The organism is Streptomyces sp. NPDC029041, from assembly GCF_040637515.1.
Taxonomy (GTDB): Bacteria; Actinomycetota; Actinomycetes; order Streptomycetales; family Streptomycetaceae; genus Streptomyces.
Genome location: NZ_JBEZWO010000002.1, coordinates 465,536 through 522,393 on the forward strand (window position 1 = coordinate 465,536; position 56,858 = coordinate 522,393).

The window sequence follows — 56,858 nt, forward strand, 5'->3', positions numbered from 1 at the left end:
GTCGTCCCGCGAGCGGAGGGCGTCGGCGAACCAGGCCGCCACCGCGGTGACCTGGAAGCGGCTGGGGGCGGAGCGCAAGGAGCCGTGGAGGGTGCCGGTCTCCAGGGCGCCGGTCTCCTCGTGCGGGGCGCGGGTCTGCGGGTCGAGCCAGCGCACGGTGGCGGTGGCGAGGTGGCCCTCGGCACCGGGCTCGGTGCGCACGGCGTACAGGGCGGTGACGGTGTGGCCGGGGCCGACCTCGCCGCCGTCGACGCGGTCGTCACGGAAGTCCTCGTCGGCGACGCGCCGGTTGTCGTAGCCGACGAGGCGGAACTCCTCGACCGTCTCCGGGTCGAAGGCGACCTGGGCCTTGGCGTCGCGGGCGGTGAGGTCGACGTGGCGCGGGAGTTGCTCGGAGAAGACCTTGCGGGCCTCGTCCGCGTCGGACACGTAGACGGTGTGGCCGTCGCCCTTGTCGGCGAGGCGTTCCATCAGGGCGTCGCCGTAGTCGCTGCCGACGCCGACGCCGAAGAGGGTGATGCCGTGCTCACGGCGTTCGCCGGCGATGCGTTCCAGGATGGCGTCCGCGTCGGTGTCGCCGGTGTTGGCGAGCGCGTCGGATATGAGGACGACCCGGTTGGTGGCGCCCTCGCGCAGGCCCTCGACGGCCGTCTCGTAGCCGGTCTCGACGCCGGCGCCGAGGTTGGTGGAGTCCTGGGTGTCCAGGTCGGAGACGGCGTCCCGGATCTCGTCGCGGTTGCCCTCGAGACGGGTCATGGGCAGGACGGTCTCGGCCTCGTCGCTGAAGGTGACGAGCGCGACCGAGTCGTCGTCGCGCAGCCGGTCCGTCATCACCGAGAGCGACTCCTTGGCGAGGTCAAGGCGGCCCGGTTCGTCCATGGAGCCCGAGACGTCGATGACGAAGGTGAGGGCGGCGGGCGGGCGTTCACCGGTGCGTTCCGTCGTGCGGGTGGCGAGGCCGACGCGGACCAGGGACCAGTCCTCGTCGTCGGTGCGGGCGCCGTCGACGGTGACCGAGAAGCCGTCGCCGCCGGGGCGGTCGTAGTCCTGGCGGAAGCTGTTGACGAACTCCTCGGGGCGGACGGTCGACGGGTCGGGCAGCCGCCCGTCCGCGAGGGCCCGGCGGGCGTAGTCGTAGGAGGCGGTGTCGACGTCGAGGGCGAAGGTGGACAGCCGGCCGGGGTCGTCCCGCTCGTCCGCGTCCCGGGTAGGGGCGAGCTCCTCCGCTCCGTGGCCGAGGCGGTCGGCGGCCTTGCTGCTCCCGCTGGAGTCGGCGCTCCCGCCGCACGCGGTGAGCAGCAGGCCACTCGCGGCCGTGAGGGCGAGCAGCGCTTTTCGTGTCCGGAACAGATCCATCGTCCGTACCCCCTGCATCCGTTGGCGTCGGCTTCTTGCGACTGTGACGGCGCAGGGGGCCCGGGCGTGCGGTACGGGGCGTTGCGGAAGCGTCTCGAAGCGGCCACGGGGCGGCCCTTCGAGACCGGTGGGTGATCCTCCGTCGACCTTTCCGGTGACCTGTCCGTCTGTCTAGGAGACGACGTCCTTGCGGGCGAAACCGCGGAAGGCCAGGGCGAACAGCACGAGTGCGTAGGTGACGGAGATCGACGTGCCCTGGATCATGTCCGACCACTCCAACCGGGGCCGGACGGCGTCGAGCCAGGCGTACTGCCAGTGCGCGGGCAGGAAGTGGCGCCAGTCGCCGAGGGCCGTGACCTCGTCGAGGACGCTGCCGATGATGGTGAGGAACACCGCGCCGCCGACCGCGCCGAGCGGGGCGTCCGTCCGGGTCGAGAGGCAGAACGCGAGGGCGGCGGTGACCAGTTGGGACACCATGATGTACGCGACGACGATCAGCATGCGCTGGGCGGCGGTGCCGGTGGACAGGCTGCCTCCGGTGGGCAGCTGCAGCGGACCCCAGCCGTAGGCGGCCGTGCCGACGGCGAGGGCGACGACCGGGAGCAGGACCATCGCGGCCAGGCTCAGGGTGAGTCCGACGGCGAGCTTGGACCACAGCAGCCGGGCCCGGGGCACCGGGGCCGCGAGCAGATAGCGCAGGGACGACCAGCTCGCCTCGGAGGCGACGGTGTCGCCGCAGAACAGGGCGACGGGGATGACGAGCAGGAAGCCCGCGGCGGAGAAGAGGTTGACCGCGGCGAAGTTGGCCCCGGACGCGGTCGCCGTGTCCATGAGGTTGACGCGGTTGTTGTTGCCGCCCGGGTCACCGCCGACCTGGAAGGCGATGAGCAGGATGATCGGCAGGGCGACCAGGACGCCGCCCATGACCAGGGTGCGGCGCCGTTTCAGCTGCCGGGCCAGCTCGACGCGGAAGGGCAGGGTGCGGCCCGCGCGGTAGCCGTCGGCGACCTCGGCGGGCGGCTCGGCGAGCGTGCTCATGCTTCGGCTCCGATCAGGGTGAGGAAGGCGTCCTCCAGGCGGCGGTGGGGGCCGACCGAGCGCACCGCAACGTCCAGGCGTACGAGGTCGGCGACCAGGCGCTGCGGGGTGCCGTCGGCGTCGAGCTGGATGAGGAGGCCCTCGTCGGCGCGCACGGCCGAGGCGACGCCGGGCAGGGCGGCGACCTTCTCCACGACGGGCTCTTCCACGGGTGTGGCCGTGCCGACGAGGAGGGTGTCGCCCGAGCCGACGATGTCCTCGACGGGGCCCGCCTGGACGAGCTGCCCGTGGTCCATCACCACGAGGTGGGTGCAGGTCTGCTCGACCTCCGCGAGGAGGTGGCTGGAGACGATGACCGTGCGGCCCGCGGCGGCGTAGCGGATCATCACCTCGCGCATCTCCCGGATCTGGGGCGGGTCCAGTCCGTTGGTCGGTTCGTCGAGGATGAGCAGGTCGGGCAGGCCGAGCATGGCCTGGGCGATGGCGAGGCGCTGGCGCATGCCCTGGGAGTAGGTGCGCACCGCGCGGGCGAGGGCGTCGCCGAGGCCCGCGATCTCCAGGGCCTCCTCCATGTGTGCGTCCCCGGCCGGGCGGCCGGTGGCGCGCCAGTACAGCTCCAGGTTCTCGCGGCCGGACAGGTGGGGCAGGAAGCCGGCGCCCTCGACGAAGGCGCCGACCCGGGAGAGGACCGGGGCGCCGGGGGCGATGGCGTGACCGAAGACGCGGATCTCGCCGCCGTCGGGCTTGATCAGGCCCATCAGCATGCGCAGGGTGGTCGTCTTGCCGGCTCCGTTGGGGCCGAGCAGGCCGAGGACCTGGCCCTGCTCCACGCGGAAGGAGAGGTCCTTGACGGCGTACCGGTCGGTGGACTTGGCGTAGCGCTTGGTGAGGTCCGTGATCTGGAGGGGCACTTCGGCCAGGGACGGCTCCGGCGGGGCGGGTGCGGCCGTGCGGCGGCGGCCCGTGAGGATCAGCGCGAGCGCGATGCCCGCGCCGGCGAGCGGCAGCCACCACACCCAGGCGGGCAGCCCGTCCTGGGGGTCGCGCTGCCCGAGGGCCGAGGGGACCTTCAGGTCGCCCTTCAGGGAGACGGTGTACGTGGCGGGGGCGGCCGGGGAGGCGTAACCGAGGTCGGTGGAGGCGAGGACCAGGCGGAGCCGGTGGCCGTCGTCGATCTCGTGGTCGATCGCCGGGAGCGTGACGGTGACGTCCTTGCCGGCCTTGGCACCTTCGACCCTGAGGGGTGTGACGAGCTGGGAGGGCAGCACCTGCTGGGTGTCGCCGCCCGGACCGACGTCGTAGAGCTTCGCGAAGAGGACGGCGTCGTCGCCGGTGGACTTCACGTGCACGGTGGCGGTGGGCGAGCCGGTGATCTGGAGGTCCTCGCGCATCGGCGCGGACTCGAACGCGGCGAACTGGCCGGGGAAGTCGAGGGAGACGCCGATGCCGAGCGTGGAGAGCTGGCTGAGACCGCCGGCGCCGCCGAGGCCGGGCAGGGCGGAGACGCCGGGCGGGCTGGCGCCGGGCGGGTTGTCGAAGCTCTGCTCGCGCCCGGCCAGGGAGACGGAACGCTGCTTGCTCTCCAGGCCGGGGTAGCGGTCCGAGGTCACTCCGGTCAGGCGGGATTCGCCGTCCCCGGAGCCCGTGCCGAGGGTGCGGGTGACGCGGAAGGCGGGGCCGGTGTCGGCGCCCTTGTCGTCCTTGAGGTAGCGGTCGAACCAGGAGGCCACGCGGCCTTCGACCCGGCCGGTCTCCATGTCGCCGCCGTCGTGGCCGCCGGCGATCCAGTCGACGTCGACGGGTGCGCCGTTGGCGCGGATCGCCTTCGCGGCCTGGTCGGCCTGGCCGAGCGGGAAGAGGGAGTCGGTCTGGCCCTGGATCAGCAGCGTCGGGACCTTGATGTTCTTCCCGACCGCGGACGGCGAGCGCTCCTGAAGCAGCTTGCGCGCCTCGGCGTCCGGCTTGCCCGACTCGGCGACCCGCTCGTACATCCGGCACAGCGCGGGCTCGAACTTCTCGCAGCCCCCGCCGGAGTTGACGAAGATGCCGGCCCAGAGCTTCTTGAAGACGCCGTTCGGGAAGAGGGCGTCGGCGAGGTTCCAGTAGGTGATGGCCGGGGCGATGGCGTCGACGCGGTCGTCACGGCCCGCGGTGAGCAGGGCGATCGCGCCGCCGTAGGAGGCGCCCGCCATACCGACGCGGGGGTCGCCCTTCTTGTCGAGTTCGACCTGGGGCTGCTTCGCCAGCCAGTCGATGAGCTTCGAGACGTCGGCGACCTCGCCCTCGGGATCGTTGAGGCCGATCTTCCCGTCGGACTTGCCGAAGCCGCGGGCCGACCAGGTCAGGACCGCGTAGCCGTCCCGGGCGAGGTCCTCGGCCTGCTGCCGTACGTCGTTCTTGCTGCCGCCGAAGCCGTGCCCGAGCAGGACGGCGGGGCGGCGGCGCTCTGCTCCGGAGGTGAAGAACGAGGTGTCGACGCGCACGCCGTCGCCGGTGGCCAGGAACCGGTCCTCGCGGTGGACCGGGGGCGTCTCGTCGCTGGCGACGGCCGTCCACGTGCCCGCCCCCGCGAGGACGACGACGGCGGCCCCGGCGGCGAGCAGCCTCCGGGGCCTCCGCAGCAGCCCGTGGAGTCCGGGCAGTCGAAGATCCATGCGTCAACGGTACGGGGTGAAGCTGTCGAACAGTTGTCGACCGAGGGTCGAACCGGAAGCCCTCCCAGGGGCGTACGGGGCTCTTCGGCGTACTGCGTCCGCGGTACGCCGACCAGGGACACTCCGCCCCGTGGGATTCCTTAGTTCTTGGATCGGTGCGCGGAGCACCGACCCGACACCGCTTTTACATGCGAACAAATACCGAGAGGACAACAAAGCACAACTGGAATCTCAAATTCCGCGAAAATATTGGCGATGTGATGCCCGTCACATGGGTAAAGCATTGATCAAGCGGAGTCGGCTCTTCGTATACTGGCCGGGCGGACGATCACTGTCCGGATGGGTGACTCCCCGGACCAGCTACCCCTTCCACCTCTCGCCCGAAAGGCACTTTTGAAGGGCCGTCCGCACTGTTCGCGTGACCGAACGGCTAGGGGGAAGCATGTTTGACGCCAAGACCCGCACGACGAGCCCGTACCAGCCCAGTCTCTGATCAGTAGCTCCGCCTGACGCACGCCGCAGAGGATCTTCGCTCCATCCATTCCTCTTTCTCGATGACGCGCGGGGCGTGCCGGCCTGGTCGAATGAGGCGAGCACCGCGATTCTCACGCCCTCAGGCGGAGCTCCGACGCCCCACCGTCGGACGAAAACATGAGGTTTGACAGGTGCCACTGAACAGTTCCTTGAGAGAGCCCCACCTCGGATTAGGGAACGATCACTTGAGAATATTGCAACTCGTCTCCCAGGGCTGCACCATGACCCAGGTCGCCAGACGAATGGACATGAGCGACCGCACACTACGTCGTAAACTCCGGTCGATCTGCGACTGCGTCGACGTGGAAACCCCGATAGAAGCAGTGGTGTGGGCCGTGCGGCGAAGAATCATCTGACCCGGGAGCGCACGGCAGGCAGGTCGATGCGGCGGCGGGTGACGGTTAGCGGAGGAAACCGTCACCCGCCGTCCTTCTTTCCCCCTCGCCGCGGCCCCCGCTTCATCGCGCCCGGCGCCGTGACCTGTCACACCGCCGGGCGGCCTTGCCGGCCGCCGCACCCGGACCCCGGCGGCGGTGGCCGATGCCGGTCAATTCGTTGTCCGGCGGCAGCGCCCCGCGATAGAAAGCCCGTGTGGCAGGAGAAAAGATTACATATCCGCAGGGTCGGTCTTCCGCGTCCGCTGTCGACGGTCCCGTGGACTCATCGGTCGAACAGCTGCTGAAACAACTCGGGTTGGGATCGCTGAACGCCTCGGAGGTCTACTCCTATCCCGGCCGGAACGAGAACTGGTCAGGCATCACGGACACCGGAGACTCGGTATTCGTGAAAAGACTCAAGGGGAACCCCAAGGAATCCCTGAAACGTTACCGGAGAATCCTGCTCTTCGAGCGCCTCGCGCGGGACGGCGTACGCCCCTTCCCCCGCCCCGAGTTCCTCGGAGGCGACGAGGAGCAGCGGCTCTTGGTGTTCCGGATGCTCGACGGCATGCGGTCCGGCAGCGAGCTCGCCGCGGACGAGGAATTCACCGAGTCCATGTCCGCCGAAGCCGGACGGGCGCTGGCGGCGCTGCACGGCCTCCCGTACACGGCCGGGGATTTCCCGGACGCGGATCCCCACCCGTACCCACCGGTCGAGGACCTGCGGTCCCTCCCGCTGGAGAGCTATGTCAACGCCACCGGCGCTTTCGTCGAGGCGTGGGGGCTGCTGCAGCGCGACGCCCCGCTGATCGAGGAACTGGAGCGGCTGCGGGCGACCGAGGCCGCGGCAGCACACGTGCCCATCCATGGAGACCTGCGGCTGGATCAGTTCCTGATCACCGACACGGCGTTCTACGTCAACGACTGGGAGGAGTTCCGGCTCGGCGACCCGGCACGCGATGTCGGGTCGTACGTCGGCGAGTGGCTGCACCGTGCGGTGCTGCGCATTCCCGCACAGGAGACGGACGACGCGTTCTCGGCCGTGCTCACCCACGAGGAGGTCGTGGCGCGGGGCGGTGAGGAGCTGACCCGGGTACTGCCGCTGATCTCCGCTTTCCACCGGGGTTACCGCGAGGGCGGTGGCCACGACGACGACGGGCTCGTGGTGCGTGCCACGTCCTACGCGGGATGGCACCTGATCGACCGTCTGATCGCGTCGACCAGGGAGAGCGGCCGGCTGTCGGCCATCGTCCGGGCAGCGGCGGGCATCGGCAGGACCGCACTGCTGGATCCGCGGAGCTTCGTCTCCACGGTCGGACTGGGGGAGGCGGCATGAGCACGAGGACCGAGGAGCACGTCACGGCCGTTCGCCGGCCGGGGCGGGCCGACGCGCCAGGAGCAGCGGTATCGGAGCTCGCGGCCGGGCTCCGCGTGGCGCTGGAGGACGTACGGATCACGCCGGACGGCAGGACGGCATGGGTGCGGGATGACGAGGTGACCGCCGAGTCCGCGTCGGCGATGCGCTTCCTGCTGGCCCGCACGCTGTACGAAGTGCTCCACACCGGACGGGGCGTCAAGGACCGCGAGGCGCCCAGGACTCTGCGCGCGCCGGACTTCGAGGCACGGCTGGCCCGGGCGACTCCCCACCGCGAGACGGTCGCCGCCGGGGTCCTCACCGGACAGCGCACGGCCGCCGGCCGGCAGGTCGTGCGGATCGACGGCCTGCGCGTGAACGTGCCGGACTCGGTCGCGTTGCGGGACAGCGGGCGCACGGCGGGTGATCCCGCACGCCCGGTGGTGCGGATGAATCTCCCGGCGGCCCGCCCGCTCGTCTCTCCCGGGTTCTTCCTCGTGGACAGCGGAGCGGGCCGCACCACCGGCGGTGGCGCGCTGCTGCGGCTCTACCTCAGGGTGGCCGAGCCCGACGCGGCGCCCACGCTGTGGCATGCCGTGCTGAGCGCCCTGGAGGGCCGCTCCGCGACGTACCGCGCGAAGATCATCTCCAATCCGGCGAGTCTGCCGCGCAACGACGGCATGGTCGTCTACCTGGGCCCGGATTCCTGGGACGCCGTCGGCACGGTGGTCGACAGCGCCCTCGCCACCGCTCTGCCGGAGGGGCCCGCCCCGGCTTTCGCCCATGTGCTGGCACCGGGTGTGACGGCCGCGTGGGAGCCGAAGGACAAGCGGACGGGCATGCGTGCCCTGAGCTTCGGCGAGCACCGGGCGCATGTGGTCGCGCGGGCCTTCGTGGACGCGGCGGAACGGCACCGTGAGCGTCCGACCGCTGCCGAACTGGCCTCCGCGTGTGTCGCGGCGAACGTGGACCCGGCCGACCCCGCCCGCAATCTCGACTCGGACGACTGGCCGTGGAAGACGGCCCTCGGGTCCGCGATCTGAGCCGTCCACCGTGCCGCCGACGGCCGGCCGGCTGTCACCGCACCCTGCAGGAGGTCCCTCACCATGGCCAGAGAACCACGCCCGGACGGCACGGACGAACTGCGTGTCTTCGCACAGCTTCTGAAGGGCCGCAAGGCGACCGTCGCCGCCGCGGTGGTGCTGAGCCTGCTCTCCGCCGCCGCCACCCTCGTCCTGCCCCTCCAGGTGCGCGACCTGGTGATGGCCCTCGCCGGGGACGAACGTCCCGTCGGTCCGCTGCTGACGATGGCGGGGCTCGCGGTGGGCGCCGGGCTCGCGTCGGCCGGGTCCTCCTACCTGCTCGCCCGTGCGGGTGAGGGCCTCGTCTCCGAGGCGCGTTTCCGCATCGCCTCGCACATTCTGACCCTGCCGCTGCGACGGGTGCGCCGGGAAGGGGCCGGCAACCTGGTCGCCCGGGCCACCTCCGACAGCACGCAGCTGCGTTCCGTGGTGGACGTCGGCGTGGCGCAGATCCCCTCCTCGCTGTTCCTGGCGGTGGGCACCCTGATCGCCATGGGCCTGCTGGACGCAGTCCTGCTGCTCGTCGTGCTCGCCACGTTCACGGTCGCCGGTGTTGGCATCTTCCTGTGCGTGCGGTCGATCCGCGGTGGTGTCGAACGCCAGCAGAACGCCGTCGGCACCATGTCCCAGCACATGACCGCGGCCGTGCTGTCCCTGCCCACGGTCAAGGCGTTCCTCGCCGAACGCCAGGTGGCGAACACGCTGGGCCACAGCATCGAGGACGCCCGCAAGGCCGCTGTGTCGGTAGCGCGGGTGACCGCCCTGGTCGGACCCACGATGCAGCTCGGCCAGCAGCTCTCGATCGTCGCGGTGATGGTCACCAGCGGCGCCCGGCTGGCCTCCGGCGACCTGGGCATCGGCGAGTTCGCCGCCTTCATCGTCTACCTGCTGCAACTCGTCGCGCCGCTGACCCTGCTGGTCTCGGGGGTCGCCAGAATGCAGAGCGGCCTGGCGGCGCGCGCCCGCCTGAACAGCGTGCTCACGATCGCCCCGGAGAACCCCGGGGGCGTCCGCCCGGTCGAGCCGTCACCGGACGCGTACGCGGTGGAGTTCGAGTCGGTCACCTACCGGGACGGCGGGCGCACCCTCATCCACGAGGCGACGTTCGCGGCCCCCGCGCGCGGGCTCACCGCCATCGTCGGGCCGTCGGGGGCGGGAAAGACGACGCTGCTCGGCCTCACCGAACGCTTTCTCCTGCCGGAGTCCGGCCGGATCGCCGTCTGCGGACTGCCCGTCGAGCAGTGGCCCCTGCACCGGTTGCGCGGCGCGATCAGCTACGTCGACCAGAGCTTCACCCTCGTGGAAGGCACCGTACGGCAGAACCTCCTGCTCGGACGGGACGAGGAGAGGGGGGCTCCGCCGGACACGGAGCTGTGGCGGGCGCTGGAGGCACTGGGGCTGCGTGAAGCCGTGGAAGCGCTGCCGGACGGCCTGGACACCGAGCTGGGACGGGCCGAGGACCTGTCCGGCGGTCAGCGGCAGCGGCTTGCTGCCGCCCGCGTCCTGCTGCGGGACTCGCGCATCGTCCTGTTCGACGAACCGACCTCCCAACTCGACAGCGAGAACGAGGAACGGCTGCGGACGCTGATGCGCACCCTCGCCGAGGAGCGCGCGGTGCTCGTGGTCGCGCACCGCATCTCCACGGTGCAGGACGCCGACCTGATCGTGGTCGTGGACGAGGGACGCACCGTCGACCGGGGCACCCACGAGGAGCTGCTGACGCGCTCGGCGCTGTATCAGGAGCTGGTGCACGGACAGTCGCTGCGCGGCGGCGGCGCGCCGTCTCCGGCCGTGCCGGCGGTCGGGGCGGGGGTCCGGTGAGCGGCGCGGCGACCGCGGTCGAGCCGGTGGGGGCGCGGCGCCTGCTGGTGATCGGGACGGGTTCGGTCACCGCCGCGCATCTGCCCTTCTGGGCGAGCTGGCTGAAGATCGGGCACCCCGGGACGGAGGTGCGGTACGTGCTGACCGGGGCGGCCGGCAGGTTCGTCACCCGGGAGGCGCTGACCGCCATCGGCGGCTGTGACGTGCAGGCGGACCGGTGGCCCGACGAGCCGGAGCCGAGAGCGCGGCATGTGGATCTCGCGCAGTGGCCCGACACGGTCGTCGTCTTCCCGGCGACGCTCAACTACCTGGCCAGGCTTGCCCTGGGGCTGGGCGACTCGCCCTCGCTCCTCGCGCTGCAGTGCACGCGGGCGGCGATCGCGCTGGCGCCCGCGCTGCCGCCCGGTGGCGCGCAGAGCGCGGCGTACGCGGAGCACGCCGCCAGGCTCCGCGCGCGGCGCAACGTGGTGGTCGTGACGCCCCACCCCGGCCGCAGCACGACCAGCGGGAAGCGCGAGGCGTGGGCGCCCGCGTCCTTTCCCGACGTGCTGTCCGCGGCCGACCGGCTGCGGGCGGCGCTGGAGGAACCGGCCCTCAGCGGCCCCGACGGGCACGAGCCGGACACCGTATCCACCTGACATCGCACGGAGGCAGCACGATGACCACCGAGACACACCGGCCGGCCGACGCCGAGGCGCCTTCCGGCGGGAGCGCCGGACCGGGCGGGAGCAGCAGCGCGTACGGCGAGTCGCTGGCCGACGTCTACGACTCGCTCTATCCCGCCGCCGGCCCCGCCATCGACTCGATGGTCGGCTTCCTGCGGCAGTTGCGTCCCGCACCGGCCTCGCTGCTCGAACTCGGGGTCGGCACCGGCCGGCTCGCCATCCCGCTGGCCCGGAACGGCTACCGGGTCCACGGAGTGGACGCGTCCCCCGCGATGCTGGCGAAACTCCACGAGAACGACTCCACCGGCCGAGTCACCAGCGCGGTGGGCGACTTCGGCGCGCTGGCCGTCGACGAGCGTTACGACCTCGTGCTCACCGCGCTCAACACCTTCTTCATGCTGCCCACCCAGGAGCAGCAGATCAGTTGCCTGCGCGGCATCCACGACGCGCTCGCGGACGACGGTGTCGCGGTCTTCGAGACCTACAACCCGCAGGTGTACCACCGGCTCACCGAGGCGACGACCCGGATCGGCCATCTGGCGCCGGACGCACTGCTGCTCGACACGATCCAGGTGAACCAGTCGCTCCAGTCCGTCCTGGTCGTCCACACGATCATGAGCGCCGGCGGTCTGCGGAAGGTACCCGAGGTCAGCCGGTACGCCTGGCCTGCCGAGTTCGACGTGATGGCCCGGCTCGCGGGACTGCGTGTGACGGGCCGCTGGGCCGACTGGGACCGCAGCCCGGTCACGGCTCAGTCGGAGAAGCACGTCTACGTCGTAGAGCGGCAAAGCGTATGACTACCTTGACGAGTTGATGTGTTAACGCAATACTTCAGCAAGTTAGTACAGTGCTCTGGAGGGACGACATGACGGTGCCCGTGCTGGAGGTCGACGGCGTACGCAAGAGGTACGGCAAGCGTCAGGCGGTCGCCGACATGACCTTCGGCATCCGCGCCGGTGAGCTGTTCGGCTTCGTGGGAAGCAACGGCGCGGGCAAGACCACCACGATGCGGATCGTCCTGGGCGTCCTCACGCCCGACGAGGGAGAGGTCCGCTGGCGCGGCCGCCCGGTCGATCTCGCCGCCCGCAGGCAGTTCGGCTACATGCCCGAGGAGCGCGGCCTGTATCCGCGGATGAAGGTCGGCGAACACCTGCGGTACCTGGGCGAGTTGCACGGCCTGCCGCCGGCTGCCGCGCGGGCGGCGGCCGACCGGTGGGTCGAGCGGCTCGAACTCTCCCGGTACGCCTCCGAGGAAATCCAGAACCTCAGCCTCGGCAACCAGCAGCGGGTCCAGCTGGCCGCGGCGCTGGTCCACGACCCTCAGGTGCTGGTGCTCGACGAGCCGTTCTCGGGCCTGGACCCGGTGGCGGTGGACGTCATGCACGAGGTGCTCGTCGAACGAGCCGCCGAGGGAGTGCCCGTGATGTTCTCCAGCCACCAGCTGTCACTCGTCGAGCGCGTCTGCGACCGGGTCGGCATCGTCTCGGACGGGCGCCTCATCGCCTGCGGCACGGTCGAGGAACTGAGCGAGAACGCCGACCGGCGCCTGCTGGTCGACGCCCCGGAGGCGGGCGAGACCTGGACCGCGGGACTGCCGGGCGTCTCGGTCGTGAGCCGCGAGGGCTCCCGTACGCGGCTCCGCCTGGCGAAGGGTGCGGACGATCAGCGGGTCCTGCACGCGGCGCTGGCCACCGGACCGGTCGTGGCCTTCGTGTCCGAACGACCGCCGCTGTCCGACCTGTACCGCGACCTGGTGGGCGGAACCGGCGCGCACGGGGAGGACACCGGGCGGACGTCGGACACCGGCCCCACGGCCGGCGTGGCCGCGACAGTGAACGACACCGACGGGGACCAGACATGAACACTGTGACACCAGCGCCGGGCGACACGCACGGCCCGGACGTCCCGGACGGGGAGTGCGCCTCCGACCCGGCCGACGGCACTTCCGGCCCTCGGAACGGCATCGGCGCGCTGTCGGCCCGCCGGGCGGTCGGCCTGGTCGCCCGGCGGGAGATCAACAGCCGGATGCGGACCAGATCCTTCGTCCTGAGCACCCTGGGCCTGCTGCTCGGCCTCGGCGTCTACGCCCTGGTGATCCTCCTCGCCAAGGACGGACCCGCCGAGGTCGGCGTCGAACGGGAGATCGCGGCGATGCGCCCGGCGCTCGCCGCCGTCGCGGAAAAGACAGGCGGTGACTTCGAGTTCGTCACCGTCGACGGCGACCGCACGGACCGGATGCTGCGCGACGGGGACCTCTCCGCCGTGCTCGGCGGCACCGACGGCCGGCTCACGCTCTCCGTGGAACGTGAGGCGGACGAGAACCTGCTCGGCGTCGTGCGCGCCACGATCGCCGAGGAGCGCACCACCCGGGAGCTCGAGCGCGCCGGCGTGGACCCCGTGGAGTTCCGGGAGCGCGTGGCATCGTCCACCGTGCAGGTCCACGCACTCGAGCCGTCGGAGACCAGCGCGGCCGAGCAGTTCGCGCTGGTCTTCTCCTCCACCGGACTGCTGTACTTCTTCTTCGTCTTCTACGGGATCACCCTGGCGCAGGGCGTGGTCGAGGAGAAGAGCAGCCGCGTGGTGGAGTTGCTCCTCTCGACCATCCGCCCCTGGCAGCTCCTCGCCGGGAAGCTCATCGGTGTCGCGGTGGCCGGCCTGACCCAGCTCGTGCTGCTCGGCGGAGCCGCGGTGGCCCTCGCCCAGGGCACCGGCGCCCTCACCCTGCCGAACGCGGTGGGCGGGTCGCTGGTGACGATGGGGGTCTGGTTCCTGCTCGGTTTCTTCCTCTTCGCCGCCCTGCTGGCCGCGGCCGCCGCCAGGGTCTCGCGGCAGGAGGACCTGCAAGGCGTGGTGCAACCGGTGATGCTGCTCATCACCATGCCGTTCGTGCTGGGCATCGCCCTGCTGAGCAAGGACGCGCACGACCCGTTGATCGAATGGCTGTCGCTCGTACCGCCGCTCAGCCCGATCCTGATGCCGGCCCGCATGCTGCTGGGCATCGCCCCCGCCTGGCAGATCGCTCTGTCCCTGGTGCTGGCGGTCGCCGCGCTGGTGGGGATGACCCGCGTCGCCGGACGGATGTACGCGGGCAGCGTGCTGCGCAGCGGCTCTCGGGTGCCGCTCGCCGAAGCGCTGCGGGTGCGTTAGTCCCGGCCCCCGGCAGACCTCCTGCCGTCCCCCGACCGCTCGTGCCCCCGCCGACCTCCTCCTGTCCCCCGCCAACCTCCTGCTGTCCTCCGCCAACCCCTGCTGTCCTCCGCCAACCCTGCCGAACATTCTCGAAGGAGCACCTCATGAGCATCGCCCTGTGGATCGCCGTCGGTATCGCCGTCGTCGTCGCCGTCGTCGCGGGAATCAAGAAGAGCCGGGGCTGACACGCCCGATCGGCTCACAGCGAGGGGCGGTGCTTCCGAGGGGTCACCCGGAAGCACCGCCCCTCGGGCCGTCAGAAGCCGAGTTCGCCGGTGGAGCCCCTGCGCAGGGGCTCCACCGCCCTCTCGTCGGCGACGACCACCCCGGTGAAATCGGCGGGCCGGAAGAACCGGCGGGCCGCCTCGCCGACCTGGTCGCGGGAGACGCCCTCCAGCAGCGGCCCCCAGTTGTGCAACCAGTCGGCGCCGACCCCGACATGCAGCAGGTTCGCCAGCCCGGTCGCCAGGGCTCCCGGTGCCGACATCGCCGTCGCGGTGGAACCGGCCGCGTAACGCCGGGCGGCGTCGATCTCCCGCGCCGAGGGCGGTTCGGCGGCCATGCGCTCCAGTTCTTCCCTGATCACCGCGAGAGCCGCGACGGTGTGCTCGGCGGCGGTGTCGGCCTCGACCATCAGTGTCGACGCCCCCGGCACCGACTCCACACCCGAACCGAGCTGGTAGGCGTACCCCTTGTCCTCGCGCAGGCGCGCGACCAGCCGCGAGGCGAAGGACCCGCCGAAGACCAACTGGGCCAGGTGCAGGGCCGGGTAGCCCGGGTCCGACCGGGGCAGGGCGGGGGCGGCCAGCCGTATCACGCTCTGGACGGCCCCGGGCCGGTCCACGTGCTGCAGGGGCCCGCCCGGGAACCAGGGCGGCACCTCGGGCAGGTCGCCCTCGGGCCCGGACTCCCACGCCTCGAACAGCCCGGCGACCGAGGCCAGGGTCACCTCCGGCTCCAGGTCTCCGACCAGCACGAGCACCGCGCCCCGCGCGCCCAGATGCCGCGCGTGCAGTCGGGCCAGGTCGTCCCGCGTGCAGGCGGCGGCCTGTTCGGGCGCCGGCTGCCAGCGGGCGGCTCTCTCCTCGCCGTACCTGCGCCGCAGCAGCGCGTGCTGTGCGAGCGCCGCCGGCTGGTGGGTGGCCAGCCGTATGCGGCGTGCCAGCCGTTCGCGTTCGGGGGCGACGGCTTCCTCGGTGAGCCGGGGCCCGCCGAGGGCTTCGGCCAGCAGGGCGAGTACGGCGGGCAGGCCGTCGGCCATGGTGTGGCCGGTGACGGTGAACCTGCGGGCGTCCGCGGAGGCTTCCAGGGCGGCACCGTGTGCGGCCAGCGCCGCGTCGTGGTCGTCGGCGCTCCGCTGGGCGGTGCCGCGCAACAGGAGCTCGGCCAGCAGCTGGCATTGGGCCACCTCCCCCGGTGCCGTTGCGGTGTACGGGACGGTGAGCCGGATCTCCACCAGAGGGACGACGGAAGCCGAACACACCACGACCCGCAGCCCGTTGCCGAGGGTGAGGTCGGCATCGGGCAGCGGCAGCCGCCCCTGTGCGCCGCTCGCCTCCGGCCGGCTGCCGTAGCCGGGGGGTTTCTTCGCCGCACCACCGGTCATGTCGTCGTCTCCCGTGCGATGTCCCGCGGCACGGCGCGGCGTCCTGGCACGAAGCGCACGACCGCCCGGTGGGAGGACCTGAGCCGGGCGGCTGCCCTGCTCACCTGTTCGCCGGTGACGCCGGCGCGTACGAGCTCGGGCAGCGCATGCGTCAGCTCCGCCTCGCCGAAGAGCGTCTCGCGCAGGCCGAGCAGCTGTGCCCGGGTGCCCGGATCACCGAGTTCGCGCATCGCCGCGGCGGCCCAGCGGGCGGTCGTGGCACGCAACGGCCCGGCGGCCACCTCGTGCGTCGCCAACGCCTCCAGCGCTCCGTCGAGCGCGTCGAGGACGTCCTCGGCACCCCGCTCGTGCTCGTGCACGGCGAACAGCGTCAGCAGATCCGGCCCCACCGTGTCCCACGGCAGCCCGAAGAGACCGCAGCCCACCGAGAGGCTCGACGCCCCCGCGGCCGCGGTCGGTCCCCGGCGCAGCAGGGCGTGCCGGCCCTGTCCGAGCAGCGCCGCCAGGACGAGGTGCGCGAGGTAGTCGGCGCGCTCGGTGACCGGGTCCGGCATCCGGTAGCCCACCGCGACGGCGGGTGAACCGGCGTGCGGGTCCTCGACCGTCAGCCGCCGCTCCTCTGCCGGCATCGGCTCGTGTGAATCGGACGACCGCACCGTCGAACGCGCCGGCAGGTCGTCGAAGTGCCGGCGCACGAGACCCTCCGCCATTCGGCGGTCGAAGGCGCCGGTGACGGTCACCACGGCATTTCCAGGGCCGTAATGGTCGGCGAAGAACCTTTCGCACAACGCAGTGTCGAAGGCGGCGAGGTCGGCGGTTTCGCCGTACCCGTCCCTGACGTTCTCCGAGCGCCGGTGCAGGGTCCGCGGAAGTGCCCAGGGATGAGTTCCGTAAGGGCGATTGCGGACCATGAGCCGGATCTCCTCGTCGATCACCGCGATCTGTGTGCGGAGGTTTCGCGCGGAAATGCAGGGCGAGCGCATTCGGTCCGCTTCGAGCGCGAGCAGCATTTCCAGTGCGGAGGTGGGCGCGGCGGCGTAGTACACCGTCACGTCCTGGCGGGTCCGGGCGTCGCCGAAGCCGCCGGCGCGCTGCACCCGCGGCAGATAGCCCTCGGGCCCGGCCTCTCTGCCCCCTCGGAACATGAGGTGCTCGAAGAGATGCGCCAGGCCGGTACGCCCCTCGGGTTCCGTGCGGAAACCAACGCCGTAGTGCACGGCGACGCCGATCGAAGCACCCACGGGATTCGGTGCCAGCAACACCCTGAGGCCATTGTCCAATACCAGGCGATGCAGCTGATCTCGGCTCATCCCGGCGAGCATAGGACCGAGTCGAGTACCCGCTCAACAGAGGACGTTGACCGATTGCGGACAGTGTCCGCATGCGGTCAACTCCGTTGCCATCGCGGCACTGTTCGAGGAATGGTTCTGCCACGGCCGGAGAACGCGGTTGTCGAAATCGCCGATCCGGTCACCATGAGAATCCGAGTAAACGGGAGTCAGCATGAACACCCAGTCCCTCATCAGCGGTTACTCCGCCTACGCCGCCGCCGACGAGATCGTCCCCGCCGTGGAGGCCCCGGCCGCCACCATCACGATCACCACCTCGTCGCAGGCGTGCATCTCCGCCGCGTCCGCCGTCTCGGCCGTCTCGGTCGACAACACCTTCGACCACTCCTGCTGAACCGCGTGACCCGCTGAGAACAAGGGGCGGGTGCCCACCGCCGCAATCGGTGGGCACCCGCCCTGTGGCACGAGAACCTCATTCCCGCTCAGCGCCGGGCCGAATCACTCGTCCTCGTCCTCGTCGGTGTCCTCGACACCCACGCCGGACATCCCCAGGACGATGGAGGGCACGGCGGACGCGGTCAGCATGAGGGTCGTCAGCAGCGCGGGGATCCGCTCGATCACGTCGGGCTGGTTCTGGAAGACGACCATGACCATCACGACGAGCATCCCGGCGCCGACCGCGCACTGGTAGCCGATGAAGGAAACCCGGTCACGCAGCCCGCGTTCACGTTCGTCCAGTCCTGCCTGGGGCCGCTCGGCCACACCGCGGGTCATCGAACGCAGCACGCCCCACAGCAGCAGCCAGAGCACGAAGGCCACGAGCCACCACGAGTCGGAGAACGCGTTGCCGTCCGAGATGAGCGACAGCACCACCATGGACGCGCTCAGCACACAGAGGGAGAGCGCCACAGGGCGCATGGGACTGCGCGTCAGATCCGTCGTCCCGTCGGCACCTTGGCGGCTCACGAGCGGTCCTCCTTGTTGTACAGCTGGGCGGAGAGGGGGGCGAAGGGCTTGCGGTTGAAGATCGCTTCCACCGGAAGCTCGAACACATCGCTGAGCCGGAACGCCAGGTCGAGACTCGGGAAGTAGTCACCCCGCTCGATGGCGCCGATGGTCTGCGGGTGCACCTCCACCAGCTTGGCCAGCGCGACGCGACTGAGGCCTCGCTCCGCGCGGAGCACTCTCAGCTGGTTGTAGATCTGCATTCCCTCGCGATGACTCACTGGGCTCATGGAAAAAACGTAGTAGAAACACAACAGTTCGTCAAGGAACAACAACAGCTCCGGCAGATGTCAGAGCACCAGCGACAAAGGAAGGTGTCCCGCCGTGACCGCCGACAACGTGCTCCCGAGCGTGCTCGTGCCGAACATGCCGGAGACCCCGGACTCCCTGCGACCCCACGCCGAGCTGGTTCGCGACACCGGAGCGCGCCGGCTGTGGACAGGCCAGTCGCTCAAAGTGGAGGCCCACCAGGCGTTCGCCCACCTCGCCGGTGCCGGGACACGCGTCCCCGTGGGCCTCAGCGTGACCCTGATGCCGCTGCGCCACCCCTACGAGGCCGCCCTCCAGGCCCGCTCGCTCGCCCTGCTGACCGGCCTGCCGGTGGTGGCCGGTTACGGCGTCGGCTCGACGGCGTTCGTCCGCAGCCTCAACGGACGCCCGTTCGCCAGCCCGCGCACGATGGCCGCGGACTACCTGCGCACGGTCCGGGCCCTGCTCGACGGGGAGATCGTCGACCACGCGGGCGACTACCACAGCCTGCAGGGCCGGTTGATCCCCATGGAGCATCCCCACGTGGAGGTCGGCGTGGGCGTGCTGCGCCCCAACATGGCGCGCACCGCGGGCGGCGTCGCCGACGTCGCCATCACCTGGATGACCCCGCCCGGGTATGTCGCCGAGACCCTGCTGCCCGCCCTGGAGGAAGGGGCCAAGGACAGTGACAGGGACACCCGCTGCCGAGTCGCGACCGTCGTCCATGTGGCGGTGGAGCGCGAAGGCCGGAACCCGCACGTGCTCGCGCACACCGCTGCCTCCGGGCACCTCACCATGGAGCACTACACGGACATGCTGCGCCGGGCCGGCGTTCCGGTCGATCCGGCGGATCCGGTGGCCGGTGCCGCCGCCCTGGTGGACAGTGGCACGTACCTGTACGGCTCGGCCGACCACATCGCCGCCGAACTGGAGAAGTACCGGAACGCCGGTGTGGACGAGGTGATCCTCAACTGCGCCGGAGTGCTGTTCACCGAGGGCCAGTCGGCGGCGTTGCGGGACACCCGGGAGATCATCGAGGCGGTCGGGCGGCGCACCAGTGACTGAGCCGGTCGATGCCGCGCCCCCAGCCCCGGCGGCGCCCCGGGACACGGGACGGCCCTCCGGAACGGAGCCCGTCACCGTACGCGAGTACGGAACCCGCTATCTGCGGATCACCGTGCGCCACCACGGGGACGCGGAGTTCAGCTGGCTGCGCGCCCCGGGACCGGCCCACACCGCTCCGCAGCGCCTTCCGCCGGCGGAGGCCGCCGCGGCACTGCGCCGCGTCGACACAGCCGTCGCTGCGGCCGCCGCCGGGGCCCGCGGTACCGCCGGGGCAGCGCGCGGTGTCCGGCTCGCCCTCGGCGAACCGGCCGCCGGCTCCGCGCGGGGCGGGGCGACCCTGCGTTCGGGGGTGCTCTACCGCGTGCCCGGCGCCTTCTCGGTGGCACGGCTGCTGCCCTCCGGCGACGACACCGCCTTCCGGCTCTCGGTCGACGCCCTGGCCGGTCTGGGCAGGACTCTGCGACGGCTGCACCAGGAGCCGTGGGACGTCCCGGAGCGGCCGCCCCACCACGGGGTGCGACGGCTCATGGCCTGGCTCTGCGGAGAGGAGGACGCTCCCGGTACGGCCCGGCTGCGCACTTCGGCCCGTACCCGGCTCGGTCCCTCACTGTGGGCCCGGCTGACGGACTGGTCCCGGGCCGCCGACGAGCCACCCGCAAGCGGCCCGGTCCTGCTGCACGGAGCGCCCAGCACCGGCTGGCTGGTCCCCTCCGCCGCCGGTGGCCACACCGTCCTGCTCACCGGCGAGGAGGTCACCGGGGGCGACCCCGCCCTCGATCTCGGCTGGACCCTCGGCGAGTTGCACGAACTGCGCGCCGCCGCCGCCCGTGGCCTCGGCGCCGCGGGCAAGGGCCCGCGGGTCGACTACCCGGCCGCGGCCCACGCCCTGCTCCGCGGCTACACCGGCGGCGACGGCGCCGCCCCTGTCCCGCCGGGCACCGCACGCGCGGCCACTCTCCGTCTGGCCGTCCACATGCGGGACTTCGCGTCGTTCGTCGGCTGGCACGAAGACCTGCGCCACTACTGCGACCTGCTGGCGGAGGCACTCAGCGAGGACGGCACCCCTTGTCTTCACTGGCCCGGGCCGCGGCCGTCCGCCGAGGGGGCCCGTACGGAGACGTCCCCGGGACATCCGGCACATCAGAAGGGATCGGACCCATGTCACACACGATGAAATCTCTGGCCGGCGCCGCGCTGCTCGCCCTGGCGCTCTCCGCCCACGGCACGACCGCCCACGCGGCCGAGGGGTGGTCCCTCTCCCACGCGACGGCCGGTGCGTCGGGAACGACCCGGTCCGTGGACTCGGGAGGCCTCTGGCCGGACACCGCCGTCGAGGGAGAGCTCCGCAACACCGGCTCCGGGTGCTACACGCTCTGGATCCAGTGGACGGTGGACCTGACCGTGGGACCGCCGTTCAAGATGGGCACGCAGTGCGGCGCGGGTTCCGTGCCGGTCCGCTTCCAGAAGCCGGGCGGCCTGGGGACGACCTGGCTGAAGATCTGCCGCGACACGCAGCACACGGACTGCAGCCCCATCCAGTACCTCTGACGGTACGGGCCGCCGACGGTCCGGAGCCGCGCAGGCCCCTCCCCGGTCCAGGGCCTGTCGTTTGGATCACGGCGCAGGGCATCGGCAGCGCCTGTCAACGCCGGTGAGCGGGGCCTGGTGCGTGCATCTGCAAGGCGGAGGAGGGAGTCGACGCGGAGCGTCGGCGAGTGACGACAACGCGGCAGATGTGCGTGCCAGGCCCCGCGTCTGCGGCGTGATCCAAACGACAGGCCCTACGGGGAGGGGCCTGCGGCTGCCGGCTCTCCACGGACCGCCGTGGTCAGGTGCCGGTGACGATCGTCGTCGTCGCCGTCACGGCGACGATCACCGCCAGCGCCTCCTCGGCCGCCCGCACGACATGCCGCACGGCCGTCGCGGACCACTGGCCCTCGGAGAGCGCCTTCATCGCCGCCCCGACCTCACGCATGTCGGCGTCCGGGAAGGCCAGACGGTGCAGCTTCGCCCCGTGCAGCAGGGCCACCAGGGACGCCGTGCGCTCGTCCGGTGCCCCTCCCCGGAGGACGACCTCGTCGAGCCGCTGCCGCAGCGCCGCCTCCGCCGAACCGTCCGCCTCGGGATAGCGGCGGACGGGGAAGAGACCGAGCACCTTCTTCTTCTCCTCCCGGACCAGACCCTTCTCGATCAGGCCCCGGTTCGCCCACGCCACCGCGTCCGTCTTCAGCCGGGTGATCCAGTCCCTGGTCCTGCCCGGCTTGTCCCGGCCGGCGATGTCGGCGAGTGCCGCGTCCAGGGCGGGATCCCCCAGCGGCGTGGCGTCGACGACGGTCACCCTGTCGTCGGTCACGTCGATCCGGCCGGCCAGCGCCAGCTCCACCAGCAGGGCGGCGGATATCGCCGGCGCCACCTTCGCCGACTCCTTCGCCGCGCCGGACTCGTCGTCCAGGGAGAGGAGCAGGAGCTGCTCGCCCAGCGTCGTGGGGGTTTCCGTGGGGGGGTGCGTCGGTGTGTGCATGTCCACAGTCTCCATGGGCGGGCGCTCGCCCATGGAGGAGTGGCCGATACCGGTCAGTGGTTGCGCGGGAAGCCCAGGTCCACGCCCGCCGGGGCGTCGGCCGGGTCCGGCCAGCGGGTGGTGACGACCTTGCCGCGGGTGTAGAAGTGCGTGCCGTCGTTGCCGTAGATGTGGTGGTCGCCGAAGAGCGAGTCCTTCCAGCCGCCGAAGGAGTGGTAGCCGACGGGGACCGGGATCGGGACGTTCACGCCGACCATGCCCGCCTCGACCTCCAGCTGGAAGCGGCGGGCCGCGCCGCCGTCCCGGGTGAAGATCGCGGTGCCGTTGCCGAACGGGGAGGCGTTGATCAGGTCCAGCGCCTCCTCGTAGGTCTCGGTACGCAGCACCGTCAGCACCGGGCCGAAGATCTCGTCCTGGTAGGCCTTGGCGGACGTGGGCACCTTGTCGAGCAGCGAGATGCCGATCCAGTGGCCGTCCTCGAAGCCGTCCACGGTGAAGCCCGTGCCGTCCAGGACGACCTCGCAGCCCTCGGCCGCGGCGCCCTGGACGTAGGAGGCGACCTTGTCGCGGTGGACCTTGGTGATCAGCGGGCCCATCTCGGAGGCCGGGTCGTTGCCCGGTCCGATCTTGATCTTCTCGGCGCGCTCGCGGATCTTCTCCACCAGTTCGTCACCGATCGAGCCGACGGCGACGACCGCGGAGATGGCCATGCAGCGCTCACCGGCGGAACCGTAGGCGGCCGAGACGGCGGCGTCGGCGGCCGCGTCGAGGTCGGCGTCCGGCAGCACCAGCATGTGGTTCTTGGCGCCGCCGAGGGCCTGGACGCGCTTGCCGTTGGCGGAGGCCGTGGTGTGGATGTAGCGGGCGATCGGAGTGGAGCCGACGAACGACACCGCCTTGACGTCCGGGTGCTCCAGGAGGCGGTCGACGGCGACCTTGTCACCGTGGACCACGTTGAAGACGCCGTCGGGCAGACCGGCCTCCGCGAGCAGCTCGGCGATCTTGATCGAGGCCGACGGGTCCTTCTCGGACGGCTTCAGCACGAAGGTGTTGCCGCACGCGATGGCGAGGGGGAACATCCACATCGGCACCATCGCCGGGAAGTTGAACGGGGTGATGCCCGCGACGACACCCAGCGGCTGGCGGATCGAGGACACGTCGACGCGGCTGGCGACCTGCGTGGACAGCTCGCCCTTCAGCTGCACGCTGATGCCGCAGGCCAGGTCGACGATCTCCAGGCCGCGCGCCACCTCGCCGAGCGCGTCGGAGTGGACCTTGCCGTGCTCGGCGGTGATCAGCTCGGCGATCGCGTCCCGGTTGGCGTCCAGCAGGGCGCGGAACGTGAACAGGATCGAGGTGCGCTGGGCCAGCGAGGACTGGCCCCAGGTCAGGTAGGCCTCCTTGGCTGCGGCGACCGCCGCGTCCACCTCGTCGACCGAGGCGAACGCGACCTTCGTCGTCACCTCGCCGGTCGCCGGATCCGTCACCGGCCCGTGCGTGCCCGAGGCGCCTTCGACGGTCTTGCCGCCGATCCAGTGGTTGACGATCTTCGTCATGGCCGGGAACTCCTTCACAGATGGCGGCGTCGGGTGGAGACGTGCCGTTCGTACAGCTCACGTGCCTTGACCGCGGACGGCCGTGTCGCGGTCTGGGCCACAGGTACATCCCACCAGGCCTGCGCGGGAGGCGCGCCCGACACTGTGTCTGCCGTTTGGGTCTCGACGTAGACACATGTGGGAGTGTCGGCCGCCCGGGCCTCGGCGAGGGCCTCGCGCAGGTCGCGGACGGTCTTCGCGCGCAGGACGCGCATGCCGAGGCTGGCCGCGTTGGCGGCGAGGTCGACGGGCAGCGGCGCCCCGGTGTACGAGCCGTCCTCGGCCTGGAAGCGGTAGGCGGTGCCGAACCGCTCGCCGCCGACCGACTCGGACAGGCCGCCGATGGAGGCGTAGCCGTGGTTCTGGATGATCAGGACCTTGATCGCGACGCCCTCCTGCACGGCCGTCACGATCTCCGTCGGCATCATCAGGTAGGTGCCGTCGCCGACCAGCGCCCACACGGGCCGGTCGGGGGCGGCCATCTTGACGCCGATGGCGGCCGGTATCTCGTAGCCCATGCAGGAGTAGCCGTACTCCAGGTGGTACTGGTCGTGCGACCGGGTCCGCCACAGTTTGTGCAGGTCGCCGGGGAGGGAGCCGGCGGCGTTGATCAGGATGTCCGAGGCGTCGGCGATCTCGTCCAGGGCGCCGAGGACCTGGGGCTGGGTCGGCCGGGTGTCGGGTTCGTCCACCTCGTAGCAGGCGTCGACGCGCTGCTCCCAGCGCTCCTTGTCCTCGGTGTACTCGGTGGCGTACGGGCCGGCGACCCGGTACGCGTGCAGCCGGAGGGCGTCGGTGAGCTCCTGCAGGCCGCTGCGGGCGTCCGCGACCAACGGCTGTCCGGCGAGCTTGTGACCGTCGAAGGGCGCGATGTTGAGGTTGAGGAAGCGGACGTCCGGGTTGCCGAACAGCGTGCCGGAGGCGGTGGTGAAGTCGGTGTAGCGGGTGCCGACGCCGATCACCAGGTCGGCGGTGCGGGCGAGTTCGTCCGCGGTGGCGGTGCCGGTGTGGCCGACGCCGCCGACGTCCTGGGGGTGGTCGTGACGCAGGGAGCCCTTGCCCGCCTGGGTGGAGGCGACCGGGATGCCGGTCGTCCCGGCGAACTCGGCGAGGGCCTCCTCGGCGCGGCTGTGGTGGACGCCGCCGCCCGCGATGACCAGGGGCCTCTTCGCCGAGCGGATGATCCCCACCGCCTCGGCCAGTTCCGTCGGGTCGGCGCCGGGACGCCGTACCGTCCACACGCGCTCGGCGAAGAACTCCTCCGGCCAGTCGTACGCCTCGGCCTGGACGTCCTGGGGCAGGGCGAGGGTGACGGCGCCGGTCTCCACGGGGTCGGTGAGCACGCGCATCGCGTTCAGCGCGGACGGGATCAGGGCCTCGGGCCGGGTGATCCGGTCGAAGTACCGGGAGACCGGGCGCAGGCAGTCGTTGACCGACACGTCGCCCGCGTACGGCACTTCGAGCTGCTGCAGGACCGGGTCGGCGGGGCGGGTCGCGAAGACGTCGCCGGGCAGGAGCAGCACCGGCAGGTGGTTGATGGTCGCGAGGGCCGCGCCGGTGACGAGGTTGGTGGCGCCCGGGCCGATGGACGTCGTCACCGCGTGCGTGGACAGGCGGCCGGACTGGCGGGCGTAGCCGACCGCCGCGTGCACCATGGCCTGTTCGTTGCGGCCCTGGTGGTACGGCATCTCCCCGGCGTGTTCGAGGAGGGCCTGGCCGATTCCGGCGACGTTGCCGTGGCCGAAGATGCCCCAGGTGGCGCCGATGAGCCGCTGCCGGACGCCGTCGCGTTCGGTGTACTGGGCCGCCAGGAAGCGCACGAGCGCCTGTGCGACGGTCAGTCTCGTCGTCGAGGTCATCGGTGTCCCTCCCTCTGGGTGGTCACGGATACGCGACGCCCGTATCGGGCGTCCAGCGGGCGAGGCCGCGTGCGCCTCGCCGTCGGGACCTCCGGCGCGGGGCCGTAGCGGGCGGGGAGTTGTCGCTCGCTCTTCGCTCCTGCCAAAGCAAAGCGGCTTCCCGCGCCGGAGGCGATCTGGACCCGGGACCTGCCCGGGAGGGGGAACGCTCGGTCTTCTGTGCTGTCGCCCGTGGTGGCGGTGGGGGTGGTCATGACGCGGCCCTCACAGCAATCCGACGGCGGTGTCCACGGCGGCGGCCACATCGCCGTCCGCCGGATACAGCAGCGAGCGGCCGACCACCAGGCCGCGCACGGTGGGCAGTCGCAGGGCGCCGCGCCATTTCTCGTACGCCCCGGCCTGCTCCTCGGCGGAGCCTCCGACCTCCCCGCCGAGCAGCACGGCGGGCAGGGTGGAGGTCGCCATGACCTCGGCCATGTCGTCGGGGTTCTCGGTGACCGGCACCTTCAGCCAGGTGTAGGCGGACGTGCCGCCCAGGCCCGAGGCGATGGCGATCGACTTGGTGACGGCCTCGGCGGAGAGGTCGTTCACGACCTTGCCCGCGGGGGTGCGGTGGCTGAGGAACGGCTCGACGAAGACGGGGAGCCGGCGCGCGGCCATGGCGTCGATCGCTCGGGCGGTGGACTCCATCGTGGTGAGGGAGCCCGGGTCGTCGTAGTCGATGCGCAGGAGCAGTTTGCCCGCGTCGAAGCCGAGGCGCTCGATGTCCTCGGGGCGGTGGCCGGTGAAGCGGTCGTCGAGCTCGAAGCGCGCGCCCTGGAGGCCGCCGCGGTTCATCGAGCCGAGGACGACCTTGCCGTCGAGGGCGCCGAGCAGGAGCAGGTCGTCGAGGATGTCGGCGGTGGCGAGGACACCGTCGACGCCCGGGCGGGACAGGGCCAGGCAGAGGCGGTCGAGGAGGTCGGCGCGGTTGGCCATGGCCATGCTGCGGCCGCCGGCACCGAGGGCGCCGCGGGCCGGGTGGTCGGCCGCGACGATCATCAGGCGGCCGCTCGTGTTCAGCAGCGGCCGGCGGGTGCGGCGGGCGGCGGCCTCCGCGATCGCCTCCGGGCGGTTGCTGCGCAGGGTGACGAGTTCGGAGATGTCGACGGTCACCGGACGGCCCCCGCGGTGACGGCCGCCTCGATCTCGTCCTGGGTGGGCATGGCGGAGGAGCACTCCAGGCGGGAGGCGACGATGGCCCCGGCGGCGTTGGCGTGCCGCATGGTCTTCTCCAGGTCCCAGCCGGCCAGCAGGCCGTGGACGAGACAGCCGCCGAAGGCGTCGCCGGCGCCGAGGCCGTTGAGGACGTTCACCGGCAGCGGCGGGACCTCGGCGCTCTCCCCCTCGCGGTGCACGGCGAGGACGCCCTTGGGGCCCTGCTTGACGACGGCGAGTTCGACGCCCGCGTCGAGCAGCGCACGGGCGGCGGCGTGGGGTTCGCGCACGCCCGTGGCGACCTCCACCTCGTCGAGGTTGCCGACGGCGACGGTGGTGTGCCGCAGGGCCTCGGCGTAGAAGGGGCGGGCCGCGTCGGGGTCGGTCCAGAACATCGGGCGCCAGTCGAGGTCGAAGACCGTCGTGCCGGACTTGGCGCGGTGGGCGAGGGCCGCGAGGGTCGCCGTGCGGCTGGGCTCCTCGCTCAGGCCCGTGCCGGTCACCCAGAAGACCCGGGCGTCACGGACGGCGTCGAGGTCGAGCTCGTGGGCGTCGATCTCCAGGTCGGGGGCCTTGGGGCGGCGGTAGAAGTACAGCGGGAAGTCGTCCGGCGGGAAGACCTCGCAGAAGGTGACCGGGGTGGGCAGGCCGGGGACCGGGGTGACCCAGCGGTCGTCCACGCCGAAGTCCTTCAGGGCCTGGTGGAGATAGGTGCCGAAGGGGTCGTCGCCGGTGCGGGTGATCACCGCGGTCCGGCGTCCCAGACGGGCCGCCGCGACCGCGACGTTGCTCGCCGAACCGCCGAGGAACTTGCCGAAGGACGTGACCTGCGGCAGCGGGACGCCGGTCTGCAGCGGATACAGATCCACTCCGATCCGCCCCATGGTGATCAGGTCGTAGGTCATCGGGTGTCCCCCAGGTGCTCGGCTCTCCCCGGCTTTGTAGCCCCCTGGCGACGCCCTGTCAATGTTTTGTCCGGACATTCGGACCAGATCATGACAGCGCTTTCCGCCCGACCTGGTCCGCGCCCTCCTCGTCCGGCTGCCGTCTCCCTTCCGGCGGGCCCCCTCCGGGTCTTCGGCTCTACGTGTCGGTCCGCCTCTCCAAGCGGCTGCCGCGCGGCACGGTGACGGACATGATGTCGCTGGGGGTGTCCAGCGCGATGCGGTGCCAGCGCCCGCGGGGCACGACGACCGCCGTGCCCGGCGTCAGCCTGGTCTGCGCCTCGGGCTCCCCGGGCCGCTCGGGGCGGAGGATGAGGCGTATCCCGCCGGTGAGGCAGGAGACGACCTCGTCGGCGGCGGTGTGAATCTCCCAGTGATCGGCGTGCACGTCGTCGTCGGTCTCCACGTGGAAGGTCATCAGCTGCCAGCTGTCCTGTCAGGGGTCGAACGCGGGCTCTTCGGCACGCACCTCACCGCCTTCGCCGAGACGGATGAACGAAGTGAAGAGGCCGATCGGGGTGAGCTCGGTCATGGCGGGTGCCCTTTCCGTTGCCGAGGGGTCGGGGGGTCAGTCGATGAGCGCGCGGCGCAGGGCGGAGCCGAGTTCCGTGATCTGCCGCTGCGAGACGTCGGCCGAGAGGATCGCCTGCGAGCCGTGGAAGGTACCCGGCCACTGATGCAGTTCCACCGACACGCCGGCCTGGAGCAGGCGCAGCGCGTACGCGATGTCCTCGTCGCGGTTCGGGCAGAGCTCAGCGGTGGCCACATAGGCGGGCGGCAGGCCGCTCAGATCGGTGGCGCGCGCCGGGGCGGCGTACGGCGTGGCGGGTGTCGAGCCCAGGTAGTGCCGCCAGGCCGCGGCGACCTTGTCGCTGTTCATCCAGGGTGTGTCGGTGAAGTTGCGCCGCGACCACGTCTGCGGCCGGTCGTCGAGCCCGGGCTGGTTGAGCAGCTGGAAACGGATCCGTGGCCCTCGCTCGTCACGAGCCCGCAGCGCCAGCCCGGCCGCGAGGCCGCCCCCGGCGCTGTGCCCGCCGACCGCGATCCGTTCCGGATCGAAGCCGAGTTCGGCAGCCCGCCCGGCGGCCCAGGTCAGCACGGCGTACGCGTCGTCCAGGGCGGCCGGAAAGCGGTGCTCGGGCGCCAGGCGGTAGCCGACCGAGATCACCACCACACCGGAGCTGTCGGCCAGCCGCGCGGCCCAGGGGTGCTCGGTGTCCACGTCTCCCATCACGAATCCGCCACCGTGCAGCCAGATGACGGCGCCGTGCGCCCGGTGCGGGCGGTAGACACGCACCGGCACCGCCGGATCGCCGGGCACCTGGTGGTCTTCGACCTCCATGCCGGAGGTGTCCGGTGCCGGTACGGCGGCGGCCAGTTCGGCGAAGCTCTTGCGCTCGACGACCGGGTCGGTGAGGTCGGCGCGGGGGAACAACGGGATGAATGCCTCGAGTTCAGGGTCCATGCCGCTCATCCTCACGGCGGGCCCCGCCTCGGGGCATCCGCCAACTGTCGGCCATTCGGGTCCCGTTGGGCACCGATCGGCGCCTATCCTCGCTCCATGGAGGCACTGGCCGTACGGCTGTCGCAGTTGGACACGCACGTCGAAGGTGCCATTCGCGTCGTCATGTTCTACGACACCCTGATGCGCCGGCGGGTGGATCTCCCGGCACTCGCCCGGGCCTCGGCGGGACTGGCACAGTGCACGGCCGGGATCCGGCTGCACGGCACCGGGCGGGCGATCCGCATGGCGCCCGACGGCAGGGAGGCGCCCGCGCCGGGCCCCCTGCCCTCGCCCGGCACGACGCCGATCACCCTCGATGACGAGGAGATCGGTGAGGTGTGGCTGGAACGGCCCGGGACGCCCCTGCCGCTGGACGACGTCCTGCTGGACCGGCTCGCCCTCGCCGCCGCCGCGGTCGTCGAGCGGTACGGTCCCGCCCGGACCACCATGGCCGATCCCGCCCTCGTCGAGCTGGCCGTCAGCTCCGAGACCGACGAGGCGGCCCGGGCCCGGGCGCTGCGGCTGCTGGGCTTCGCGGCCGGACTGCCCGTCCGCGTCGTCGCCGTACGGTCGCAACTCCCGCTCGACCGGATCGGTGTCCTGCTCTGCCCGGCTCGCCCGGTCAAGGCCGCGCCGGTCGGAGACGTGGGTGTCATCCTGGCCACGACCGTGGACCGGAGCCGGTTCCCCGACGGGGTGCGCGCGGGCATAGGCGCCGCCGAGCGCCCCGACCGGTCCTGGCAGCAGGCCCGCATCGCTCTGCGCTTCACCGGCTCGCGCCGGCCGGTCGTCGATCACGACAGTCTCGGGGCGCTGGCCCTGCTCGCCCAGGTTCCGCCGGACGTCATGCGGAACAACCCCGACGTGGCCATGATCGCCCGACTGGCCGCTTCCGGAGATGACGTGGAGACTCTGGACGCCTACTGTGCGACCGGCTCCCTGCGCCGGGCCGCCGACCTGCTGCACCTGCACCACAGCAGCGTCGCCCGGCGCCTCGAACAGATCGGCAAGGTCCTGGGGTTCGAACTCACCGGGCCCAGCGGCCTGGTGCGGGCCGGTCTCGCCCTCATGGCCTGGAGGCTGCTGGACGACTGAGGCCCTGCCCGGGCGCCGCGTCAAGGCGCCCCGCCGCCGCACGGGCCCGCGTCTTTGCCCCGGCTGTGTCACAAACACCCTGCCCCCGTCACACATGTCCCCTGTACGCGGGTCTTCCGTCACACCCGGCGCACAGGCCCTGCCGGGTCCCGCCGGGCGTCGTTGACCGGACACAGGCTTGTTGATCGCCAGCGCAGCGCCCGGCTCCCCCGGACGGCCGTCCACGGCCGCCGCCGTGGTGCGCGCGGGGAGGTGCACCTCATGACCGACCGAAGACTGTGGTCCTACAAGGAGATCGCGGCGCACATCCGGGTGCAGCCGGACACCGTGCGGTCCTATCGAAAACACGGGCTGCTGCCCCCACCGGACCATGTCGAGGGCGGCAAGCCCTACTGGTACGCCGACACCGTCCGGGCCTGGGTCGCCTCCCGGCCCGGCAACCGCGGCCGAAGAACCGACTGACCCGGTCCCCCTGCCTCGTGCCCCGTCTCAGGGTGGGGCACGGCCCTCCGGCGGCGCGTCAGCTCCACGGCTCGATGACCGTCGCCCCCGCGCCCGGCGCCGTCCCCATCGCCGACAGCGCGGACGGAACCTCCTCCAGCCCGATCGTCGACGTCACCAGCAGGTCGGGGCGCAGCACGCCGCTGCGGACCAGCTCCAGCATCGGCGGGTAGCTGTGCGCGGCCATGCCGTGGCTGCCGAGGAGTTCGAGCTCCAGGGCGATCGCGCGGGCCAACGGCACGGGCGTCGTGCCGTCCGGCGAGGGCAGCAGGCCGACCTGGACGTGCCGGCCGCGTCGGCGCAGGCCGTTCACGGAGGCGGCGCAGGTGCCGGGTGAGCCGAGGGCGTCGAGGGAGAGGTGGGCGCCGCCGCCGGTGAGGTCCCGGACGGCCGCCGCGGTGTCCGGCACGGACGTGGCGTCCAGGCACTGGGCGGCCCCGAACGTCCGTGCCAGCTCCAGCGCCCGGGCCGACACGTCGACGGCCACCACCCGCGCGCCCGACGCCGCCGCGATCATCACCGCCGAGAGCCCGACCCCGCCGCATCCGTGCACCGCCACCGACTCCCCGGCCGCGACCCGGCCCTGCTGCACCACCGCCCGGTACGCCGTGGCGAACCGGCAGCCCAGCGAGGCCGCCGTCGCGAAGGACAGCTCCCCGGGCAGCGCCACGAGGTTCACATCGGCGTGGTCCAGGGCCACGTACTGGGCGAAGGATCCCCAGTGGGTGAAGCCGGGCTGGGTCTGGCGCTCGCACACCTGGTGGTCGCCCGCAGCGCAGGACGGGCAGGTGCCGCAGGCGCAGATGAACGGCACGGTGACCCGGTCGCCGGGCCGCCATCCGGTCACCCGGTCGCCCACCGCCTCGACGACTCCGGCCAGTTCGTGCCCGGGCACGTGCGGCAGGGCGATGTCCGGGTCGTGGCCCTGCCAGCCGTGCCAGTCGCTGCGGCACAGGCCGGTGGCCTCGACGCGTACGACGACCCCGTGCTCCGCGGGCTCCGGGTCCGCGACCTCCCGTACGTCCGCCGTCTCCCCGTACCGCTCGAACACCACGGCCCGCATGGGACCCACCCGCCTTCCGTTCGTGTCCGGAACGCCGACCGCCCTCGCGCGCCGGTCGGTCACGTCCCGCCGGTCGGTCACGCGCCCCGGGCCGGTCGGTCGCGCCCGGTCGGTCGCGCCTCGGGGGAACGCTAACCCGGGGCCCCGACCTTGTCCCGGGCCGGTTCCGCCTCCTCCGCCGGTGCCGGCTCCTCCCCCTCTGTCAGGCCGAAGCGTGCGTGGAAGCGGCGCAGGGGGCCCGGGGCCCACCAGGTGGCGCTGCCCGTGAGGCGCATGACCGCGGGGACCAGGAGGCTGCGGACGATCATCGCGTCCATCAGGACCGCCAGGGCGATGCCCAGGCCGAGCATCTTGGTGTTGGTCACCCGGGAGGTGCCTATCGCGACCATCACCACCGCCAGGATGACCGCCGCCGCCGAGATCAGCCCGCCGGTGTGCTGGAGGCCGTGGCGGACGGCCCGGTCGTGGTCGCCGGTGTGGTCGTACTCCTCCTTGATGCGGGAGAGCAGGAACACCCCGTAGTCCATGGACAGGCCGAAGGCCACGCAGAACATCAGGACCGGCAGGGTCGTCTCGACGGATCCGGGGCTGGTGAAGCCGAGCAGGCCGGACAGGTGGCCGTCCTGGAAGACCCAGACGACCGCGCCGAACATGGCCGTCAGACTGAGCGCGTTCAGGACGACCGCCTGGACCGGAATCAGCACGCTGCCCGTGAGGAGGAAGACCAGGAGGAGGGTGACGACCGTGATGAAGACGGCGGCGAGCGGCAGGCGCTCCCCTATGGCGTCCTTGGAGTCGACCAGGACTGCGGCCGTGCCGGTCACCTCGGTGTCGAAGGGGGCCCGGAGCTCGCGCAGTTCACCGACGAGACGCTGCGCCGGATCGCCGACCGCCTCACCCTTCGGCAGGACCGTGAAGTACGCGGAGTCGCCCTTCACCAGCGGCCCGTCCACTCGCGCGGCATCGGGGAGCCGGGCGATCCGCTCCTTGTAGGCGCCGTACTGCGCCTCGGTGGCACGGCCCTCGGCCAGCACTTCGAGGCCGCCGCCGGGGCTGCCCGGGAAGCCTTCCCGGATGTGCTGCTGCACGACATGGGACTCGGAGGACGAGGGCAGCTGGCGGTCGTCGGCGGTGCCGAACTTCACGCCCAGGAAGGGCAGTCCGAGCAGGACGAGGACGGCCGTGGTGCCCAGCGCGAAGAACGGGGCGCGGCGCATGACGAGGGTCGCCGTGCGCGCCCAGGCCCTGCCTTCCTCCCCGGCCGGCTTCGGCCGCCGTCCCCGCCGGAACAAGCGGCGCAGATCCCAGGAGTCGACCCGGTGCCCGAGCAGCACCAGCGCGGCCGGGAGCAGGATCAGCGCGGCCGCCGCGGCCAGCAGGACGACGGCGATCCCGGCGTAGGCGAACGACCGCAGGAAGTACTGCGGGAAGACCAGCATCGCGGCCAGGGACACCGCGACCGTGAGGGCGGAGAAGAGCACGGTACGGCCTGCCGTGCGCAGGGTGGTGCCGATCGCCGTCACGGGTTCGGCGCCCGTCGACAGTTCCTCGCGGAAGCGGCGGACGATGAACAGGGCGTAGTCGATGGCGAGGCCGAGTCCGAGCGCGGTGGTGAGGTTGATCGCGAACACGGACACGTCGGTGAGTTCGGTGAGGCCGCGCAGGATGGCGTTGGTCCCGAGGATGGCGACGATGCCGATGCCGAGCGGCAGCAGGGCCGCGACGGCGCTGCCGAAGACCATCACCAGCAGGACGAGCGTCACCGGCAGGGCGATGAGCTCGGCCCGGGTCAGGTCCTCCTGGATGATCGTCTGCATCTCGTGCCGCACGGCGACCGGGCCGCCGACCGTGACCTCCGCCGGGCCGTGCACGCCGCGGTAGTGGGGCGCGATGCGCTCCAGGGTCTCGCCGGCGGTCTTCTCGTCGCCGGTGATGCGGGCGGCGATCAGTGCCTCGTGGCCGTCCTCCGAGCGCAGGGCCGCGGCGCCGGACTGCCAGTAGGAGCCGATGCCGGTGACGCCCCGTTCGCCCGCCAGCCGCTCGGTGAGCCGCTCGGCCTCGGCGGCGACGGCCGGGTCGTCGACCGAGGCGCCGCCCGCGTCGAGCAGGAGCAGGAAGTTGGGCTGGGAGCCGGGGAATTCGCGCTCCAGGGTCTTGGTCGCGTGGGTGGACTCGGCGGCCGGGTCCTCCCAGCCTCCGGCGCCGAGCCGGTCGGCGACGCCGCTGCCGGCCAGGACCGCGAGCGCGGTGAGCACGAGCGCCACCAGCAGAGACAGTCTGGGCCGGGCGGTGACGAAACGGGTCCAGCCCCCGACGCGCGGTGGTGTGTTGACTTCGGTCATCGTGCGGTGTCCCCTTCACCGTGACCCGTGCCCAGGCGCAGCCTGGCAGCACGGAGCTGCCATAGACTGGCAAACACGAGAGATCGCTCGCATTTCCGGATCCAGAATGCGAGTGACCGCTCGCGTTTGTCAATCGCGTGATGAGACCTGGGGATGCCGCGTGCCCGAAAAGCCCGAGAAAGCCGGAACCGAGACGACGGCGGCGACCACCGAAGACCGGCCGCGCCGCCGCCAGGCCCGCGGCGAACGCCGCATCACCCAGCTGCTCGAGGCCGCCGCCGCGGTCTTCTCCACGACGGGCTACACGGCCGCCAGCACCAACGCCATCGCCCGTGAGGCGGGCGTCTCGCCGGGCACGCTGTACCAGTTCTTCCCGAACAAGGAAGCGATCGCGATCGAGCTGGGCAGTCGGCTCATGCACGAGATGCGGCAGTCGTACGACGAGATCCTGACCCCGATCGACCCGGCGGCTACTCCGCTGGAGGAGGTGATCACCGGGGCGGTCGACCGGTTCATCGAGTTCAACGGCCGCCACCCGGCCTTCTTCGCACTGATGCACGGCCCCGACATCCCGGGGCGCATCGCCGAGGAGCACGACGCGCTGCACACCACACTGGTGGCCCGGGTCGAGGCGCTCCTCATTCCGTTCGTACCCGACGCGTCCACCCCGGCCGTCACCCGCACCGCCCGGATGTGCGTCGGCATCTACAAGGCCGGCCTGGAGCTGGTCCTGGCCCACGAGGGAGCGGAGCGGGAGGCGTACATCCAGGAGTTGAAGGACGCCCTTCTGCGGTACCTGCGACCGCTGGCGGGGGCATCGTGCGTTGATACCCCCTAGGGGTACAGTTGGTGGTGCGGATCCCCCAGCGGACCCCACAGCCCCACACGCCTCTGCGAGGAGTAACGACATGACCGTCCAGACCGACACCACGGGCCCCGTCACCACCGTCTTCAAGGTGAGCGGCATGAGCTGCGGACACTGCGAGGGCGCGGTCTCCGGCGAGATCTCCCAGATCTCCGGCGTGAGCTCGGTGACGGCCGTCGCCAAGACCGGCGAGGTCACCGTCGTCTCCGCGACCCCGATCGACGACGAGGCCGTGCGCGCCGCCGTCGACGAGGCCGGCTTCGAACTGGCCGGCCGCGCCTGAGCCACCCATATCGGCGGTCGCAGGTCCGGACCGCGTCGGCCCGCCCACCGGTCGGCAGGTCTGGGACCCGCCGGCCCTGGCACTCGTACCCGTGTACGGGCCGTACCCCGCCGCCCCGGTCCGTACGGCCCGTTCCGCTTGCGGGCACCCCGTCTCCAGGAGTGAGGACATGACCAGCACCACCGCCAAGGCGCCGACCGGCCGGGAGCCCGCGCTCGCCGAGGTCGAGCTGCTCATCGGCGGGATGACCTGCGCCTCCTGTGCGGCCCGCGTCGAGAAGAAGCTCAACCGCATGGACGGTGTCACGGCCACGGTCAACTACGCGACGGAAAAGGCACGGATCGCCTATGCCGAGGGCACCGAGGTCGCCGATCTGATCGCCACCGTGGTGAAGACCGGCTACACCGCCGAGGAGCCCGCGCCCCCCCGGGAGGAGAGCACCGACGCCGAGGAGGACCCCGAGCTCTCGGCCGTCCGGCGGCGCCTGACCGTCTCCGCCGCCCTCGCCCTGCCCGTCGTCCTGCCGGCCATGGTCCCGGCGCTGCAGTTCGACAACTGGCAGTGGCTCTCCCTCACGCTGGCCGCACCGGTCGTCGTCTGGGGCGGACTCCCCTTCCACCGGGCCGCCTGGACGAACGCCCGGCACGGCAACGCCACCATGGACACGCTGGTCTCCCTGGGCACCCTCGCCGCCTTCGCCTGGTCCCTGTGGGCGCTGTTTCTCGGCGACGCGGGCATGCCGGGCATGCGGCACCCGTTCGAGTTCACCGTCTCGCGCGGCGACGGCGCCTCCTCGATCTACCTGGAGGTCGCCTCAGGGGTCACCGCCTTCATCCTGCTGGGCCGCTATCTGGAGGCCCGCTCCAAGCGCCGCGCCGGAGCCGCGCTCAGGGCGCTGATGGACCTGGGCGCCAAGGACGTGGCCGTGCTGCGGGACGGGCGCGAGGTGCGGATCCCGGCGCAGCGGCTGGCCGTCGGCGACCGGTTCGTCGTACGGCCCGGGGAGAAGATCGCCACCGACGGCACGGTCGTCGAGGGCGCCTCCGCGGTCGACGCCTCGATGCTGACCGGCGAGTCCGTGCCGGTGGACGTGACGGCCGGGGACACGGTCACCGGTGCGACGGTCAACGCGGGCGGGCGGCTGGTCGTCGAGGCCACCCGGGTCGGCGCCGACACCCGGCTCGCGCGGATGGCGAAGCTGGTGGAGGACGCGCAAAGCGGCAAGGCCGAGGTGCAGCGGCTCGCCGACCGGGTCTCCGGGATCTTCGTGCCGGTGGTCCTGCTGATCGCCGTCGCCACGGCCGGGGCCTGGCTCGGGGTGACCGGGGACGGTGTCGCCGCGTTCACCGCGGCCGTGGCGGTCCTGATCATCGCCTGCCCGTGCGCGCTGGGCCTGGCCACGCCGACCGCGCTGATGGTGGGCACGGGGCGGGGCGCGCAGCTCGGCATCCTCATCAAGGGCCCCGAGGTCCTGGAGTCCACGCGCCGGGTGGACACCGTCGTCCTCGACAAGACCGGCACGGTCACCACCGGCCGGATGGTGCTCCAGGAGGTGCACGTCGCCGAGGGCACCGACGAGAAGGAGGCGCTGCGGCTCGCGGGCGCCGTCGAGCACGCCTCCGAGCACCCCGTCGCCCGTGCGATCGCGCGGGGCGCCGAGGAGAGCACCGGGCCGCTCCCGGACGTCGAAGGGTTCGAGAACGTGCCGGGGCGGGGCGCACGCGGGCGCGTGGAGGGCCGTGACGTCACCGTCGGGCGGCTCTTCGACGACGTCCCGCCGGAGCTGGCCCGCGCGCGGGACGAGGCCGAACGGGCCGGGCGTACGGCCGTCCTGGCCGGCTGGGACGGGGCGGCGCGGGCCGTGCTGGCCGTGGCGGACGCGGTGAAGGAGACCAGCGCCGAAGCCGTACGGGAGCTGCGCGCGCTGGGGCTCACTCCGGTCCTGCTGACCGGGGACAACCGGACGGTGGCCCAGGCGGTGGCCGCGGCCGTGGGGATCGAGCAGGTGGTGGCCGAGGTGCTGCCCGAGGACAAGGTCGACGCGGTACGGCGGCTGCAGGCCGAGGGCCGGGTCGTCGCCATGGTCGGCGACGGCGTCAACGACGCGGCCGCGCTCGCCGCCGCCGATCTGGGGCTGGCCCTGGGCACCGGCACGGACGCGGCGATCGAGGCGGGTGATCTGACGCTGGTCCGCGGCGATCTGCGCGTGGCCGCGGACGCGATCCGGCTGTCCCGCCGGACCCTGGCCACGATCAAGGGCAACCTGGTGTGGGCCTTCGGCTACAACGTGGCCGCGCTGCCGCTGGCCGCCGCGGGCCTGCTGAACCCGATGATCGCCGGGGCCGCGATGGCTTTCTCGTCGGTCTTCGTCGTCACGAACAGTCTGCGACTGCGGACATTTCGGTGAAGTCGCCCGAATTCCCCCCACGTTCAAGGCGAACGTGATTTGAGCCCCTCTGGAGTCCCGGCCCAGGCTCACATAAGCTCTTCACAAGGCTCGCGCATCTTCCTTACGCTTGGGCCTCGGACGGGATATCCGAGGCTCTTGCGCATCTAACGGACATATGCAAGAGACGCAGATCACAGTGATGTGAACGTAACCATCCGAGGGGTTCGAAGGTCTAAGTTGACGATGTCGGGCAGCGTCTTGGGGGGCGCCACCTGGCATCTGGGGATGTCTTGGGGGACTTCCTCAGGTGGGGGTACCTCCCTGCTCGAACGGAGTTGAGAGCTTGGGGGAGCGTTGCCGGGGCACGTACACCGGGAAGCTTTGAGCGGCCCTCCCGGGCGTGCGCTGTCCCGGCAGATCGCACCTCACAGAAGTACGGCGAGTTCTGCTCGTTTGGCTCAACAGCGATTCAGGCGCTGTCCTCACAGACGCCCGGCCGGATCCCGTGGGGGGAATCCGTACCGGGACTGGGAAGGCGCCCTGGTCGTCGGCCCGTGGGGGGACCGACGCCGGGGCGCCTTCTTCATTGCGTAAGAAATCCCGTGAAAGATCACGCGAAGGCCCCCGCATCCGGCAAGCGGATACGGGGGCCTGACGCGATGACCGCGCTCAGCGCTGCTCGACGGGGACGAAGTCGCGCTCGACCACGCCCGTGTAGATCTGGCGCGGGCGGCCGATGCGGGAGCCCGGCTCCTTGATCATCTCGTGCCACTGGGCGATCCAGCCCGGCAGCCGGCCGAGGGCGAACAGGACCGTGAACATCTCGGTCGGGAAGCCCATGGCCCGGTAGATCAGACCCGTGTAGAAGTCGACGTTCGGGTAGAGGCTGCGCTCGACGAAGTAGTCGTCGGACAGCGCGTGCTCCTCCAGCTTCAGCGCGATGTCCAGCAGCTCGTCGGACTTGCCGAGAGCGGACAGCACGTCGTGCGCGGCGGCCTTGATGATCTTGGCGCGCGGGTCGAAGTTCTTGTAGACCCGGTGGCCGAAGCCCATCAGGCGGACGCCGTCCTCCTTGTTCTTCACCTTGCGGATGAAGGTGTCGACGTCGCCGCCGGAGTCGCGGATGCCCTCCAGCATCTCCAGCACGGACTGGTTGGCGCCGCCGTGCAGCGGGCCCCAGAGCGCGTTGATGCCGGCGGAGATCGAGGCGAACATGTTCGCCTGCGAGGAGCCGACCAGGCGGACCGTGGAGGTCGAACAGTTCTGCTCGTGGTCCGCGTGCAGGATCAGCAGCTTGTCGAGCGCGGAGACCACGGTCGGGTCCAGCTCGTACTCCTGCGCCGGGACCGAGAAGGTCATGCGGAGGAAGTTCTCGACGTAGCCGAGGTCGTTGCGCGGATAGACGAACGGGTGACCGATCGACTTCTTGTACGCGTACGCCGCGATCGTCGGGAGCTTGGCGAGCAGGCGGATCGTGGAGAGGTTGCGCTGGCGCTCGTCGAACGGGTTGTGGCTGTCCTGGTAGAACGTGGACAGCGCCGAGACGACCGAGGAGAGCATCGCCATCGGGTGGGCGTCGCGCGGGAAGCCCTTGTAGAAGTTCTTGACGTCCTCGTGCAGCAGGGTGTGCTGCGTGATGTCGTTCTTGAACACCGAGAGCTCGTCGACGGTCGGCAGCTCGCCGTTGATGAGCAGGTAGGCGACCTCCAGGAAGGTGGAGCGCTCGGCCAGCTGCTCGATCGGGTAACCGCGGTACCGCAGGATGCCCGCTTCGCCGTCCAGGTACGTGACGGCGGATTTATACGCGGCCGTGTTGCCGTAACCGCTGTCCAGCGTCACCAGACCGGTCTGGGCGCGGAGCTTTCCGATGTCGAAGCCCTTGTCACCGACGGTGCTGTCGATCACCGGGTAGGTGTACTCGCCGTCGCCGTACCGCAGTACTACAGAGTTGTCGCTCACGTCTTCCCTCACCGACGTTGTGCCTCATCTTCGAGGTTGCCCTGACTGTCTCTACCATCCCCCACTTGGCTCAGGAGAGTGCACTCGGGGTCGACCATCGGGCCTATTGACGGCACTGAGTGCCGTCAACTTGCTCATCCTGCCCCCTGCGCTCCCCTTCCGGAAGTGCCTTGTGACCTTCACGACTCATTTGATCGATCATTTTTCGCGGAACCGAGCCGGAAGTCGAGTGCCGTGCACCGCCGGCCTGCCGAAACGGTGCGCACCGCCTGGCCGATCGCCTTGCGCGAACCGACGAGGACGACCAGCTGTTTGGCCCGGGTGACCGCCGTGTAGAGCAGGTTGCGCTGGAGCATCATCCAGGCGCCCGTGGTGACCGGGATGACGACCGCCGGGTACTCGCTGCCCTGGGAGCGGTGGATCGTCACGGCGTACGCGTGGGCCAGCTCGTCGAGTTCGTCGAACTCGTACGGCACCTCCTCGTCCTCGTCCGTGAGCACCGTCAGGCGCTGGTCGACCGGGTCGAGCGAGGTGACCACCCCGACGGTGCCGTTGAAGACACCGTTCTTGCCCTTCTCGTAATTGTTGCGAATCTGGGTGACCTTGTCGCCGACACGGAACACCCGTCCGCCGAATCTCTTCTCGGGCAGGTCGGGACGGCCCGGGGTGACGGCTTGCTGGAGCAGGCCGTTGAGGGTGCCGGCGCCGGCCGGGCCGCGGTGCATGGGGGCGAGGACCTGGACGTCCCGGCGGGGGTCCAGGCCGAACTTGGCCGGAATGCGGCGGGTAGCCACGTCGACGGTGAGCCGCCCGGCGGCCTCGGTGTCGTCCTCGACGAAGAGGAAGAAGTCCTTCATGCCGTCCGTGACCGGGTGTTGGCCGGCGTTGATCCGGTGCGCGTTCGTCACCACGCCGGACTGCTGGGCCTGCCGGAAGACCCGGGTGAGGCGCACCGCGGGGATCGGGCCGCCGTCGGCCAGGAGGTCGCGGAGCACCTCCCCCGCGCCGACGCTGGGCAGCTGGTCCACGTCCCCCACGAAGAGCAGGTGCGCCCCCGGCGGGACGGCCTTCACCAGCTTGTTGGCGAGCAGCAGGTCCAGCATGGACGCCTCGTCGACCACCACCAGGTCGGCGTCCAGCGGGCGGTCCCGGTCGTAGGCCGCGTCGCCGCCGGGCTTGAGCTCCAGCAGGCGGTGGACGGTGGAGGCCTCGGCGCCGGTCAGCTCGGACAGGCGCTTGGCGGCCCGGCCGGTGGGGGCGGCGAGCACGACCTTCGCCTTCCTGGCACGGGCCAGCTCCACGATGGAGCGGACCGTGAAGGACTTGCCGCAGCCCGGGCCGCCGGTGAGGACGGCGACCTTCTCGGTCAGCGCCAGCCTGACGGCGGCCTCCTGCTCGGGCGCGAGATCGGTGCCCGTGCGCCCCTTCAGCCAGCTCAGCGCCTTGTCCCAGGCCACGCTCCGGAAGCCCGGCATGCGGTCCTCGCCCGTGCGCAGCAGGCGCAGCAGCTGGGCGGAGAGGGAGAGTTCGGCGCGGTGGAAGGGGACGAGGTAGATCGCGGTGACGGGCTCGCCGCCGTCCGGGCCGGGCACCTTCTCCCGTACGACGCCGGGGTCCCCGCCGTCCTCCTGGGGCTCGGCCAGCTCGGCCAGGCACTCGATGACCAGGCCCGTGTCGACCTGGAGCAGCTTCACCGCGTCCTTGATCAGCTGTTCCTCCGGCAGGAAGCAGTGGCCCTGGTCGGTGGACTGGGACAGCGCGTACTGCAGGCCCGCCTTGACGCGCTCGGGGCTGTCGTGCGGGATGCCGACCGACTGGGCGATCTTGTCGGCGGTGAGGAAGCCGATGCCCCAGACGTCGGAGGCGAGCCGGTAGGGCTGGTTCTTCACGACCGAGATGGAGGCGTCGCCGTACTTCTTGTAGATGCGCACGGCGATGGAGGTGGACACCTCGACGGTCTGGAGGAAGAGCATGACCTCCTTGATGGCCTTCTGCTCCTCCCAGGCGTCGGCGATCTTCTTCGTGCGCTTGGGGCCGAGCCCGGGGACCTCGATGAGGCGCTTGGGCTCCTCCTCGATGATCGTGAGGGTGTCGACGCCGAAGTGCTGGGTGATGCGGTCGGCGAAGACCGGGCCGATGCCCTTGACCAGGCCGGAGCCGAGGTAGCGGCGGATGCCCTGGACGGTGGCCGGCAGGACGGTCGTGTAGTTCTCCACGTGGAACTGCTTGCCGTACTGCGGGTGGGAGCCCCAACGGCCCTCCATGCGCAGGGATTCACCGACCTGCGCGCCGAGCAGGGCACCGACGACCGTGAGCAGGTCACCGGCGCCTCTGCCGGTGTCGACCCGGGCGACCGTGTAGCCGTTCTCCTCGTTGACGTAGGTGATGCGTTCGAGTACGCCTTCCAGCGTGGCCAGTCGCCGCTCGCCCGTCTGGGCGGCCCCCGCCTGATCGGTCATGATCCGACCGTACCGCCCGGGTACGACAGCGCGGCGGGACCGGACCTTCGGAGGGGGTTTCCCATCAAGCGACCGATCAGTATGCGGTCGCGGCTTCACCTTTCACGGTGAATCCACAAGAAAGGCGGAAACTTTACACTTCAAGCATCACGCCTTCCCTCTTCGCGGTGACACCCCGTGGAAGAATTCAGAGGTCCATGAAAAAAGGGGGGCGGACTCGATTCCGGAGCGACCGTGATACCGATGCGCCCGCCAGGCCCGAGCACCCCCGGCCGCGCGTACGCGGCGGGCACGCTTCTCGTCGGCCTGTGCGCCGTCGGCACGTTGACCCTGCTCGTGACGGCTCCGCTGTCCGGGCGGCACGCGATCGTGGCCCCGGGTGACTCCGCGCCGAACGGGAGCACCCACGGCTCGCCCCCGTCGCACATGGCACCGCCGCGCTTCCCGCCCCCTGCGGGGTGAGGGGCCGGGTTGATTCCGCCTCGGCCGCCCCTTTCCCCGGCCCCGCACGACGACGACCGACGACCGACGACGAGGAACGATGTCACCCCAGGCCCAGAGCGTCGCCCTGTGGATCATGTCCCTGGCCATCAACGTCACGGCGGCGTGCGCGGGGATCGTCTGGGGCTGGGAGGCCTTCGCGCAGTTCCTGCTGCCGGCGTTCGGATCGGTGGTGGGGGCGTCCATGGTGAGCTACAGCCTGCGGCGGTGAGGCCGCGGGCCGGCTGACCGAACGGGAACGAGCGGCGGCGCCGGCCTCGGTCAAGGCGCCCGTCGCGCGCATCGCCGCGACTGCCCCGGCGACCGTGCGCCGAGAGTGGGCGAAAGTCGATTGCCGCCCCGCGATCCCGCTGACTAGTGTCCCCCGGCATGCCTCCGACACTGCGCACCCCACGCCTGTTGCTCGACCCCTACGACCCGGACGACGAGGAGAGCTTCGTCGCTCTGTTCCAGGACACGAGGGTGTCCCGGTGGATGGGTGACGGACCTGTCACCGAGGCGGAGGACCGGGCGCTGTTCGGGCGGATCTTCAGCAAGGTGTACGCGGCGAACCTGTTCGACGTGTGGGCGGTCCGGCGTGGGGGGCTCCTGGTCGGGCACGCGGAGATCAAGCCGACCGAAGAGGCCGGGGGGCACGAGATCGTCTATGCCCTGGGACCCGAGGTCTGGGGCGGCGGGCTCGGAACGGAGCTGGCGGAGGCGCTGGTGGGTTACGGCTTCGAGGCGCTCGGGCTGACCGAGGTGCACGCCACCGTGGCCGCGCAGAACGAGGCGTCACTGCGTCTGCTGGGGAAGATCGGGTTCGGGCACACCCGGGACATCGTCGAGGACGACGGCACCCTGACGCACCTGCTGACCCGCCGGCTCCCGGGGCACGCCCGGTGAGGCACGGGTACGGCGCCGTCCGGCGGCACCGTACCCGAAACAGCAGGGAGGGGCGCCGAGCGCCCGCACCACGTCGGCTGCGCTGCGCGCCGGCAGGTCAGGGGACCAACACGGGCCGCAGGAAACCTCCGGTCTCCTCCTGCTCGCTCGCCGCCGCGCCCTCGTCGCACCGGGTGTCCTGCGCCTGCATGGCCTGGGGCCCGAACAGCACACCCCAGACGATGTTTTCGAGGCCCTGCTTCTGCACACGGGTGCTCTGGCACGAAGAGCTCTGGTCCGCGCCGCGGTCGGGCGGTGCGGCGGCGTGGGCCGCGACGGGGGCGGCGGAGGTCAGGGCGGCCGCGAGGACGATGACGGTCGCGCCGGCCGAGTGGGCGAGCGAACGGTGCACGGAGTGCAGTCGGGGAGTTTTCATGATCACACCCTGAGCGCAGAGCACCCGGGAGGCAGGCTGACGGCCCCGGGGGACGGGCCAACTCAACCCGATCGTGCGATGCGCCGAGGGCGATCGAACGAGCCGGCGGCGGCAGGGGCGGCGTCAGGGCGCCCCGGTGACCTGGATGCCCGCGGCGCGCCGGGTGCGCCATCCGGCCCAGGACGTGTCCGCACCACCCGCCGCCCGAGGCCGGTTCACGTCCGGTGGGTGGAGGGCTGAGGCGGCAGCATCACGTCTCCGCTGCGGTTGAGCCGCTGCCAGGGCAGCCGGTAGCCGTGGATCGCGGTCAGGCAGGCCTGGACGAGGACCAGGTACATCACCTGGCGGTAGACGACCTGCTGGAGCGGGAGCGCCCAGAGGGGCCGGAGCCGTTCGCCGTCGAGGTGGAAGGCGTACGCGGCGCAGACGGCCTGGACGGCCAGCACCCCGCTCCAGGCCAGCACCGTGGTGAGCGGGTTCCCGAACACCAGGCCGTACAGGGCCAGTATGTCGATCAGCGGGGCGAGCAGCGGGGTGAGGATCTGGAAGACGGTCAGCAGGGGCAGACCGAGACGGCCGAAGCGGCCCGCCGGGCCACGCTCGACCAGAGCGTGCCGGTGCTTCCACGCCGCCTGCATCGTGCCGTAGCTCCACCGGTAGCGCTGGCGCCACAGTTGCCGCAGTGAGGCCGGTGCCTCGGTCCAGGCGAGGGCGTCCGGCGCGTAGCGGATCTCCCACCCGGCCCGGTGCAGGGCCATGGTGATGTCGGTGTCCTCGGCGAGGGTGTCCGCACTCATCATCCCGGCGTCCCGCAGGGCCTCGACCCGGAATGCCCCCGCGGCACCGGGAATGGTGGGCATGCAGTGCAGCAGGTCGTACATGCGGCGGTCGAGGTTGAAGCCCATGACGTACTCGATGTGCTGCCAGCGGCCGAGCAGATGCCGGCGGTTGCCGACCTTGGCGTTGCCCGCGACGGCGCCGACGCGCGGGTCGGCGAACGGCTGGACGAGACGGCCGACGGTCGAGGGGGCGAAGACGGTGTCGGCGTCCAGCATGACGACGAGGTCGTGCGAGGCCCGCATGACGCCGTTGTTGAGGGCGGACGCTTTGCCGCCGTTGGGCTGCCGGACGACGGTGACGTTCTCCAGGGCGAGGGACCGCGCGAGGTCGGCGGTGCGGTCGTGGGATCCGTCGTCCACGACGATGATCTCGACGGGGTGGTCGCTCGCGGCGAGCGACCGGAGTGTCTTACGGATGCACAACTCCTCGTCGTAGGCGGGCACGACGACGCTGACAGGCCGGGTGACGGGCCGGTGGAGTGCGGTGTGCCGGCGCCGGTGCCGGCGGGCGTGACGGCCGGCCAGCACGAGCAGGACCACACACCGGGCGAGGACGAGGGAACCGACCACCAGCAGCAGCACGCCGACCGCCGACACCGCTGCCCCCGACACGGTGACAGCGGCCACGAAGAAGCGGCCCTGCCACAACTCCCCTGTGCCGACGGGGCTGGTGAAACTGTCGGTGCCGACGAGGCCGGCGAGGGTGGTGAAGCGATAGCCCTGGGCCTTCAGCCGGGGGATCAGGCTCTGGAGGGCTTCGACGGTCTGTGACCTGTCCCCTCCCGCGTCGTGCAGGAGGACGACGCCCCCGGCCGGCGGGTCGGGCATGGCCGCGTCGGCGATGACCCGCGCGCCCGGCCGCCGCCAGTCTTCGGTGTCCTGGTCGATGAAGGCCAGGACGTAACCCTTCTCCCCCAGGCGCCGGGTCACGGTCCACGCCCGGCTGTCGAGGGCCGAGATGGTCGAGGAGTAGGGCATCCGCATCAGCGACGTGTTGATGCCCGCGGCCCCGGCGAGGGCGAGTTGGGTCAGCGCGAGCTCACGGTCGACGGCGCTCGCGGACTGGGTGGCCAGGTCGGGGTGGGAGAAGGTGTGCACGCCGACCTCGTGACCGGAACGGATCACACGGCGCAGAACTTCCGGGTGCCGGACGGTCTGTTGCCCGGTGACGAAGAAGGTGCCGGGCGTGCCGTAGTGGTCGAGAACGGCCAGTATGCGGGGTGTCCAGGTGGGGTCGGGGCCGTCGTCGAAGGTCAGCACGACGGTCCTGGCCGGCGGGCGGTAGGTCCGCAGGTGACCATGGGTGGTGTCGACGACCGGGCCGCCGTCGGCGATCACGCGGGGGCCGCCGGAGGCGGGGCGCCCGGCGCGCCCTTCCTGGTCGCCGGCGAATCCCCGCGTGGTGTACCCCTCGATCAGGAGGACCGAGGCGACGAAGGCCAGCAGGACGAGGGGCACGACGAGGCGGAACCGGTGCCGCGGCGACAGGGGCGCTCGCGTCCCCCGCGGACCGGGCGGCCTCGGTGAGGGGCCGGGTGACCGATGAGGGCGCCGCCGCATCAGGAAGCCTCGGCCGCCGAGGGGCTGGAGGGCAGGGAGGGTGCCGTGGAAGCGGACGGCGCCGCGGGGCTGGGGGCCGGGGCCGGCCCGGGGGGCTGGGAGGCGGGCGGCGGTGTCGTCGGCGCCGGGGGCTGGGGTGCCGGTGGGGCGGGGGCCGGCGGAGCGGTGGTCGGCGGAGTGGTGGTCGGCGGAGTGGGCGGAGGCGAGGCGGGGGTGGTGCCCGCGCCGGGCACCGGGCCGGGTGCGGAGGGATCACCGGGGGTGGTGGGCTGCGCCGGTGAGGTCGGCGATGTTTGTGGTGCTGGTGTGTCAGGAGGGGCCGGGAAGCCGACCGGTGGGTCTTCGGGCACCCGGGGCGGAGCCACGGGAGCGCCGGGCACGGTGGATTGCGGAGTGAGCAGGGTGTTCTGGGATCCGGGGCCGAGGCGGTCCGACGCGGGAAGTTCGCCGGACGCCCGCGGCGTCGGGCCGGGGGTGCGGGGTCCCGGTGCGGCGGGCGCCGCGATGTCGCCGGGCAGGATGGCCTCCGGGGCGAAGGGAGTTGCTCCCATCAGGCTCAGGCCCAGTACCGTCATGTACGTGGCCGCGGCGGCGGCCAGCCCGTAGCCGGTGCGCCGCAGGTACCGCGCACGCCGACCGGAGGAGTCGACGAACACAGGGGCGCTCCGCCCGTCCGACGAATCCTGTCCCGTATGCCCCCTATTGGCCCGAAGAAGCGCCATATGTTCAGCGTACGACGCCGCGGCGAGGGAGAGTTCTCCGAGAAACCGGCAAGAATTTCTTACTCTGCCGTGCAACCCTCCTCGCCTCCCGCGGGTCGTAGTGGGTGTCAGGACCCTTGGGGAGGGGATCTGGGGGGATCGTGGGGTTCCTGACGGGGGAGGGGAAAAGCCGAGGGGGCCCGGTCGACGGACCGGGCCCCCTCGAAACCGTTCACGGCCTGCCGCGACTCGGCGCCGGTGTCAGAAGAAGACCCCACACCTCAGCAGGACGTTCGCGTACGGCCGTGCCTCGCCCGTGCGGACGACCAGCCGGGCCGCCGCCGACAGCTCCTTGAGCCGCTCGTGCGACACGAGGTCCAGCCCGGGGAAGTGCCCTTCCAGCAGCGACGACGCCTCCGGGTTGGCGTCCCGCAGCTCCCGCGCCGCCGTCGCCCCCTCGACCACCAGCTCGGCCAGCAGCCCGTCCAGCACCTCGGCGAACGACGGCACCCCGGCCCGGAAGGCCAGATCCACCAGCCGGGGGCCGTCGGGGATCGGCATGCCCGCGTCGCACACCAGCACCCCGTCCCCGTGGCCGAGCTCGGCCAGCGCACCGGCGAGGTGGCGGTTCAGTATTCCGCTCTTCTTCACTGTGCGGCGACCTCCGCCGCCGTCGGGAAGGACGCCTGCGCGCCCTCCTTCGTCACGGTCGCGGCCCCCACCCGCACCGCGTACGCCGCCGCCTCGGCCAGGGACTCACCCGCCCCCAGCCGCCAGGCCAGCGCGGCGGTGAAGGAGTCGCCCGCCCCTGTCGTGTCCACCGCGTCCACCTTCACGGCCGGCACGCGCGAGACACCCTCCGACGACGCCACCAGCGCGCCCTGTCCGCCCAGCGTGACCACCACCGACCTCGGCCCCTTGGCGAGCAGGATCCGCGCCCAGTCCTCGGGGGTGTCCCCGACGGCGGAGTCACCGAGGATCACCTTCGCCTCGTGCTCGTTCACGATCAGCGGGTCGCAGGCCGCCAGCACCTGCGAGGGAAGGGGGCGCGGCGGTGAGGGGTTCAGCACGAAACGGCTCCCGGGAGCCAGGTTCCGTACGGCCTCCACCACCGTCTCCAGCGGGATCTCCAGTTGCGCCGACACCACCTTGGAGCCCTGGAAGAGACACCCGGCGGCCCTGACGTCCTCGGGCGTGAGGCGGCCGTTGGCGCCGGGCGAGACGACGATGCTGTTGTCCCCGGACGGGTCGACCGTGATCAGTGCGACGCCGGTCGGGGCACCGCCCACCAGGACTCCCACCGTGTCGACGCCCGCCTCGCGCTGCGAGTCCAGCAGCAGCCGGCCGTGCGCGTCGTCGCCGACCCGGGCCAGCAGGGCCGTGCGGGCACCGAGCCGGGCGGCGGCGACCGCCTGGTTCGCGCCCTTGCCGCCCGGGTGAACGGCCAGGTCGGAGCCGAGCACGGTCTCGCCGGCACCGGGCCGGCGCTCCACTGCGATCACCAGGTCGGCGTTGGCCGACCCCACGACCAGGAGGTCGTAGTCGTACATGAGTTGCTCCCCACGTGAGTGACATGGCCGGGCGGTCCACCAGCTGTGGTGACCGCCCGGCCGTTCCCCGATGTCAGCCGCTGAAGCCGGCCACGTTCTCCTTCGTGACCACCTTCACCGGCACCTTCACCGTCTCCTGGACCTTCTTGCCCTGGAGCGCCTTCAGGGCGTTGTCCACGGCGATCCTCCCCAGCTGAGAGGGCTGCTGCGCCACGGACGCGTACAGCGTGCCGCCCTCGACCGCCTTCAGTCCGTCCGGCGTGCCGTCGAAGCCGACGACCGAGACCGACTTGCCGGCCTTGGAGCCCAGGGCCTTGATCGCGCCGAGCGCCATCTCGTCGTTGGCGGCGATGACGCCCTGGACGTCCGGGTGGGCCTGGAGCAGGTTCGACATCACGTCGAGGCCCTTGGTGCGGTCGAAGTCGGCGGGCTGCTGGGCGACGACCTGGATGCCCGGGAAGGCCTTGAGGCCGTCGGCGAAGCCCTGCGCGCGCTCCCGGGCCGCGGACGTGCCGGCCTGGCCCTGAAGGATCACGATCTTGCCCTTGCCGCCCAGCTTGTCGGCGATGGTCTTCGCGGCGAGTTCACCGCCGGCCACGTTGTCGGAGGCGACCAGGGCGTCCACGGATGCCTTGTTGACGCCCCGGTCCACCGCGATGACCGGGATCTTCGCCTGGTCGGCGGCCTTGACGGAGTTGCTCGCGGCGTCCGAGTCCACCGGGTTGACGATGATCGCGCCGAGGCCGGAACTGGTGAAGTTCTGCAGCTGGTTGGCCTGCTGGGAGGCGTCGTTCTGGGCGTCGGTGACGGTCAGGTCGACACCCAGCTTCTTCGCCTCGGCCTGGGCGCCCGCCCGGATCTGCACGAAGAAGGGGTTGTTGAGGGTCGACAGCGACAGGCCCATCTTGGGGCTGCTCGCCGCGGAGGAGCCGTTGTGCAGGAAGGACGTGGCGCCGACGATCGCGACGGTCACCACGGCCGCGAGCCCGTAGGTCGCCGCCTGCTTGCCCTTGCCTCCTCCGGAGGCACCTGCCACCGGGGTCGCCCCCGCCTTGCGCCGCAGCGTGTCGAACAGCACCGCGAGCGCGATGACGACACCGATGACGACCTGCTGCCAGAACGCCGAGACGTTCAGCAGGTTCAGTCCGTTGCGCAGCACCGCCAGGATCAGAGCGCCGATCAGCGTGCCGGACGCCTTGCCCGTACCGCCCGCGAGGGAGGCGCCGCCGATGACGACGGCGGCGATCGCGTCCAGCTCGTAGCCGTCGGCGGCCTGGGGCTGCGCGGAGGAGAGGCGGGCGGCCAGCACGACACCGGCGACGGCGGCGAAGACGCCCGAGAAGGCGTAGATGGCGAGCTTCTGCTTCTTCACGCGCAGGCCGGACAGCCGCGCGGCCTCCTCGTTGCCGCCGATCGCGTACATGGAGCGGCCGATGTAGGTCCGGCCGAGCACGAAGGCCGCGATCAGGCCCATGACGGCCATCACCAGGACCGGCACCGGCAGCCAGCCGCCGAGGGTGTCGCCGAGGTGGGAGACGGAGTCGGGGAAGGCGATCGGGGAGCCCTCGGAGATGACGAGGGACAGGCCGCGGGCCACGGACAGCATGGCCAGCGTGGCGATGAACGGCGGCAGCTTGCCGTAGGAGATCAGGATGCCGTTGACCAGGCCGCAGACGATGCCCGTGGCTATGGCGAGGAGCACGGCGAGGAAGACCGGGACGCCCGCCGAGGTGGCGCTCCAGGCGAGGACCGTGGCCGACAGCGCGGCGACCGAGCCGACGGACAGGTCGATGCCGGCGGAGACGATCACGAAGGTCACGCCGAAGGCGAGGATGGCCGTCACGGCCGCCTGCACACCGACGTTGAGGAGGTTGTCCGTCGTCAGGAAGTCGCCGGACAGCGCCGACATCGCGATGACGAGGACGATGAGCGCGGTGAGCGCCCCGTTGTCGAGCAGGAGGCGGCGCAGGCCCCCCGAGGCGCCACCCGCGCCCGTCGTGCTCTTGAGCGTGTCAGTGGCCACGGGAGGCCTCCTTGTCCGTGCCGGGGTTGCTTACTGCGAGTGCCATCACGGTGTCCTGGGTCGCCTCGTCGGCGGAGAGTTCACCGGCGATCCGGCCTTGGGCCATCACCAGCACCCGGTCGCTCATGCCGAGCACCTCGGGCAGGTCGCTGGAGATCATCAGGACGGCCGCGCCGGCGGCGGTGAGTTCGTTGATCAGCTGGTAGATCTCGACCTTGGCACCGACGTCGATGCCGCGCGTCGGCTCGTCGAGGATCAGCACCTTGGTGTCGGCGAGCAGCCATTTGCCGATGACGACCTTCTGCTGGTTGCCGCCGGAGAGCGTGCGCACGTGCTGGCCGAGCCCGGCCATCCGCACACCGAGCTGCCGCGCGATCCGCTCCGCGGCCTCGCGCTGCCCCTTGAGGTCGACGAGCCCGCCGCGCGTGGCCGACCGCAGGGTCACCAGGCCGAGGTTCTCCTCGACGGAGGCGTCCAGCACCAGGCCCTGGCCCTTGCGGTCCTCGGGGACGAGCCCGATGCCGGCGGTCATGGCCGCGTTGACGTCGTACTTGGCGACCGGGGCGCCGGAGACCCTGACCGTGCCCTTGTCGTACGAGTCGGCGCCGAAGACGGCCCGTACGACCTCGGTCCGGCCGGCGCCGACCAGTCCCGCGATGCCGACGACCTCACCGGCGTGCACCTCGAAGCCGACGTCGTGGAAGACGCCGTCCCGGGTGAGTCCCTCGACGGAGAGCAGCGCGGCGCCCCGGCCGGCCCGTTCGCGCGGGTACTGCTGCTCGATGGAGCGCCCGACCATGAGCCGCACGAGTTCGTCCTCGGGCGTGGAGGCGGGCACCTGGCCGACGCTCCTGCCGTCCCGGATGACCGTCACGCGATCGCCGAGCGCGGCGATCTCCTCCAGGTGGTGCGTGATGAAGACGATCCCGACGCCGTCCTCGCGCAGCGCGCGCACGATCGCGAAGAGCTTGTCGACCTCCTCGGCGGTGAGCACGGCGGTCGGCTCGTCCATGATCAGCACGCGCGCGTCCAGGCTGAGCGCCTTGGCGATCTCGACCATCTGCAGGCGCGCGATGCCCAGCTCGCGGACCCGCGCACGGGGCGACACGTCCACGCCGACCCGCTTCAGCAGGACCTCGGCGTCGGCCTCCATCCGCCCCCGGTCGATCATCCCGAACCGGCGCGGCTGGCGCCCGAGGAAGATGTTCTCGGCGACCGTGAGGTCGGGTACCAGGTTGAACTCCTGGTAGATGGTGGCGATCCCGAGCCGCTCGGAGTCCTGCGCACCCTGGATGCGGGTCTCCTCGCCGCCGACCAGGATCCGTCCGGCATCGGGGGTGTAGGCGCCGGAGAGCATCTTGATGAGGGTGCTCTTGCCGGCACCGTTCTCACCGAGCAGGACGTGCACCTCGCCCCGGCGCAGATCGAAGTCGACGCCGTCCAGCGCGACCACGCCCGGGAAGGTCTTCCGTATGCCCTCGATGCGCAGCAACTCGTCCGCGTTGCTCACGTCGTGCTCCTTTGCACTGGGGTGGGGTTCTCGCCGCACGAGCGGCGTACGACGAGCCGGGCGGGGAGGGTGACGGACTCGCCGGCCCTGCCCTCGATGCGGTCGACCAGGGCCCGTACGGCGGCCCGGCCCAGCTCGCCCGTGGGCTGGGCGATCGCGGTGATCGGCGGATCGGTGTGCACGAACCACCGGACGTCGTCGAACGCGGCCAGCGCCAGGTCGTCCGGGATGCGCAGGCCACGCGCCCGCACGGCGTCCAGCGCGCCGAGCGCCATCAGGTTGTCCGCCGCGAAGACGACCTCGGGCGGCTCGGCCAGATCGAGGAAGCCCTCGGTGACCAGCCGGCCGCTCTCGGCCTGGAAGTCGCCCTGCCCGATGTAGGCGTCGGGCAGTTCGAGCCCGTACGCGCCGAGCGCCTCCCGGAAGGCCTCGACGCGCTCCTGGCCGGTCGTGGTCGCCGCCGGCCCGGCGATGATCGCCAGCCGCCGGTGCCCGAGCCCGTGCAGGTGCGCCACGAGGTCCCGGACCGCGGCCCGGCCGTCCGCCCGCACCACCGGCACGTCCACGCCCGGGATCCACCGGTCCACGAAGACCATGGGCGTCCCGGCCCGTACGGCGTCCAGCATCAGCGGCGAGCCGCCGTCCGTGGGTGAGACGAGCAGTCCGTCGATGCGGCGGTCCAGGAGGTTCCGCACGTGGTGGTCCTGGAGGTCCGGCCGCTCGTCGGCGTTGCCGATGATGACGCTGTAGCCGAGCGCACGGGCCTCCTCCTCGACGGAGCGGGCCAGCTCGGTGAAGTAGGGGTTCATCACGTCGCTGATGACCAAGCCGAGGGTGTGGGTCTGGTCGGTGCGCAGGGAGCGGGCGACGGCGTTCGGGCGGTAGCCCAGGGTCTCGACGGCGGCCAGCACGCGGGTGCGTGCCTCGGCGCTGACCGACGGGTGGTCGTTCAGGACGCGCGAGACCGTGGCGACGGAGACACCGGCCTCGGCAGCGACGTCCTTGATGCTGGCCACCGCCGCTCCACCTCCTCGTGGATCAGTCGTGGGAGCACCCGCGACGGCTTGGGCGTGTGCTCGTGGAATCGATTACACCGACGGAGGGATGGAATCGATTACACGGCGGTAAAGCAAGCCCCCGCGGACACCTCTTGACCGGATCGTGATGTCGCGGGCGGCCCTCCGGCGGTTCAGGGTGGAAGGACGAGGTCCGTTTCCACGGCCCGGTCCACGGCGAGCGGAGGAGCCATGACGTCAGCGACTCGCGACGACGTACCCGTCGTGCTCGGAGGCGACGGCGTAGAGGTGCGCACCATGCCGATCGGGGGCGGCATGTCGATCAGCTACATCACTCTGCCCCAGGGCACGGACATGGCTCCGGCCCTCAAGGGGCTGCCCGACGACGCGTGCCAGTGCCCGCACTGGGGCTATCTGCTGAAGGGCCGGATCCGGATGCGGACGGCCACCGGCGAGGAGGAGTACGAGGCGGGGCAGGCGTACTACTGGGGACCCGGCCATGTGCCGCTCGCCCTGGCGGACACGGAGCTGGTGGAGTTCTCCCCGGACGCGGACTTCAAGCAGGTGATCGACCACGTGGTGGCGCAGGCCGGGTGAGGCCGGGCCTTGATTTCGCCGGGCCCGTGGGATGAGTCGGTCCCGCACCGATGAGTTTCGCCGATCCGGTCGGTCTTTCTTGCGTCGACCACGAGGAGGAGCCCCGTGTCCCAGCTGCTGCGCGTACAGAACTTCAATGTCTCGAGTGACGGATTCGGTGCCGGTGAGGGCCAGAGCCTGGAGAGGCCGTTCGGACATGCCGATCCCGCCACGATGTTCGCCTGGGCCGGGGCCACGGCGAGCTGGCCCAACCGCACCGACCCGGGCGGAAGCCGCGGCCTCGACGACTACCTGGTGCGCGACTTCCACCACGGCATCGGCGCCGAGATCATGGGCCGCAACAAGTTCAGCCCGCAGCGCGGCCCGTGGGAGGACCACGAGTGGCAGGGCTGGTGGGGCGACGAGCCGCCGTTCCACACTCCGGTGTTCGTGATGACGCACCACGAGCGTCCCTCGTTCACCCTCTCCGACACGACGTTCCACTTCGTCGGCGGGGATCCCGCCGAGGTCCTCGCCCAGGCGCGCAAGGCGGCCGGGGGCAAGGACGTACGGCTCGGCGGCGGGGCGACGGTCGTCCGGCAGTTCCTGGACGCCGACCTGGTCGACACCCTGCACGTGGCGGTCTCGCCCGGCGTGGTGCTCGGGTCCGGCTCACGGCTGTGGGAGTCCCCCGAGGAGCTGCTCGACCGCTTCCACTGCGATGTGGTGCCGAGCCCCAGCGGCGTGATCCATCACCTGTTCTGGCGGAAGTGACGGCAGGTCAGGTGCCCTGGCTGCGTTTCAGGCGCCCTTGCCCCAGTCCAGGCGGTCGGCGAGCCCGGCGGCGGTGAAGGCGGCCGCCAGCTCGTCACCCCCCTCGGTGAAGTGGGCCCAGCTGTCGTAGTGGACGGGAACCACGCGGCGGGCGCCGAGCAGCCGCGCGGCCTCCGCGGCCATCGCGCTGTCCAGGACGAGGACCTGGTTGTCGAAGAGGACGGGGAAGCGGGGGGCGCCGGCGAAGAGCAGGGCGGTGTCGACGGGACCGAAGCGGGCGGCGATCTCGCGGACGGCGTCGAGTGAGGCGTTGTCGCCGCTGACGTAGACGGTGGGCAGGCCCTCGCCGGTCAGGACGAACCCGACGACCTGGCCGGTGAACGGCTCGACCTGCTCGCGGGATCCGGGGCCGTGCAGGGCGGGGACTGCGGTGACGGTGATGGTGCCGCCGCCCGGGCGGTCCAGCGCGAGCGACTCCCAGTCGGCCAGACCCCGGACCCGCTCCCCCAGGCTCTCGCACAGGCGCTCGCCGCCGCCGGGGGTGGTGAGGGTGAGGGGTATGCGGGCGAGCAGGGCCCGCCCGGAGGTGTCGAGGTTGTCGGGGTGCTCGTCGTGGGAGAGCAGGACCACGTCGAGGGGGCCGAGGTCGCCCGGGCCGGAGGCGGAGGGCGCGGTCTTGGTCAGCTGCGGAGCCCCGGGGCTGCCGTAGTCGCCGGGGGCGTCGAAGGTCGGGTCGGTCAGGAAGCGCAGGCCGCCGTACTCGAAGTGGGCGGTCGGGCCGCCGAGGACGCGGACGGGGAAGTCGGCCGCCACGGGAACAGAAGACATGCAGCACCTCACGGATAGACGCGATCAAACCGTGAGATGACCGTAGCCGCTTCTCACGGATACGGGCAACCCTTAACATGAGAAACATGGAGGAGCCCGTGACCGAACAGTCCGCCCCGCCGCCCGCGCAGGGCGAGGAGGAACACCCCTCCCTCGCCCTCGCCAACACCGCGATCGCGCTGCCCGGCGGGCGCACGCTCGATCTCGTGGGCACTCCCGCGCAGGCGAACCACTGGCTGACGCAGCGCGGCCTCGCACCGGTCGACGCCGGCATGCGGGAGATGTGCGCGGCCCAACTGCGGTCCCTGCGCGAACAGATCAGATCGCTGTTCGCCGCCCGCACCGACGGCGTGCCCGCCCTGCCCGCGGCGGTGGCGGCCATCAACGACGCGATGACCAGGGTCCCCACGGCCCCGCTGCTGCGGTGGGACGACACGACCGGCCCCTACCGCACGGCCCCCCACCCCACCACCGCGATCGTCGACCTCGCGCTGGCCACGCTCGCCGCGGACGCCGCCGACCTGCTCACCTCACCCGCGGCCGAACGCCTCACCGCCTGCGGCTCCCCTCCCTGCAACCGCTACCTCCTCCGCCACGGCCGCCGCCACTGGTGCTCCACCCGCTGCGGCGACCGCGCCCGAGCGGCCCGCGCGTACGCCCGGCGTACCGAGTCGCGCTGACTCCGCCCTGGTCATGACGGGGCCTGCGGAGGTGAACCGTGCCTCTCCGCTCCCCGCGACGCTCTGGCTTCCAGGCCGAAGTAGGGTGACACCCCATGTCGCGAACGCGCCGAGCGCAAGGAGGCGTCATGCTCGCCAACTCGTCGGCACTGGCGGCCGGAAGGCGTCATTCGGTCGCCCTGCGCGGGGAGGGAACGGTGCTCGCCGTGGGCAATACCGCAGCCGGTGAGTGCCGTGTCGGGCCATGGCAGGACATCGTCGCGGTGGCAGCCGGCAACGTCCACAGCGCGCCGAACACGGGCAGGTCCCACACGGTGGGACTCCGGTCGGACGGCACGGTGCTGGCAACGGGGTGGAATCGCGACGGGCAGTGCGATGTCTCCGGATGGCGGGGCGTCACGGCCGTGGCCGCAGGCTGGCGCCGCACGCTCGGGCTGCTCGCGAACGGCCGCGTGCTGGCGGTCGGCCGGGGTTCGGAAGGACAGTGCGACGTGCGGTCCTGGCGTGAGGTCGCCGCCCTCTCCTGTGGTGACTGGCACTCGGTCGGCATCCGGTCGGACGGTTCCGCACTGGCCACGGGGAACAACCGACGACGGCAGTGCGCCGTCGAGGGGTGGCGTGACCTGACCGCCCTTTCGGCCGGGTACCTCCATACGGTCGGCCTCAGAGCCGACGGGCGGGCGGTGGCGACCGGAGAGCGGTCGACCGGGGCGTGCGAGGTCGACGCGTGGGAAGACGTGGTGGCGCTCGGCGCGGGCAGCCGCCACACCGTCGGAGTCACCGCGTCCGGACGGGTCCTCGCCACGGGAGACAACAGCCACGGCCAGTGCGACGTCCGCGAATGGCGCGACATCGTCGCCGTGGCGGCCGGTTCGACGCACACCCTCGGCCTGCGTGCCGACGGCACGGTCGTGAGCGCGGGAAGCAACGCCGACCGGCAGTGCGAAGTCGACGCCTGGTCCGGGGTCCGGCTCCCCTAGGTCGTGCGCTGCCGCGCCGGCTCTTTCTGATTCCGGCCCTGGGTGTGCTGTTCCGGGACGTTGGTGACAGGCGACACGCGGTGAGTGGTCCTCGAACGGGGCGAGGGCCTCTGGGTCGGTGTGGACTGCGCAGTCCGCACCGAACCCAGAGGCCCTCGTC

The 56,858-nt window shown here is 71.8% G+C and carries 49 protein-coding genes (1 of these 49 cut by a window edge); 23 read left to right on the plus strand and 26 right to left on the minus strand.

The annotated features are described in order from the left end of the window. From AB0F04_RS05670 to AB0F04_RS05680, 3 genes are all read right to left on the minus strand, one after another. On the minus strand, positions 1-1,374 hold the 5' portion of the coding sequence (locus tag AB0F04_RS05670; RefSeq protein WP_362038090.1) for a von Willebrand factor type A domain-containing protein. It extends 141 nt beyond the left edge of the window; 1,374 of the gene's 1,515 nt are visible here — the first part of the coding sequence; the start codon lies at positions 1,372-1,374; the stop codon falls past the left edge of the window. 153 nt (positions 1,375-1,527) lie between these two features. Beyond that, positions 1,528-2,394: an ABC transporter permease gene (locus tag AB0F04_RS05675; protein WP_362038092.1), complete on the minus strand. Its 867-nt coding sequence runs from the start codon at positions 2,392-2,394 to the stop codon at positions 1,528-1,530. Further along, positions 2,391-5,048, minus strand: a complete 2,658-nt coding sequence (locus tag AB0F04_RS05680; RefSeq protein WP_362038094.1) for a CocE/NonD family hydrolase — start codon at positions 5,046-5,048, stop codon at positions 2,391-2,393. The genes AB0F04_RS05675 and AB0F04_RS05680 overlap by 4 nt, the downstream gene beginning before the upstream one ends. Positions 5,049-6,236: 1,188 nt before the next feature. On the opposite strand from AB0F04_RS05680, the gene lxmK reads away from it, so the two are divergent. The 7 genes from lxmK to AB0F04_RS05715 all read left to right on the plus strand — a co-directional run bounded on the left by lxmK (position 6,237) and on the right by AB0F04_RS05715 (position 14,028). Then, a complete protein-coding gene (lxmK, locus tag AB0F04_RS05685) occupies positions 6,237-7,295 on the plus strand; it encodes a class V lanthionine synthetase subunit LxmK (protein WP_362038097.1) in 1,059 nt (352 codons plus the stop codon). Further along, on the plus strand, positions 7,292-8,356 hold the full coding sequence (locus tag AB0F04_RS05690) for a T3SS effector HopA1 family protein (RefSeq protein WP_362038099.1): 1,065 nt from the start codon (positions 7,292-7,294) through the stop codon (positions 8,354-8,356). Before lxmK ends, AB0F04_RS05690 begins: the two co-directional genes overlap by 4 nt. A 63-nt stretch (positions 8,357-8,419) precedes the next feature. Next, a complete protein-coding gene (locus tag AB0F04_RS05695; RefSeq protein ID WP_362038101.1) occupies positions 8,420-10,216 on the plus strand; it encodes an ABC transporter ATP-binding protein in 1,797 nt (598 codons plus the stop codon). Then, positions 10,213-10,854 carry a flavoprotein gene (locus tag AB0F04_RS05700; protein WP_362038103.1) on the plus strand — a complete coding sequence of 214 codons (642 nt, stop codon included), beginning with the start codon at positions 10,213-10,215 and terminating at the stop codon, positions 10,852-10,854. The genes AB0F04_RS05695 and AB0F04_RS05700 overlap by 4 nt, the downstream gene beginning before the upstream one ends. Positions 10,855-10,874: 20 nt before the next feature. Further along, positions 10,875-11,678: a class I SAM-dependent methyltransferase gene (locus AB0F04_RS05705; RefSeq protein ID WP_362038106.1), complete on the plus strand. Its 804-nt coding sequence runs from the start codon at positions 10,875-10,877 to the stop codon at positions 11,676-11,678. A gap of 68 nt (positions 11,679-11,746) precedes the next feature. Continuing rightward, positions 11,747-12,742, plus strand: a complete 996-nt coding sequence (locus tag AB0F04_RS05710; RefSeq protein ID WP_362038108.1) for an ATP-binding cassette domain-containing protein — start codon at positions 11,747-11,749, stop codon at positions 12,740-12,742. Beyond that, positions 12,739-14,028, plus strand: coding sequence for an ABC transporter permease (locus AB0F04_RS05715; protein ID WP_362038111.1), 1,290 nt, complete (start codon positions 12,739-12,741; stop codon positions 14,026-14,028). The genes AB0F04_RS05710 and AB0F04_RS05715 overlap by 4 nt, the downstream gene beginning before the upstream one ends. A 298-nt stretch (positions 14,029-14,326) precedes the next feature. On the opposite strand, the gene AB0F04_RS05720 is transcribed toward AB0F04_RS05715, so the two are convergent. After that, positions 14,327-15,676, minus strand: a complete 1,350-nt coding sequence (locus AB0F04_RS05720) for a pitrilysin family protein (RefSeq protein WP_362038112.1) — start codon at positions 15,674-15,676, stop codon at positions 14,327-14,329. After that, the gene (locus AB0F04_RS05725; RefSeq protein WP_362038114.1) at positions 15,673-16,998 is read right to left on the minus strand and encodes a pitrilysin family protein; all 1,326 of its coding nucleotides are present in this window, start codon (positions 16,996-16,998) and stop codon (positions 15,673-15,675) included. The genes AB0F04_RS05720 and AB0F04_RS05725 overlap by 4 nt, the downstream gene beginning before the upstream one ends. A 181-nt stretch (positions 16,999-17,179) precedes the next feature. On the opposite strand from AB0F04_RS05725, the gene AB0F04_RS05730 reads away from it, so the two are divergent. Next, on the plus strand, positions 17,180-17,359 hold the full coding sequence (locus AB0F04_RS05730; RefSeq protein ID WP_362038116.1) for a hypothetical protein: 180 nt from the start codon (positions 17,180-17,182) through the stop codon (positions 17,357-17,359). Between the two features lie 104 nt (positions 17,360-17,463). On the opposite strand, the gene AB0F04_RS05735 is transcribed toward AB0F04_RS05730, so the two are convergent. Continuing rightward, on the minus strand, positions 17,464-17,931 hold the full coding sequence (locus tag AB0F04_RS05735; RefSeq protein WP_362038117.1) for a hypothetical protein: 468 nt from the start codon (positions 17,929-17,931) through the stop codon (positions 17,464-17,466). After that, on the minus strand, positions 17,928-18,200 hold the full coding sequence (locus AB0F04_RS05740; protein WP_097216740.1) for a helix-turn-helix transcriptional regulator: 273 nt from the start codon (positions 18,198-18,200) through the stop codon (positions 17,928-17,930). Before AB0F04_RS05740 ends, AB0F04_RS05735 begins: the two co-directional genes overlap by 4 nt. Before the next feature lie 94 nt (positions 18,201-18,294). On the opposite strand from AB0F04_RS05740, the gene AB0F04_RS05745 reads away from it, so the two are divergent. The 3 genes from AB0F04_RS05745 to AB0F04_RS05755 are packed head-to-tail and all read left to right on the plus strand — an operon-like array spanning position 18,295 to position 20,832. Continuing rightward, positions 18,295-19,284: an LLM class flavin-dependent oxidoreductase gene (locus AB0F04_RS05745; protein WP_362038120.1), complete on the plus strand. Its 990-nt coding sequence runs from the start codon at positions 18,295-18,297 to the stop codon at positions 19,282-19,284. Further along, complete coding sequence (locus AB0F04_RS05750; protein ID WP_362038123.1) at positions 19,277-20,458, plus strand: hypothetical protein; 1,182 nt, start codon at positions 19,277-19,279, stop codon at positions 20,456-20,458. Before AB0F04_RS05745 ends, AB0F04_RS05750 begins: the two co-directional genes overlap by 8 nt. Next, on the plus strand, positions 20,443-20,832 hold the full coding sequence (locus tag AB0F04_RS05755; protein ID WP_362038125.1) for a hypothetical protein: 390 nt from the start codon (positions 20,443-20,445) through the stop codon (positions 20,830-20,832). Before AB0F04_RS05750 ends, AB0F04_RS05755 begins: the two co-directional genes overlap by 16 nt. A 280-nt stretch (positions 20,833-21,112) precedes the next feature. Here the strand turns inward: AB0F04_RS05755 and AB0F04_RS05760 are convergent, their stop codons facing one another. The 7 genes from AB0F04_RS05760 to AB0F04_RS05790 form a co-directional block, all read right to left on the minus strand. Then, positions 21,113-21,805 (minus strand): GPP34 family phosphoprotein, encoded by a 693-nt coding sequence (locus AB0F04_RS05760; RefSeq protein WP_362038127.1) that lies wholly within the window; start codon positions 21,803-21,805, stop codon positions 21,113-21,115. Between the two features lie 53 nt (positions 21,806-21,858). Next, positions 21,859-23,361 (minus strand): CoA-acylating methylmalonate-semialdehyde dehydrogenase, encoded by a 1,503-nt coding sequence (mmsA, locus tag AB0F04_RS05765; protein ID WP_362038129.1) that lies wholly within the window; start codon positions 23,359-23,361, stop codon positions 21,859-21,861. 14 nt (positions 23,362-23,375) lie between these two features. Next, positions 23,376-25,259, minus strand: a complete 1,884-nt coding sequence (gene iolD, locus AB0F04_RS05770) for a 3D-(3,5/4)-trihydroxycyclohexane-1,2-dione acylhydrolase (decyclizing) (protein ID WP_362038131.1) — start codon at positions 25,257-25,259, stop codon at positions 23,376-23,378. A 264-nt stretch (positions 25,260-25,523) separates the two neighbouring features. Then, positions 25,524-26,414 (minus strand): deoxyribose-phosphate aldolase, encoded by an 891-nt coding sequence (locus tag AB0F04_RS05775; RefSeq protein WP_362038133.1) that lies wholly within the window; start codon positions 26,412-26,414, stop codon positions 25,524-25,526. Further along, the gene (gene iolC, locus AB0F04_RS05780) at positions 26,411-27,361 is read right to left on the minus strand and encodes a 5-dehydro-2-deoxygluconokinase (protein WP_362038135.1); all 951 of its coding nucleotides are present in this window, start codon (positions 27,359-27,361) and stop codon (positions 26,411-26,413) included. Before iolC ends, AB0F04_RS05775 begins: the two co-directional genes overlap by 4 nt. Before the next feature lie 178 nt (positions 27,362-27,539). After that, positions 27,540-27,818 (minus strand): hypothetical protein, encoded by a 279-nt coding sequence (locus tag AB0F04_RS05785; RefSeq protein WP_362038137.1) that lies wholly within the window; start codon positions 27,816-27,818, stop codon positions 27,540-27,542. A gap of 150 nt (positions 27,819-27,968) precedes the next feature. Further along, the gene (locus AB0F04_RS05790; protein ID WP_362038139.1) at positions 27,969-28,865 is read right to left on the minus strand and encodes an alpha/beta hydrolase; all 897 of its coding nucleotides are present in this window, start codon (positions 28,863-28,865) and stop codon (positions 27,969-27,971) included. Between the two features lie 96 nt (positions 28,866-28,961). On the opposite strand from AB0F04_RS05790, the gene AB0F04_RS05795 reads away from it, so the two are divergent. Together AB0F04_RS05795 and AB0F04_RS05800 are read left to right on the plus strand one after the other, a co-directional pair. Then, on the plus strand, positions 28,962-29,999 hold the full coding sequence (locus tag AB0F04_RS05795; RefSeq protein WP_362038141.1) for a helix-turn-helix domain-containing protein: 1,038 nt from the start codon (positions 28,962-28,964) through the stop codon (positions 29,997-29,999). Between the two features lie 261 nt (positions 30,000-30,260). Beyond that, positions 30,261-30,461, plus strand: a complete 201-nt coding sequence (locus tag AB0F04_RS05800) for a MerR family transcriptional regulator (protein ID WP_104779857.1) — start codon at positions 30,261-30,263, stop codon at positions 30,459-30,461. Positions 30,462-30,519: 58 nt separating this feature from the next. Here the strand turns inward: AB0F04_RS05800 and AB0F04_RS05805 are convergent, their stop codons facing one another. Further along, on the minus strand, positions 30,520-31,563 hold the full coding sequence (locus AB0F04_RS05805; protein WP_362038143.1) for a zinc-dependent alcohol dehydrogenase family protein: 1,044 nt from the start codon (positions 31,561-31,563) through the stop codon (positions 30,520-30,522). Between the two features lie 131 nt (positions 31,564-31,694). After that, entirely contained in the window at positions 31,695-33,905 is a 2,211-nt protein-coding gene (locus tag AB0F04_RS05810) for an MMPL family transporter (RefSeq protein WP_362038145.1), read from the minus strand. 160 nt (positions 33,906-34,065) lie between these two features. Between AB0F04_RS05810 and AB0F04_RS05815 the strand changes: the two genes are divergently transcribed. The 3 genes from AB0F04_RS05815 (at position 34,066) to AB0F04_RS05825 (ending at position 37,460) form a co-directional block, all read left to right on the plus strand. After that, positions 34,066-34,743 (plus strand): TetR/AcrR family transcriptional regulator, encoded by a 678-nt coding sequence (locus AB0F04_RS05815; protein WP_362038147.1) that lies wholly within the window; start codon positions 34,066-34,068, stop codon positions 34,741-34,743. Between the two features lie 70 nt (positions 34,744-34,813). Further along, positions 34,814-35,053, plus strand: coding sequence for a heavy-metal-associated domain-containing protein (locus AB0F04_RS05820; protein ID WP_362038149.1), 240 nt, complete (start codon positions 34,814-34,816; stop codon positions 35,051-35,053). A gap of 169 nt (positions 35,054-35,222) precedes the next feature. After that, on the plus strand, positions 35,223-37,460 hold the full coding sequence (locus AB0F04_RS05825) for a heavy metal translocating P-type ATPase (RefSeq protein ID WP_362038151.1): 2,238 nt from the start codon (positions 35,223-35,225) through the stop codon (positions 37,458-37,460). Between the two features lie 651 nt (positions 37,461-38,111). On the opposite strand, the gene AB0F04_RS05830 is transcribed toward AB0F04_RS05825, so the two are convergent. Both AB0F04_RS05830 and AB0F04_RS05835 read right to left on the minus strand, forming a co-directional pair. After that, the gene (locus AB0F04_RS05830) at positions 38,112-39,401 is read right to left on the minus strand and encodes a citrate synthase (RefSeq protein ID WP_362038153.1); all 1,290 of its coding nucleotides are present in this window, start codon (positions 39,399-39,401) and stop codon (positions 38,112-38,114) included. A 179-nt stretch (positions 39,402-39,580) separates the two neighbouring features. After that, the gene (locus AB0F04_RS05835; protein ID WP_362038155.1) at positions 39,581-41,860 is read right to left on the minus strand and encodes an ATP-dependent RecD-like DNA helicase; all 2,280 of its coding nucleotides are present in this window, start codon (positions 41,858-41,860) and stop codon (positions 39,581-39,583) included. Positions 41,861-42,103: 243 nt separating this feature from the next. Between AB0F04_RS05835 and AB0F04_RS05840 the strand changes: the two genes are divergently transcribed. From AB0F04_RS05840 to AB0F04_RS05850, 3 genes are all read left to right on the plus strand, one after another. Next, complete coding sequence (locus tag AB0F04_RS05840) at positions 42,104-42,322, plus strand: hypothetical protein (RefSeq protein ID WP_362038157.1); 219 nt, start codon at positions 42,104-42,106, stop codon at positions 42,320-42,322. A gap of 79 nt (positions 42,323-42,401) precedes the next feature. Continuing rightward, positions 42,402-42,572, plus strand: a complete 171-nt coding sequence (locus AB0F04_RS05845) for a hypothetical protein (RefSeq protein WP_159038809.1) — start codon at positions 42,402-42,404, stop codon at positions 42,570-42,572. Between the two features lie 158 nt (positions 42,573-42,730). Further along, positions 42,731-43,246 (plus strand): GNAT family N-acetyltransferase, encoded by a 516-nt coding sequence (locus tag AB0F04_RS05850; RefSeq protein WP_362038160.1) that lies wholly within the window; start codon positions 42,731-42,733, stop codon positions 43,244-43,246. 97 nt (positions 43,247-43,343) lie between these two features. Here AB0F04_RS05850 and AB0F04_RS05855 read toward each other — a convergent pair whose 3' ends face one another. The 7 genes from AB0F04_RS05855 to AB0F04_RS05885 form a co-directional block, all read right to left on the minus strand. Continuing rightward, entirely contained in the window at positions 43,344-43,661 is a 318-nt protein-coding gene (locus AB0F04_RS05855) for a hypothetical protein (RefSeq protein WP_362038162.1), read from the minus strand. 215 nt (positions 43,662-43,876) lie between these two features. After that, complete coding sequence (locus AB0F04_RS05860) at positions 43,877-46,060, minus strand: bifunctional polysaccharide deacetylase/glycosyltransferase family 2 protein (protein ID WP_362038164.1); 2,184 nt, start codon at positions 46,058-46,060, stop codon at positions 43,877-43,879. A gap of 962 nt (positions 46,061-47,022) precedes the next feature. Then, on the minus strand, positions 47,023-47,412 hold the full coding sequence (gene rbsD, locus AB0F04_RS05865; RefSeq protein WP_362038166.1) for a D-ribose pyranase: 390 nt from the start codon (positions 47,410-47,412) through the stop codon (positions 47,023-47,025). Further along, on the minus strand, positions 47,409-48,311 hold the full coding sequence (locus tag AB0F04_RS05870; RefSeq protein ID WP_362038168.1) for a ribokinase: 903 nt from the start codon (positions 48,309-48,311) through the stop codon (positions 47,409-47,411). The genes rbsD and AB0F04_RS05870 overlap by 4 nt, the downstream gene beginning before the upstream one ends. 73 nt (positions 48,312-48,384) lie before the next feature. Then, positions 48,385-50,334, minus strand: a complete 1,950-nt coding sequence (locus tag AB0F04_RS05875; RefSeq protein ID WP_362038170.1) for a substrate-binding domain-containing protein — start codon at positions 50,332-50,334, stop codon at positions 48,385-48,387. Beyond that, on the minus strand, positions 50,324-51,844 hold the full coding sequence (locus AB0F04_RS05880; RefSeq protein ID WP_362038172.1) for a sugar ABC transporter ATP-binding protein: 1,521 nt from the start codon (positions 51,842-51,844) through the stop codon (positions 50,324-50,326). The genes AB0F04_RS05875 and AB0F04_RS05880 overlap by 11 nt, the downstream gene beginning before the upstream one ends. Next, on the minus strand, positions 51,841-52,860 hold the full coding sequence (locus AB0F04_RS05885; RefSeq protein ID WP_362038174.1) for a LacI family DNA-binding transcriptional regulator: 1,020 nt from the start codon (positions 52,858-52,860) through the stop codon (positions 51,841-51,843). The genes AB0F04_RS05880 and AB0F04_RS05885 overlap by 4 nt, the downstream gene beginning before the upstream one ends. 231 nt (positions 52,861-53,091) lie before the next feature. Here AB0F04_RS05885 and AB0F04_RS05890 point away from each other — a divergent pair, with 231 nt between their 5' ends. Together AB0F04_RS05890 and AB0F04_RS05895 are read left to right on the plus strand one after the other, a co-directional pair. Beyond that, a complete protein-coding gene (locus AB0F04_RS05890; protein WP_362038176.1) occupies positions 53,092-53,457 on the plus strand; it encodes a hypothetical protein in 366 nt (121 codons plus the stop codon). 105 nt (positions 53,458-53,562) lie between these two features. Next, positions 53,563-54,210, plus strand: coding sequence for a dihydrofolate reductase family protein (locus tag AB0F04_RS05895; RefSeq protein WP_362038179.1), 648 nt, complete (start codon positions 53,563-53,565; stop codon positions 54,208-54,210). 27 nt (positions 54,211-54,237) lie between these two features. Here the strand turns inward: AB0F04_RS05895 and AB0F04_RS05900 are convergent, their stop codons facing one another. Beyond that, positions 54,238-55,038: an MBL fold metallo-hydrolase gene (locus AB0F04_RS05900; protein ID WP_362038181.1), complete on the minus strand. Its 801-nt coding sequence runs from the start codon at positions 55,036-55,038 to the stop codon at positions 54,238-54,240. Positions 55,039-55,124: 86 nt separating this feature from the next. Between AB0F04_RS05900 and AB0F04_RS05905 the strand changes: the two genes are divergently transcribed. Further along, positions 55,125-55,718, plus strand: coding sequence for an ABATE domain-containing protein (locus AB0F04_RS05905; protein WP_362038183.1), 594 nt, complete (start codon positions 55,125-55,127; stop codon positions 55,716-55,718). Between the two features lie 128 nt (positions 55,719-55,846). Continuing rightward, the gene (locus tag AB0F04_RS05910) at positions 55,847-56,698 is read left to right on the plus strand and encodes a chromosome condensation regulator (protein WP_362038186.1); all 852 of its coding nucleotides are present in this window, start codon (positions 55,847-55,849) and stop codon (positions 56,696-56,698) included. The last annotated feature ends 160 nt before the right edge of the window (positions 56,699-56,858 follow it).

Excerpts from the sequence above, each read along its gene's own strand:
- AB0F04_RS05675 (WP_362038092.1), bottom strand. The coding sequence starts at position 2,394 with ATGAGCACGCTCGCCGAGCCGCCCGCCGAGGTCGCCGACGGCTACCGC.
- AB0F04_RS05680 (WP_362038094.1), bottom strand. The coding sequence starts at position 5,048 with ATGGATCTTCGACTGCCCGGACTCCACGGGCTGCTGCGGAGGCCCCGG.
- AB0F04_RS05690 (WP_362038099.1), top strand. The coding sequence starts at position 7,292 with ATGAGCACGAGGACCGAGGAGCACGTCACGGCCGTTCGCCGGCCGGGG.
- AB0F04_RS05695 (WP_362038101.1), top strand. The coding sequence starts at position 8,420 with ATGGCCAGAGAACCACGCCCGGACGGCACGGACGAACTGCGTGTCTTC.
- AB0F04_RS05705 (WP_362038106.1), top strand. The coding sequence starts at position 10,875 with ATGACCACCGAGACACACCGGCCGGCCGACGCCGAGGCGCCTTCCGGC.
- AB0F04_RS05710 (WP_362038108.1), top strand. The coding sequence starts at position 11,747 with ATGACGGTGCCCGTGCTGGAGGTCGACGGCGTACGCAAGAGGTACGGC.
- AB0F04_RS05715 (WP_362038111.1), top strand. The coding sequence starts at position 12,739 with ATGAACACTGTGACACCAGCGCCGGGCGACACGCACGGCCCGGACGTC.
- AB0F04_RS05720 (WP_362038112.1), bottom strand. The coding sequence starts at position 15,676 with ATGACCGGTGGTGCGGCGAAGAAACCCCCCGGCTACGGCAGCCGGCCG.
- AB0F04_RS05725 (WP_362038114.1), bottom strand. The coding sequence starts at position 16,998 with ATGCTCGCCGGGATGAGCCGAGATCAGCTGCATCGCCTGGTATTGGAC.
- AB0F04_RS05730 (WP_362038116.1), top strand. The coding sequence starts at position 17,180 with ATGAACACCCAGTCCCTCATCAGCGGTTACTCCGCCTACGCCGCCGCC.
- AB0F04_RS05740 (WP_097216740.1), bottom strand. The coding sequence starts at position 18,200 with ATGAGCCCAGTGAGTCATCGCGAGGGAATGCAGATCTACAACCAGCTG.
- AB0F04_RS05755 (WP_362038125.1), top strand. The coding sequence starts at position 20,443 with ATGTCACACACGATGAAATCTCTGGCCGGCGCCGCGCTGCTCGCCCTG.
- AB0F04_RS05760 (WP_362038127.1), bottom strand. The coding sequence starts at position 21,805 with ATGCACACACCGACGCACCCCCCCACGGAAACCCCCACGACGCTGGGC.
- mmsA (WP_362038129.1), bottom strand. The coding sequence starts at position 23,361 with ATGACGAAGATCGTCAACCACTGGATCGGCGGCAAGACCGTCGAAGGC.
- iolD (WP_362038131.1), bottom strand. The coding sequence starts at position 25,259 with ATGACCTCGACGACGAGACTGACCGTCGCACAGGCGCTCGTGCGCTTC.
- iolC (WP_362038135.1), bottom strand. The coding sequence starts at position 27,361 with ATGACCTACGACCTGATCACCATGGGGCGGATCGGAGTGGATCTGTAT.
- AB0F04_RS05785 (WP_362038137.1), bottom strand. The coding sequence starts at position 27,818 with ATGACCTTCCACGTGGAGACCGACGACGACGTGCACGCCGATCACTGG.
- AB0F04_RS05790 (WP_362038139.1), bottom strand. The coding sequence starts at position 28,865 with ATGGACCCTGAACTCGAGGCATTCATCCCGTTGTTCCCCCGCGCCGAC.
- AB0F04_RS05795 (WP_362038141.1), top strand. The coding sequence starts at position 28,962 with ATGGAGGCACTGGCCGTACGGCTGTCGCAGTTGGACACGCACGTCGAA.
- AB0F04_RS05800 (WP_104779857.1), top strand. The coding sequence starts at position 30,261 with ATGACCGACCGAAGACTGTGGTCCTACAAGGAGATCGCGGCGCACATC.
- AB0F04_RS05805 (WP_362038143.1), bottom strand. The coding sequence starts at position 31,563 with ATGCGGGCCGTGGTGTTCGAGCGGTACGGGGAGACGGCGGACGTACGG.
- AB0F04_RS05810 (WP_362038145.1), bottom strand. The coding sequence starts at position 33,905 with ATGACCGAAGTCAACACACCACCGCGCGTCGGGGGCTGGACCCGTTTC.
- AB0F04_RS05820 (WP_362038149.1), top strand. The coding sequence starts at position 34,814 with ATGACCGTCCAGACCGACACCACGGGCCCCGTCACCACCGTCTTCAAG.
- AB0F04_RS05825 (WP_362038151.1), top strand. The coding sequence starts at position 35,223 with ATGACCAGCACCACCGCCAAGGCGCCGACCGGCCGGGAGCCCGCGCTC.
- AB0F04_RS05835 (WP_362038155.1), bottom strand. The coding sequence starts at position 41,860 with ATGACCGATCAGGCGGGGGCCGCCCAGACGGGCGAGCGGCGACTGGCC.
- AB0F04_RS05840 (WP_362038157.1), top strand. The coding sequence starts at position 42,104 with ATGCGCCCGCCAGGCCCGAGCACCCCCGGCCGCGCGTACGCGGCGGGC.
- AB0F04_RS05845 (WP_159038809.1), top strand. The coding sequence starts at position 42,402 with ATGTCACCCCAGGCCCAGAGCGTCGCCCTGTGGATCATGTCCCTGGCC.
- AB0F04_RS05850 (WP_362038160.1), top strand. The coding sequence starts at position 42,731 with ATGCCTCCGACACTGCGCACCCCACGCCTGTTGCTCGACCCCTACGAC.
- AB0F04_RS05855 (WP_362038162.1), bottom strand. The coding sequence starts at position 43,661 with ATGAAAACTCCCCGACTGCACTCCGTGCACCGTTCGCTCGCCCACTCG.
- AB0F04_RS05860 (WP_362038164.1), bottom strand. The coding sequence starts at position 46,060 with ATGCGGCGGCGCCCTCATCGGTCACCCGGCCCCTCACCGAGGCCGCCC.
- AB0F04_RS05870 (WP_362038168.1), bottom strand. The coding sequence starts at position 48,311 with ATGTACGACTACGACCTCCTGGTCGTGGGGTCGGCCAACGCCGACCTG.
- AB0F04_RS05890 (WP_362038176.1), top strand. The coding sequence starts at position 53,092 with ATGACGTCAGCGACTCGCGACGACGTACCCGTCGTGCTCGGAGGCGAC.
- AB0F04_RS05900 (WP_362038181.1), bottom strand. The coding sequence starts at position 55,038 with ATGTCTTCTGTTCCCGTGGCGGCCGACTTCCCCGTCCGCGTCCTCGGC.
- AB0F04_RS05905 (WP_362038183.1), top strand. The coding sequence starts at position 55,125 with ATGGAGGAGCCCGTGACCGAACAGTCCGCCCCGCCGCCCGCGCAGGGC.
- AB0F04_RS05910 (WP_362038186.1), top strand. The coding sequence starts at position 55,847 with ATGCTCGCCAACTCGTCGGCACTGGCGGCCGGAAGGCGTCATTCGGTC.